Source organism: Amycolatopsis sp. NPDC114484 (genome assembly GCF_055633755.1).
Map to the genome: position 1 here is coordinate 127,314 of NZ_JBVKDQ010000011.1, position 55,958 is coordinate 183,271.

Consider the following 55,958-nt stretch of genomic DNA (forward strand, 5'->3'; position numbering starts at 1 on the left):
CGGGGCAGCGCGGGAGTGCGGCAATCGCCCCGGTGTCCACGACGGCGTTCGTCGCACCGCCGCCAGTGTGGTCGATCGCCTTCGCCCGATGATCGGCGGCGCGGGACGGAACGGGTCTCGCGCTCCGGCAGCACAGCCTTCCGCCTCGAGCGACCGCATCTGGCGGCTGGCACCGGACCGGGCGGCTGGCACCGCGCCGCCCGAGTGCGGGCGACCGTCCCGCCCGGCATACCGGACGGGACAGCACCGGGCACCTAGCGATGAAGCGCCCGCCCCCGGAGCGGGCCAATCTCCTCCTCAAGGGCGGCGGCGACCCGGAGCAGAAGATCGTCGCGGTGGTGCGGGGCGACGAGCTGGACCGCGCACGGCAGTCCGTCGGGGCTGGTTTCGATGGGGATGCTGACGGCCGGGTGGCCGGTGTCGTTGAACGGCGCGGTGAAGGCGATCGGGATCGTCCGCCGCTGTGCCGCCTCGCGGAGGTCGGGGCCTTCCGCGGGCCAGGCGGTGGTCGGGGTCGTCGGGGTGAGGAGCAGGTCGCGGTGCTGGAAAAGCCCGGCGGACCAGGCGTCCAGCTGCCCGCGGCATTCCCAGTAGCGCGCGAGGTCGGCGGCGGTGACCGAACGCCCCTGGCCGAGGATGTCCGCGAACCAGGGTTCGAAGCGGCCGGGGCGGGCGGCGAACTCGTCGGCGACGTGGGTGAATCGCTGGTAGGCGAGGATTTTCTGGCGGAGCTGGGCGGCGGCTGGGAAATTCTCGGCGTGCGGATGGGGAAAGTCGTCGTCGGAGAGGCGGTGGCCGAGACCGCGCAGGATCTCGGCCGCGCGGTCCAGTGCGTGCAGGACGGCCGGTTCGGGGGCGGCGATGCCCAGGGTGCGCTCGACCGCGATCCGCAGCGGGGGCAGCGGCTCGGTCAGTCCGTCCACAAAGGACTGTGCGGGCTTCGGCAGGGAGAACGGGTCCGCTGGGTGGTATCCGGCGGCGAGGTCGAGGTGCAGGGCGGCGTCGCGGACGGTGCGGGTCATCGGGGTGAGGCAGCTGTGGTGCGTCCAGGACGGGATCGCGGCCGGGCCGTGCGGGATGCGGCCGCGGGTCGGTTTGAGACCGAGGACGCCGCACAGCGCGGCGGGGATGCGGGTGGATCCGCCGCCGTCGCCCGCAGTGGCGAGCGGAACCAGGCCGGCGGCGACTGCGGCGGCGGATCCGCCGCTCGATCCGCCCGCGGATTTCTCGAGCTGCCAAGGGTTCCGCGTGGTGCCGAAGGCTTCGTTGCGGGTGGAGATGGCGGCACCCATCGGGGGCGTGTTGGTCTTGCCGATGACGATGGCCCCGGCCGCGCGGAGCCGGGCGACGTGGACGCTGTCGGCGAGGGCGGGAGGGGCGTCGCGGAAGGCCTTGGTCCCTCGGGTGGTCGGGAATCCTTCGGCGTCTTCGAGGTCTTTGACCGCGATCGGGATTCCGGCGAGCGGCCCGGGATCGGCACCGCGGGCGATGCGGCCGGTCAGTGCGGTCGCCTCGTCGAGGGCGCGCTGCGGGTCGAGGGACACGACGGCGTTGAGGTCGTCGTTGAGCAGCGCGACGCGATCCAGCGTGTGCTGCATGAGCTCGAGCGGCGACAGTTCGCGGGTGCGGATCATCGCGGCGAGTTCGGTCGCCGAGGCGAAGGACAGGTCGGTCATGCGTGCTCCTGGGCCGGGCTGGTCAAAGGCCGGGTGCCGAGCGCCCCGATACGGGCGGCGTCGCGTTGCGGCCGGATGGCGAACGCGGCGTAAGCGCCGGTCAGCACCATGACGGCGGCGCCGAAGCCGAAAGCCGCCGGATAGCCGTAGCGGTCGATGAGGCTTCCGGTGACCGCGGGCGCGATGATCCCGGGCAACGTGCTGAGCGCGACGGCCAGCCCGAACACCGTTCCCCGTTGCCGGACGGGCACGAGTTCGCCTGCCGTGAGGTATCCGAGCGGGTAGGCGAGAGTGCCTGCCGCGAAGGCGATCGTGATCAGCACGACGCGCAGGCCGTTCGACGTCGTGAGCGGGAACGCCGCCATGCAGCCGCCGGCGAGCACGACCGCGATTCCCTGCGTCGCGCCGCGGGCCCAGCGGCTGGAAATCCCGCGCCGGATCAGGCGGCCGGTGGCGGGCACGACGGTGAGGACCAGCGCGATGCTCAGCGCCGCGTGCAGGCTGATCACCATCGCCGAGGTCTTCGGGCCGAGCCCTGCTTCGGTTTGCAGGTACGCGGGCAGCCAGGACGAGCCGAGCGCCAGCGACCAGTAGGCGCCGAAGGCACTGGCGAATCCGCCGAGGACGGTGCCGTTGAGAAGCAGTTTGCGGTAGGGGATCCGCGCCGGGGCGGAGTTCGCCGGAGCGGTCGCGGGCGCGGCATAAGGCCCGTCGTGGCCGAGTGGCAGCCACACGAGCGCCCAGAGCGCGGCGACCACGGCGAGGACGACGAACGCGGCGCGCCAGCCGTAGCCGGTGATGATCCAGGTGAGCACCGGGGCGGCGATGAAGATGCCGACCGAGCCGCCGGTGAGCTGCAGGGCGGTGGGCAGGCTGCGGCGATCGTCGGGAAACCACTTGTACAGCGCGTGCATGCTCATCCCGGAGGCCGGGCCCTCCGCCGCGCCGAGCAGGATGCGGCTCGCGAACAGCGTGGGCGCCGCCGCGAACACGAGAACCGGAAGTTGCGCGACGGCCCAGCACACCGCCAGCGCGAACAGGATCCAGCGGCTGGCGACCCGCGCGGAAAGCACTCCGGCGGCGAGGCTGGTGAGGCTGAACAGCAGGTAGAAGCTGCTCGCCAGCAGACCGTAGGTGCTGTTGGTCAGGTGCAGTTCCCGCATGATCGGCACCGCGGCGAGACCGAGCACGGCCTTGTCCGCGAAGTTGACGACCATGAAGACGACGACGAGCCCGGTGACCGTCCAGGCCCGGCGGCGGATCGAGCGGGATCCGGCCGGGGACAGCGGCGTTGCTGAAGGCATGATCGGCTCCTCGGCCCGGGTCAGATGACGCCGTCGCGGCGGAGTGCCGCGAGGTCGTCGTCGCTCAGGGCGAGCAGCTGCCGGAGGACGTCGTCGGTGTGGGCGCCGAGGGCGGGTCCGAGGGAGCCGATGCGCCCGGGGGTGGCGCTCAGCCGCGGTATCGGCGCGGCCATGGAAACGGTGCCGTGCTCGGGATCTTCGACGTCGACGATCGTGCCGCGTTCGCGGTAGTGGGCGTCGGCGGCGATGTCGGCGATCGTCATGATCGCCGAGGCGGGGATGCCCGCGTCGTTGAACATCCGCGTCGCCTCGTCGGCCGGGTGCTCGGCGACCCAGCCGCCGATGACCGCGTACAGCTCGTCGGCGTGCTCCGTGCGAGCCACGCGGGTGACGAAACGCGGATCGGCGGCCAGCTCCGGCTGCCCGATCACGGCGGCCAGCCTGCGGAACAACGGGTCGGTGCCCGCGTGGACCGAGATCCGCCGCCCGTCGGCGGTGTCGAAGTCGCTGGCGGGCACCACGTGCGGGTTGCGGTTGCCCATGCGCCGGCGCACCCGGCCGTTGGCCGAGAAGTCCAGCAGCGCGTCCTCGACTGCCCGGAACCCCGCCTCGTACAGGCCGAGATCGACAACCTGGCCTTGCCCGCCGTTGACGTCGCGTTCGTACAGGGCGACCATCGCCGCGAACGCCGAGAGATACGCGCCCATGTAGTCGATCACCGCGTACCCCGACCGGACCGGCGCCCGGCCGGGTTCCCCGCTCACGTCGGTCAGCCCCGCGAAGGCGCTGGCGATCCGGTCGAACGCGCCCCGGTCGCGGTACGGGCCGGAGAGTCCGTAGCCGGTCAGGTACACCAGCACCGCGCGCGGATTGATCCGCTGCAGCGTCTCCGGGTCGAGCCCCCACTTCTCCAGCGTGGGCGGCCGGTAGTTGGTGATCACCACGTCGAAGTGCGGCACCATCGCGCGCACCAGGTCCTGTCCGGCGGGCCGGCGCAGATCCACCGTGACCGACTTCTTGTTGCGGCCCTCCTGCAGCCACTGCAGCGACCGCCCGCCCGGCTCGGCGGCCCGGCCCCGGGTGAAATCGCCGCGGCCCGGCTCCTCGACCTTCACCACCTCGGCGCCGAAATCGCCGAGGAACGTCGCCGTGACCGGCGCGGCCAGGACCGTCGCCACATCCAGCACCCGCACGCCCCGCAACGGCAACTCTGCTTCCACCGCAACTCCCAACGAAGTGTTAGTAACGAAACGTTGGTAACGAACCGTATAGAGTGGCCCGGGGCGCAACAAGGCGTACTGACGAGTAACTTCGGAGAGGGACGGCGTGACCGAGCAGCCGAGCACCGCACCAGCCCGCCGCCGGCGGCGCAGCCGCGAAGAGACGAAAGCCGATCTGCTCGCCGCGGCTCTGCGCCTCCTGCGCCGCGACGGGGTGCTCGCGGGCATCAACCTCCGCGAGGTCGCCAAGGAAGCCGGCGTCAACCACGGGCAGATCTACGTGTACTTCGGCAGCCGCCAAGCTCTGCTGCGCGCGGCCATCGCCCAGCTGCTCGAGCACGACCGGCCCGATCCCGAGACGCACTGGGAACAGCCCTTCGCCGACCGCCGCCGCGCCATGTGGGGGTGGGCGCTGCGCCAGCCCGACCTCGTCAAGCTCGAAGCGCTCCTCGCGCTCGACGAGGACCCCGAACTCACCCTGTTCCCCGCGCTGGACCTCACCCGCCGCGCCCTCGACCGGGACAAGCGCGACGGCAGCCTGCCCGCCGACGCCGACGGGGAGGTGATGCACGCGATGACCGCCGCCGCCTACTTCGGCTACTGCATCTTCCGCACCGCCCTCGCCCGCGACCTCGACCTCACCCCCGCGGAACTCGACGACCGCGCCGCCCGGGTCTACGACCGGATGCTCACCGGGCTCACCGCGGAGCACCCCGACGGCGGACAAGAGACCCCGGCCTAGCGGGTCTCTGCCTGCCGGATCCCGGGGCAGGCAGGTCCCCTTCTGCGGTGCGATCGGAACGAGGGCTCGATGGGCTAGCCATCCGCTCCAGGAGGCGCGCTCCTTCGCGTCAAAGCCAAGCAAGCATTAGTCCGTCACAACCAACGGGTGAATCCTGCTTGCCTGCAAACGAAAACCTCTCACTCACCGGAACCCCGCGCCCGCGAGTCACCGCCCGCCCCGCGAGCCATCCCGGCGGAAAACCCTCTGTCACCAAGGCTTTTCCCGAAACGGACCCCGCTTCACGACCCGAACCCGCGCCCCTGTACCGGAATTGCCCCGCCCGACGCGCCCAGGGTCCCTCCCCGCCCCGCGCACCCCACCGGTTACGGTGACGCGCGTGTCCTCGTTCCGTCCGGTGAGCGTGTCTTCGGGGAACCGGCGGATCAGCTGGGACCTCGTGCGCGGTGGGTGCGTCGTGCTGGTGCTGCTGTACCACGCGACCTTCATGAGCGTCGTCGTGCATCCCGAACTGGGAGCGCGGCGGTTCGTGTTCCCGCATCAGATCGGGGCGAGCCTGCTGCTCGTGATTTCCGCGTACTTCGCCGCCGTCACCATCGGGCGCGGATCGCTCGGCCGGTACTGGTGGGGGAGGATCGCGCGGTTGCTGCCGCCGTTTCTCGCGGCTGTCGTGGTGATCTACTTCGCGCTGCGGTACCTCTCGCCGCCCGGCTGGTTCAGCCCGCGGTTCGGCGACCTCGCCGGCAACCTCCTGATGCTCTGGAACTGGAAACCCGCCGCCTACCCCTTCCTCGACGGCTCCCACTGGACGATTCCCCTCCAGCTCATGGCGTTCACCGTCGCCGTGCTGCTGTATCGCGGCCGCTGGGGCCACGGCCGCAGGTTCCGCGTCGTCATGTGGACCGCCCTGCTCGTCCCGCTCGCGCAATGGCCGCTGCGCGTCGCAGGCCCGCCGGAGTGGTACCGCGTGATCGTCGACGGCTTCGGTTTCCACCGCTGGCACCTGTTCGTCGCCGGCGTCGCGGTCTGGCTCTGGACGACGAAACGCGTCTCCACGAGGGAATTCGTGCTGCTGGAAGTCCTCTGCGTCACCGCGCACGCCCTGCACGGCGCGACCGTCACCCCGTCCGGGATCCACGTCGAATGGGGTTCGACGATCGGCATCGCGATCGGCCTCGCGGTGATCTCGCTCGCCGCGGCCGGTCCGGACTGGAACCGCCTCCTCCCGCCGTTCGCCCAGCGCGCGATCACCTGGTTCGCCGGGGTCTCGTACGGCGTCTTCCTGATCCACCAGGCCATCGGCTACCTCGTGCTGCACTGGCTCTCCGGCCTCGGCCTCGACCCGCTGCTGCAAACCGCCGGGATGATCACGGCCGGCGTCGTGCTCGGCTGGGCCCTCACCCGCCTGGTCGAACGCCCCGCCCACCGCTTCCTCCTGCGCGGCTACGACGCCTGGTCCGCCCGCCGACGCCCCGACGACGAACCGGCCCCGGTCGCCGCCGGAAAGCCCGGCTGACGGCTCGACGCCGAAGTCCGGCCGACCGTCCCGAACACACTTCACCGGCCCGCTAGCGCGGGAAAGCTCGATCAACCGCCGCCGCGCGACCAAACTCGACCGCGGCCCGCCTCAGCAACCCGGACCCATCGCCGCGCCTGCACGTGCCCCTGGAGCCCGGCCGGCTCTCACAAGGCGAACGCGACGGACCGCACCACCAACGCCGCCACGAACACCACCGTGAACGCGAGATCGAACGCCACCCCGCCGGCCCGGATCGGCGGCAGCACCCGCCGCACCGGGGCGATCACCGGCTCGGTCGCCCGGTGGCTGATCCGGCGCGCCTGGCCGAGCCACGCGGGCCCGGTCGCCACCACGCGGGTCCAGTCCAGCACCATCCGCGCCACCAGCACCACGATGAACACGGTCAGGACATACCCGACCAGGGTCCCGATCAGGCTCATCGCACACCTCGCGATCTCCGGCGACATTCTCACCCCCTCCAACGTCCGCCGCCCTCGCGAAGTGTCCGGTTCGCGGGAATTCTCAGTCGATTGCCAGGATCCGCCCGATCGGGTATCGAGGAGGGTCCGGAGAAGGGAGTCGGCGGGTGCGCAGCGCGGCGTGGTTCGGGGCGTCCGGCCGGGCGGGGATGATCCACCGGTCGTGGATGCGGTCCCAGGGCTTCGGCCCGGAGGTGTTCGACGGCCGCCCGGTGATCGGGATCGCGGTGAGCGCCTCCGAACTCGCCCCGTGCAACGTCCACCTCGACCGCGTCGCCGAGGCGGTCAAGCGCGGCGTCTGGCAGGCGGGCGGTTTCCCGCTGGCGTTCCCCACGATGGCGACCGGCGAGACGCTCATGCGCCCCACCGCGATGCTCTACCGCAACCTGATGGCGATGGAGGTCGAGGAGCTGATCCGCGCCAACCCGCTCGACGGCGTCGTCCTCCTCTCCGGCTGCGACAAGACGACCCCGGCGATGCTGATGGGCGCGGCGAGCGCGGACCTGCCCGCGGTGATGGTCACCGGCGGCCCGATGCTCAACGGGAAGTTCCGCGGCGGCGACGTCGGCTCGGGAACGCACGTCTGGAAGTTCGAGGGAGAGCTCAAAGCCGGCCGGATGACCGAGGAGGAGTGCTTCTTCGCCGAAGGCTGCATGGCCCGCTCGAACGGCCACTGCATGACCATGGGCACCGCCTCGACGATGGCCTGTCTCGCCGAAGCGCTCGGCATGCAGCTGCCCGGTTCGGCGACCTGGCCCGCGGTCGACGCGCGGCGCTTCGAGACCGCGCAGTCCGCCGGTCAGCGCATTGTCGCGATGGTCGAGGAGGACCTGCGGCCGTCGGCGATCCTGGCCCGCGCGGCGTTCGAGAACGCGATCCGCGTCAACGCGGCGATCGGCGGGTCCACCAACGCGATCGTGCACCTTCTCGCGCTGGCCGGGCGCGTCGGCGTCCCGCTCGCCATGAGCGACTTCGACGAGCTGGGCCGCGCGGTCCCGACGTTGGTGAACCTGATGCCGTCCGGCCGGTTCCTGATGGAGGATTTCTGTTACGCGGGAGGAATTCCTGTGGTGCTGACGAGGCTCGCCGAAGCCGGACTCCTGCGCGCCGATGTCCACACGGTCACCGGCAAGCCCCGGGAAACCGCGGAGTGCTGGAACGACGAGGTCATCACTACAGTTGAGGCTCCGTTCCAGCCGCCCGGCACCGGAACCGCTGTGCTCACCGGGAATCTCGCCCCGGACGGCGCGGTGCTGAAGCAATCCGCCGCGTCGCCGGAGCTGCTCACGCACACCGGCCCGGCGCTGGTCTTCGACACCGCGGAGGACTACCACCGCGTCGCCGACGACCCGGACCTGCCGGTCACCGCCGACACGATCCTCGTGATCCGCGGCGCGGGCCCCAAGGGCTACCCGGGCATGCCGGAGGTGGCGAACGTCCCGGTGCCGAAGAAGCTGCTCGACCAGGGAATCACCGACGTGGTGCGGATCTGCGACGGCCGGATGTCCGGCACCGGCTACGGCACCGTCGTGCTGCACGTGAGCCCGGAATCGGCGATCGGCGGCCCGCTCGCGCTCGTCCGCACCGGCGACCGGATCACGCTCGACACCCCGGCGCGCCACCTGACCCTGCACGTGCCCGACGACGAGCTCGCCGCCCGGCGCGCGGCATGGACGCCGCCGGAAAGCCCGTACCGCAGCGGCTACACCTGGCTCTACCGCGAGCACGTCACCCAGGCACACCTCGGCGCGGACTTCGATTTCCTCCACGGCACCCGCGGTTCGGCCGTGCCGAGGGATTCCCACTGATGCGCCGCCTCGCGAAGACCGCCGCGGGCTGGCAGGTCACCGACGGCGAATCCACCGGCACGCTCCCGCCCGGCACCACGCTCGGCTCCCTCCTCGCCCTGTCTGCCGAGGACTTCGCCGAAGCACTGGCGGTCGAGCTGAAGCCAGGTGAACCAGGCGAGCTGCAGGCACCAGTCGACGACGACACTGAAGTGTGGGCCGCCGGAGTCACCTACGAAGTGTCGCGCAAGGCGCGGATGGAGGAGAGCGGCGACGCCGACGTCTACGCGCGGGTCTACGAGGCGGAGCGTCCGGAACTGTTCTTCAAGAGCGTCGGGCACCGCGTGCGCGGCCCGGGAGAGCCGATCGGCGTGCGCGAAGATTCCACTTGGGACGTTCCGGAACCCGAACTGGCGTTGGTGTGCAACGCGTCCGGGGAGATCGTCGGCTACACGATCGTCAACGACGTGAGTTCGCGCAGCATCGAAGGCGAGAACCCGCTGTATCTGCCGCAGGCCAAGACGTACCGCGGCTCGTGCGCGGCCGGGCCGTGGATCGTGCCCGCTCAAGACATTCCGGACCCGTACGCGCTCGGCATCGCGGTAACGATCCATCGCGCCGGGGAACTGCGCTGGGCAGGGGAGACGTCCACCGCGCGGCTGCACCGCCGGCTCGCGGAGCTGGTCTCGTGGCTCTATCGCGGCGAGGTTTTCCCGCGCGGGGCCGTCCTGGCCACCGGTACATCCGCCGTTCCCGGCCCGGACGTCACGCTCGAAGCAGACGACGAGGTCATCATCATGATCGAGAGCATCGGCACCCTCCGGAACCCGGTCCGGCGCGGCCGTTCCGCCTGACGTCCCCTTGACGCGGCCACGCGCGTTCGGCTATTCAATCTCAGTTCACATATCTGTGGAGTATTCATATTCTTGAACGGAGTTGCGGTGCTGCCTCCTTCCCGGTCTTCCCGTCCGCGTCGTATCGCGGCGGTTCTCGCGGTGGTCGCGGGGCTGCTCGCGACCACCGCCGGTGCGGCCACCGCCGCGCCCGCGCCGAGGTCGTGTTCGTTCGTCTGCGTGCCGGATCCAGTGGTGCTCGACGGTCTGCACTTGGCAGGCAACAAAATCGGCCTGATGGCCGGGAATCCGACGCTGCGCACGTCGCTGTCCAACCTGCTGAAGCAGGCCGACGACGCGCTGACGAAGGGCCCGTGGACGGTCGTCGACAAGGAGCGCGTCCCGCCGAGCGGCGACAAGCACGACTACCTGAGCCTCGCCCCGTACTACTGGCCCAGCCAGCCGAAAACGCCGGAAAACCCGCAGGGCTGCCCGTACGTCGACCGCGACGGCCAGGTCAACCCCGAGATGAAGAACGTGCCGGACAAGGCCGAGCGGCTCGTCGCGTTCAACTCGATCTACCAGCTTTCGCTCGCCTGGTACTACACCGGCAAGGCCGAGTACGCCCAGCGCGCCGCGCTCGACCTGCGCACCTGGTTCCTCGACGCGGCCACGAAAATGAACCCGAACCTGAACTTCGCGCAGGGCATCCCGTGCAAGACCGACGGGCGGGGGATCGGCATCATCGAGTTCTCCTACACCTTCACCCAGGTCCTCGACGCCGCCCGGATCCTGGAAGCGGGCGCGCCCGGCTGGACGAAGGCCGACGGCAAGGCGTTCCGCGGCTGGTCGGCGGATTTCCTGACCTGGTTGCGCACCAGCAAGAACGGCACCGACGAGGCCAAGGCGACCAACAACCACGGCACGTTCTACGACCTGCTCACCGCGGCGACCGCGAGCTACGTCGGACAGCGCGACCTGGCCCGGCAGATCGTCCGCGACTCCGGCAAGGCCCGGATCGACCACCAGATCGCCGCGGACGGCGGCCAGCCCGAGGAGTCGACCCGCACCCGGACGTACCACTACCACACGTTCAACCTGGTCGCGCTGACTCGCCTCGCGCAGCTGGGCCGGCACCTGGGCGTCGACCTCTGGTCGTACCGGAACCCCCAGGGCGGCAGCATTTTCGCCGCTGTCGACCACCTGCTTCCGGCGGCCACCGGTGCGGCGCCATGGCCGTTGCCGGACATCCATTTCATCCAGTACGCCGCCCTCGACAGCGTGCACGCCGCCGCTGACGCGGGCGACTGGAAAGCCCGGGCCGCGGTCGGCCGCATCCCGGCCCCGCCCGGCGGCGACCTGTTCCCGGTGCGCCCCGCGGCCGAGCAGCTGGACGACGTTTCCACCACCTGACCCCGGTTTTCACCCGGACGCGGCATTCGCCGCGTCCGGGCTTCCGGCGGCGGTCATGGAACGATTCAGAAGGACCGATTCGCCGGAACGGGAAAGGGAAACGCCGTGATCAAGACCAGCCGGAGCACCGGCTCCGGGGCCCGCCGGGTGACGTTCGTCCTGCCGCTCGACACCCCGCCCGGCCCGGTGAGCGTGGTCGGCGACTTCAACGACTGGCAGCCCGGCCGCCACGAACTCCGCAAACGCTCGAACGGCACGCGCTCGGCCGCGGTGGAGGTCCCGCCGGGCGCCCGGCTCCGCTTCCGCTACCTGGCCGACGGCGGCCGCTGGCTGGACGACCCGGACGCCATCGCGCGCGATGGGCTGGACTGCCTGTACGTCGCGAACTGACTCCGGGCCGCGTCGGTCCCGCGAGCCGACCGTGCCCGGCGCTGGCCCGACCAGACTCAACCCTGCCTGGCCCTGCTCGACCTGGCTCAGCCCTGCCCGGCACTGCCCGATCTGGCCCTGCCCGGCGAACGGCCCTGCTCAACCCAACGCGGCGAACGGCTTGCGTCGGGGCGAGGGCGGCAGCACGGATCGCGGAAGCCGGACGGCCGCACGCGGATCTCGCCTCGCCAGCCGGGCCCCGGCTGGCGAGGCGAGCGGTTTCCGCTGGTGCCAGCGGAAACGCGGCGTCTCGTTCGCGGCAATCCCGGTTCTATCCGCGATCACCACTCACGAGACCCACCCCCTTCCTGAGCCGAGCAGCACCCCGCCCTAGTTTTGGAGCACCCGCTCCATTACCATCCATCCCATGCCCCGCCCCCGGATCCACGACCCCGAGCTGATCCTCGACGTCGCCGAGCGCCTCATCGCCGACTCCGGCCCCGAAGCGCTCACCGTCCGGCGGCTCGCCCAGGAAGCGGGCGTCCCGAACAGCACGATCTACCACGCCTTCACCAACCTCTCCGCCCTGATCGGCCGGGCCTGGCTGCGCGCCGCCACTTTCTTCCTCGACGAACAAGAGCGGCTGGTAGACGAAGCGGCCGGTCCGATCGAGGCGGTGGTCGCAGCGGCCGACGCCCCCGCCGTGGTGGCCGACGCCCGTCCGGACGCCGCGCGGATGATGATCGCCGTCCCGTCGAAGCGCGTCCTGGGCCCGCAGCTTCCCGACGACGTGGCGGAAGCCTTGCACGCCTTGGACAAACGCCTGGTCCGCCTCCTCGTCCGCCTCGCCCGGCAGCTCTGGAGCCGGGGCGACGGGCAAGCCGTGGAGGCCATCACCGCCTGCGTCGTGGACCTCCCGACCGCCCTGTTCCGCCGCGAACTCGCCCTCGGACCCGCCAGCGCGGACAGTCGCGCACGGCTGGCCGCGGCGGTCCGCGCGATCCTCGCTCTGGAACCACCGAGAAAGTCCAGAAAGGACTGAAATGCCCACCCTCGCCACCACCGGCTCCGTCCACGTGCTCGACTTCGGCGCCGACGAAAACCGTTTCGCCCCAACGTGGCTGGAAGAAGTCCACACTCACCTCGACACCGTCACCGCGGGCAAGGAACCCGCCGCGCTCGTCACCATCGGCAGCGGTAAGCACTACTCCAACGGTCTCGACCTCGACTGGCTCACCAGCCACTCCGACGAGTCCGGCAAGTACGTCACGAGCATTCACGAACTCCTCGCCCGGGTGCTTGCGCTGCCCGTCCCGACGATCGCCGCGGTCAACGGGCACGCCTTCGGCGGCGGCGCGATGCTCGCGATGGCCCACGATTTCCGTCTCATGCGCGAGGATCGCGGCTACTTCTGCTTCCCCGAGGCCGACCTCAACCTCCCGTTCACGCCGGGCATGGCCGCGCTCGTCCAGGCGAAGCTCACCCCTGCCGCCGCGATCTCGTCGATGACCACCGGGAGCCGCTTCGGCGGTCCGCAAGCCGCCGCGCTCGGCCTGGTCGACGCGACCGTCGCGCTGGAATACCTGCAAGCCGCGGCCATCGAACGAGTCGCGCCGCTGGCGGGCAAGGATCGCGGCACGCTCGAAGCGATCAAGTCCACTATGTTCAGTGCGGCGCTGACCGCGTTGCGGGAGGCGGGGAACTGATCAGGTAGGCTCGCGTACGCGCGGCGGTGGGGCTCGCCGCTCCGGGAAATCTCCCGGGCAACCGCGGTCGAGACCGCCAACAGTCCCTACTCGAACGGCGACCCGGGTGTCCGTGGAGTAGGAGAAGACTGTGCCTGAAGAACCTCTCGACCCTGACGTCGATCTCCGGGATCCCGTGCAGCAACGCGAACTCGTCCGGCACCACGTGTCGGTGCTCGGCGTGATCGCGCTCGGCGGCGGACTCGGCGCACTGGCCCGCTACGGCCTCGCGCAGGCTCTTCCCTCCGAGACCGGCGGCTTCCCGTGGGCGACCTTCTGGACGAACGTCGCCGGCTGTTTCCTCATCGGCGTGCTGATGGTGCTGGTCACCGAGGCGTGGTCGGCGCACCGGCTGGTGCGGCCGTTCCTCGGCGTCGGCGTGCTCGGCGGTTTCACCACGTTCTCCACGTACGCGGTCGAAGCGCGCAACCTCCTCCAGCCGGACACCGTGCCGCTCGCCTTCGGCTATCTCGGCGGAACGCTCGCCGCCGCGCTGCTCGCCGTCCTGCTGGGACACGCGATCACCCGCAAGCTGGTCCCGGCGGAGGTGGCTGTCCGATGACCGTCCTCCTCGTTTTCCTCGGCGCCGCGGTCGGAGCGCCGACGCGGTACCTGACCGACCGGGCCGTCCAGTCCCGGCACCAGAGCCTGTTCCCGTGGGGCACGTTCACCGTCAATCTGGTCGGCTGCGTCCTGCTCGGCGGTCTCGCCGGTGCCGGGACCGCGCTGCCCGCGGCGGTCTATTCGCTGCTCGGCACCGGCTTCTGCGGCGCGCTGACGACCTACAGCACCTTCAGCTACGAAACCGTCCGGCTGGTCGAGCGCCAGTCGTACTTCGCCGCGGCGGCCAACGTCGTCGTCAGCATCGCGGCAGGGGTCGGCGCGGCGGCCTTTTCGTACGAGGCTGTCCACGCCTTGGTCGGGTAAGGGTGCGATCCGCACACTCCGGCCACCCGGACTGTGCGGATCGCACGGTGACCTCGCCGGAGCCGCTGCTTACCGTGCTGGGAACCGTTCCCCTCCCGGATTAGGAGGTCGCCATGGCCTCGGCTGTCGGTGTCGACGATCACGCGCTGACCAGGGTGCCCGATTCCGCCCGTTACTCGTGGTGGTCGGTCGCTGTGCAGCGGTTCGGCCAGGTTTCCGCGCTGTCGCAGTTCCTGCTCGGCGCCACGATCGGCTTCGGGATGAGCTTCGGGAACGCCGTGCTGGCGTTCACGCTCGGCTCGGTCATCCTCGAACTGATCACGATCCTCGTCGGCGTGATCGGCGTCCGCGAGGGCCTCACCACCTCGATGATCGCGCGCTGGACCGGCTTCGGCCGCGGCGGCTCCGCGCTCATCGGGCTGGCCATCGGGATCAGCCTGATCGGCTGGTTCGGCATCCAGTCCGCGGTGTCCGCGCAGGGCCTCGCCGCGCTGGTCAGCGGACTGCCGGAATGGGGCTGGGCGCTGGTGTTCGGCCTGGTGGTGACCGCGATCGTGGTGCGCGGCTTCCACTCGATGGCGTGGACGGCGTACCTGATGGTGCCCGCGTTCCTGATCCTGGTCGGCTGGTCGGTGGTCTCCGAACTGACCCGGCACGACCTCGGCGCGCTCGTGGCGTCCGCGCCGCCCGGCCCGCCGCTGTCGCTGCTGCAGGGCACGACGCTGGTCGCGGGCGGGTTCATCGTCGGCGCGGTGATCACGCCGGACATGACCCGGTTCAACCGCACCACCGGCGACGTCGTGAAGCAGACGCTCGTCGGCGTCACCCTCGGCGAGTACGTGATCGGCCTGGCCGGCGTGCTGCTCGCGCACGCGGTCGGCACGGCTCAGATCACCACGATCGTCACGTCGTCGGTCGGCTGGGTCGGGTTGCTGATCGTCATCGCGGGCACGATGAAGATCAACGACTGGAACCTGTACTCCTCCGGGCTCGGCGTCGTGAACTTCATCGGCACCGTGTCCGGGAAGCGGGCGCACCGCGGCCTGGTGACCGCTGTGCTCGGCCTGGTGGGCAGCGTGCTCGCCGCGGCCGGGATCCTCTCGAAGTTCACCGATTTCCTGACCGTGCTCGGCGTCGCGTTCCCGCCCATCGCCGGGATCATGGTCGCCGAGTACTTCGTGGTCAAGCAGTGGCGCGGCGTCCTGGAGGAGGCCCGGGCACGGGGCGAGGTGCCCGCCGACGCCCCGGTGTGGGTGCCCGCGACGATCGTCGTCTGGATCGCCGCCGCGCTGTTCGGCGAGTTCGTGGACTGGGGCCTGCCCAGCATCAACTCGCTCGTCGTCGCTTTCGTTCTGTACGTGGTCGCCGGGAAGCTCGGCCTGGTCCGCGGGGCCGGCAAGAGCGCCACCGCGGACGCCGAACCGGCTCCGGCCGCCTGATTCCCCGACCTGGAAGGAGATTTCTTCGTGCGCATCGGCATCGACGTCGGCGGCACCAACACCGACGCGGTCCTCCTGGACGGCCGCGAGGTGCTCGCCTCGATCAAGACCAGCACCACCGAGGACGTGACCTCGGGCATCGTCGCCGCCATCGACGGGCTGCAGCGGCAGCGGGCGTTCGACCCGTCCGCGGTGCGGGCGGTGATGATCGGCACCACGCACTTCATCAACGCGCTCGTCGAGGCGCACCGGCTGGCCCCGACCGCGGCGGTGCGCCTCAGCCTGCCCGCCGGGGCGTCGCTGCCGCCGATGGTGGACTGGCCGCAGCGGCTGGTCGACGCGGTGTCCGGGCGCAGCTACCTGGTGCACGGCGGCCACGAGTTCGACGGACGGCACATCGCCGAACTGGACGAGAGCGAACTGCGCAAGGCCGCCGACGACATGGGCGCGGCCGGGGTCCGCAGCGTCGCGATCACGTCGGTGTTCTCGCCGGTGAACGCGGAGTTCGAGGCTCGGGCGGCGGAGATCATCGCCGCGCAGCTGCCGGACGTCGCGATCTCGCTGTCCCACGAAATCGGCCGGATCGGGTTGCTGGAGCGGGAAAACGCGACTGTCATCAACGCCGCGCTGCGCGAGCTGGCGGCGCACATCGTGGACGGTCTGGCCGCGTCGGTCACCGGCGCGGGCATCACCGCTCCGCTGTACCTGAGCCAGAACGACGGCACGCTGATGGACGTCGACTTCGCGCGCCGCTACCCGGTGGCGACCTTCGCGTCCGGCCCGACGAACTCGATGCGCGGCGCGGCGGTGCTGTCCGGTTTGGACACGTGCGCGGTGGTCGACGTCGGCGGCACCACGAGCGACGTCGGCGTGCTGCGCCAGGGATTCCCGCGCGAGGCGACCACGGACGTGAGCGTGGCCGGGATCCGCACGAACTTCCGGATGCCGGACGTCCTCTCGATCGGCATCGGCGGCGGCAGCCGGGTCCGCGGCGACGCGACCGGCGTGACCGTCGGACCGGATTCCGTCGGCTACGAGCTGACCTCGAAGGCGCTCGTGTTCGGCGGGGACACCTTGACCGCCACGGACATCGCGGTCGCCGCCGGACGGGCCGAGATCGGCGATCCGTCGCTGGTCGCGCACCTCGACCGGGACTTCGTCAAGGCGGCGCTGGACCGGATCGCGACGGACGTTTCCGACGTCGTGGACCGGATGCGCACGTCGTCCGAACCGCTCCCGGTGGTCGCCGTCGGCGGCGGTTCGGTGCTGCTGCCGGACGAACTCGCCGGTTCCGGCGAGGTCCGCCGGCCGGACCACTACGCGGTGGCCAACGCGATCGGCGCGGCGATCGCGCAGATCGGCGGCGAGGTCGACCGGGTGTACGTGATCGAGCCCGGCCGTCGCGAAGCGGTGGTGGACGAGGCGAAGCAGGAAGCGGTCGACCGCGCGGTGGCCGCCGGGGCGAGCCCGGCGTCCGTCGGCATCGTCGACTTCGACGAGGTGCCGATCCCGTACCTGCCCGGCAACGCCACCCGGATCCGGGTCAAGGCGGTCGGCGACCTGCAGCTGGGGGCGTGAGCAATGCCGGAAATCAAGCCTGAAATCACTGAACACGACCTGGACGACATCGCCCGCGGCGCGGCGATCCTCGGCACCGGCGGCGGGGGAGACCCGTACATCGGCAGGCTGCTGGCGCACGCCGCGGTCCGCGAGCACGGTTCGGTGCCGCTGGCGAAACTGTCCGAATTGGCCGACGACGCGGTGGTGCTGCCGGTCGCGATGATGGGCGCGCCGACGGTGATGGTGGAGAAACTGCCGTCCGCCGAACAGGTCGGGCTCGCCGCCCGGACGCTGGCCACCTATCTGGGCAAGGAACTCACGCACATCGCGTGCGCCGAAGCGGGCGGCGTGAACTCGCTGATCCCGGTCGTCGCGGCGGCGCAGCTGGGCTTGCCGCTGGTGGACGCGGACGGCATGGGCCGGGCGTTCCCGGAACTGCAGATGGTTTTGCCGACGCTGTACGGAATCCGCGCGACTCCGATGTCCATCGCGGACGAGAAGGGCAACCGCGGCGTACTGGACACTGTGGACAATCACTGGGCGGAGCGGCTGGCCCGGTCGGCGACCATCGACATGGGCTGCTCGGCGATGATCAGCAACTACGCGATGTCCGGCGCGCAGGCGCGCGAGTCGATGGTGCCGGGCACGCTGACGCTCTGCGCGGAACTCGGCGCGTTGGTGCGGCAGGCCCGCGAGGCGCACGAGAACCCGGTGGATCGCGTCGTGGCGCGGCTGCGCGGCCGGACGCTGTTCAGCGGCAAGGTCGTCGACGTCGCCCGCCGCACCGTCACCGGGTTCGCCCGCGGCGAGGCGCGGCTGTCCGGAATGGACAGTGACACCGGGAGGGAAATGCTGCTGCGGTTCCAGAACGAGCACTTCGTGGCCGAGGTCGACGGCGAGGTGCGCGCTTCGGTGCCGGACCTCATCTGCACCCTCGACCGCGAGTCCGGCGAGGCGGTCACCACCGAAGGCCTGCGCTACGGCCAGCGGGTGACGGTGATCGCGGCTCCGGCCGACCCCCGTTGGCACACCCCGGAAGGCCTCGCGCTGGCCGGGCCCCGGTACTTCGGCTACGACCTGGACCCGATCGGGGTCGCCGGATGAGCTGGACGCTGACCGAAGACCACCTCGAAGACCTCGCTCGCGGTGCGGCCGTCCTCGGCACCGGTGGCGGCGGCGACCCGTACGTCGGACGGTTGCTGGTGCGCGAGGCGATCCGCGAGCACGGACCCGTCACCGTGCTCGACCCGGAAGATCTGGACGACGACGCCCTCGTGATCCCGACCGCGCAAATGGGCGCGCCGACCGTCGTGCACGAGAAGCTCCCGAACGGCACCGAACCCGAGCTTGCCTTGCGGGCGTTGGAGAAACACCTCGGGGCGAAGGCCGACGCGACGATGCCGATCGAATGCGGCGGCATCAACTCGATGATCCCGCTGGTCGTCGGCGCGCGGCTCGGGCTGCCGGTGGTCGACGCCGACGGAATGGGCCGGGCTTTCCCGGAACTGCAGATGGAGACGTTCGGCGTGTACGGCGTCCCCGGTTCGCCGATGGGAATCGCCGGGGAACGCGGCGAAACCACGGTGATCGACACCGGCGCCGACAACCGCCGGATGGAATGGCTCGCGCGTGGGATCACTATCCGGCTCGGCGGCGTCGCGCACATCGCCGAGTACTCGATGAGCGGCGCGGACGTGAAGCGCACGGCCGTGCCGCGCACGCTGTCGCTCGCGCTGAGCGTCGGCCGGGCGATTCGCCTTGCCCGCGAAGCGAATGCCGATCCGGTGGCTGCGTTGGCGACCGCGCTCAGCGACACGTTGTACTCGCATCTGCGCGTGTTGTTCCGCGGCAAAGTGTCCGATGTGGAGCGCCGGACCGAAGAAGGGTTCGCCCGCGGCCGTGCCGCGATGGTGTCCTTCGACGGCGGGCACAAGCTGGAAATCCTTTTCCAGAACGAAAACCTGGTGGCACTCGTCGACGGCGGCGTCCGCTGCCTCGTCCCCGACCTGATCTGCGTGCTGGAGGCGGAATCCGCCGAGCCGATCACCACCGAGACGCTGCGCTACGGCCAGCGGGTCACCGTGGTCGGGATCTCGACGCCGCCGCTCATGCGCACCCCGGAAGCGCTGGCCACGTTCGGCCCGCCGGCGTTCGGGCTGGCACACGATTTCGTACCGGTGGAGGTGGCTTCGTGACTTCGCTCGACGGCCGGGCGGTCGTGGTGCTCGGCGGCGGTTCCGGGATCGGGCTGGAGGTGGCCCGGCGCGCGACGGCGGCGGGCGCGCTCGTCCACCTCGGCGGCCGGTCCGGCGACAAACTGCGCGCCGCCGCGGCGGAACTCGGCCCGACCGCGACCTGGCAGGCCGCGGACACCACCGACCAGGCGTCGCTGGCCGAGTTCTTCGGGGCGCTGGACCGGGTCGACCACCTGTTCACGCCCGCCGCGTCCTACACCGTCGGCGCGATGCGCGACCTGTCCGACGAGGAGGCGCAAAGCCCGTTCGTCACGAAGTTCTGGGGCCAGTACCACGCGGTGAAACACGCCGCGCCGAAGCTGTCGGACGACGCTTCGGTGGTGCTGATGTCCGGCGTCGCGAGCGTGCGCCCGCCCGCCGCGGCCCCGGCGTACATCGCGTGCAACGCGGCGATCGAGGGACTCGGCCGCGGGCTCGCGGTGGAGCTGGCCCCGGTCCGGGTGAACGTCGTGTCGCCGGGCACGATCGACGGGAACCTGTGGGCCGGACGCCCGGCCGCCGCGCGGGAGGCGAGTTTCGCGCAGTACCGCGCGGACACCCTGCTGCACCGCGTCGGCCGGGAGTCCGAAGTGGCCGATGCCGTGCTGTACCTGTTCACCAGTACCTACACCACCGGCTCGACGCTGTATCCGGACGGCGGGTACAGCTTCCGCTGATACGCTGACCAGCCATGCGCATCACCGCCGCGGACGTGCCGGCACTCGAACGCGGCGTCGCGCTGCTCGGGTCCGGCGGGGGCGGGGACACCGTCACCGCGGCGGTGCTGCTGCGGCGGCTGACCGCGTCCGGCCGCGAACCCGTCGTGCACCGCGTCGCCGACTTGGCGCCGGAAACCCTCGTGGTGCCTGCCGGGATCGTCGGCGCGACCGCCGCGTTCGCCGAGAAACTGCCCAGCGGCGACGAATTCGCCTCGGCGATCGCGGCGATCGAACGCTGGACCGGGCAGCGCGCGCAGGCGCTGATGACGATCGAGATCGGCGGTCTCAACGGCCTGCTGCCGCTGGCAGTCGCCCAGGAGCTGGGTCTGTCTTATGCGGACGCGGACCTCTCCGGGCGCGGGCTGCCGAGGCTCGACCAGCTCTCGGTCGCCGCGACCGGCCGCGGCGTCGCTCCGGCGGCGATGGCCGAACCCGGCGGCCGGGTGGTCGTGCTCGCCGCCGCGGCGGCCTCGGTGGTCGAGAACGGCGTCCGCGCCTTCCTGGCCAGCTCCGGCGGCTGGGCGGCGATCGCGCTCGCCCCGATCCCCGCCGGGGAACTGGCCGAGCACACCGTGCCCGGCACGACGAGCGAAGCGCTCGCCCTCGGCACGCGCGTGCTCGCGGCGGGGGAGAGCCCGGACCTCGCCACGCTGGAAACCGCCCTCCGCGGCCGGGTTCTCGCCCGCGGCCGGGTGCTGGAGGTGTCGCGGCACGTAGGCCCCGGACAGCACGGGCATCCCGGGTTCGGCCGCGGCTCGGCGACGCTGACCGATCACCGCGACGGCGCGTTGCTGCGGCTGGAGATGGAGAACGAGTACCTGCTGGCGCTGCGGGACGGGCTGCCGGTGGCGTCCACTCCGGACGTGCTGTCGGTGCTCGACCGCCGCACCGGCGTCCCGCTGCAGTGCGACACGATCCGCGCCGGGGTGGAGGTCGACGTGGTGTGCCTCGCCGCGTCCCCGTTCTGGACTGACCCGCGCCGCCGTCCGCTGCTGGAACCGCGCGCGTACGGAATCGACTGCGATCCGGTGGTGGCCCAGTGATCCTCCGCCAGCTGCTCGCTCTGCCCTCGTGGGCCGGTCCGGTCCGGGTGTGCTCCGGGGAGTCCGGTTTGGACCGTCCATTGCGGACGGTCAAGGCCGCGCTGGACGCGTCCGGCACCCCCGCGTCCGGCGAACTGGTGGTGGTAGTCCGGCCGCTCGGTTCCGACTGGCAGGTCGACGCCCTCCTGCGCCGGTGCGCGGACGCCCGGGCCGCCGGAGTCCTGCTTCCCGGGGCCGAACCGCTTGCCGCGTCACGGCTTCTGGCCGAACGGCTGTCGGTGCCGCTGCTGGTCACGTCCGCCGATCCGCTCGATCTGCTCGTGGCCGCCCGCCTCGCGCTGGCCGCCCCGGACATCGACCGCGCCGACGCGGTGCTGGCCGCGCACCGGGCGCTGGGGGAGCGGTTGCGTCCGCCGGAAGAAATCGTGACCGTGTTGCGGCGGCTGCTGGACGCTCCCGTCGCGGTCCTCGACGACCGCGGCGAGGTTCTTGCCGGTGAACTCGCCGAGGCGGCTCGCGTGCGAGTGCACGAGCCGGTCCCGCAACGCATCGCGCTCCCAGACGGCGTTCTGCTCGCCCATCCCGCCGTGCTGCCGCAGCCGTCGGTGTGGCTGGCCGCCGAGCTGACCGGGGCGAAGTCTCCGCGCGCGGACGTCGTCGCCGCGACGCTGGCCGTCGCGGCAGGCGCCGTGCAGCGCTGGCTGCTGGCCCACCGCCTGGAACTGGAACGAGACGCCCGCTCCCGGTCCGCCCTGCTGGGAGACTTGCTGCGCCAGGACACCGAACCGGGCGCGGACCTGCGCCGACGTGCCGCTGACGCGGGCTGGCGGCTCGGCGGCTGGCATGTCGGCCTGCGGATCGGCGTGCCCGCGGACGTCGACACCGTCTCCCGCACGCAGGAAGTCGTCCGCGCGCTCCGGGCCGAGTCCATCGACGCGGTCACCGTCGAACACGGCGAGGGCTGGACCGGCTGGGTCACCTTCGAGCAGGAGCCGACGGCGGAACGGGTGCGGGCCCTGTCCGCGCGGCTGCGCGCCGTGCACCGCGGCCTGCGCCGCACGCTCGACGCACACCTGGGCGTCGGCCGCCCGCACGCCGACGGTCTCACCGCGACAGTCGCCGAAGCCGCCGACGCCGCCCGCCTCGCCGCGACCCGCCCCGAGACCGGGCACTTCCTGCACGTGGACCAGCTCGGTATGGCCCAGCTGCTCCTGGAATGGACGCGGACGGACACGTTCGAGCCCGCCGCGCGTGCGCTGCTCGCGCCGCTGGTCCCGGCGCCCGGCGACCTGATCCGCACCCTCGCGGCTTACCTCGACGCCGAGTCCTCCCTGGCCGAAACCGCGACTGTGCTGGGGATCCATCGCAATACGGTCGCCGCGCGGATCAGCCGGATCGAGCAGCTGCTGCAGGTCGACCTGTCCCGTCCGGACGAGCGGCTGGCTCTGCACCTGGCCGCCCGCGCGGTGATCCTCGCCCGGCCCGGTGAGTAGTACTGGCAGGACCAGCTACGCCCTTGGTGATCGATTCGGCGGAGGGCAGACTCGAGGCATGGGCAAGAACGACTTGGGCGATTTCCTGCGGGCGCGGCGCGCCGGGCTGACGCCGGACGAGGCCGGTCTTCCGGACGGGTTCGGCGCCGGACGGCGGGTCGCCGGTCTGCGGCGCGGCGAGGTCGCGCAGCTGGCCGGGGTGAGCACCGAGTACTACACCCGGCTGGAACAAGGCCGTGCCCGGCAGCCGTCCGAGCAGGTGCTGCACGCCCTGTGCGACGCGCTGCGGTTCGACGACATCGAGCGGCGGCATCTGTTCGCTCTCGCCGGCGCCACCGCCGAGCGGACTGACCGGGCCGAGCACTCCTCCCGGCTCCGGCCGGCGCTTCGGCAAGTGCTGGACTCGATGGAGCTGGCCTCGGCGTTCGTCAGCGACCGGAACCTCACGGTCGTCGGCGGGAACGCGTTGTGGGCCTTGCTCTTTCCCGACGTGGCCGAGCTGCCGCGGCGGGAACGCAGCATGGCGCGCTGGACGCTGCTGGATCCGCGGGCCCGCCTGGTGTGGCGGGACTGGGAACGCGTCGCCCGCGACTACGTGCACGGGTTGCGGCTGGCCGCCGCCGCGCAGCCGCGGAACCAGCACATCGCCAACCTGATCGGCGAGCTGATGATGCGCTCGCCGGAGTTCCCGGCGTGGTGGTCGGAACACCGCGTCCAGGAACGCAGCACCGGCCTGAAACGGCTGCGGCACCCGGTCGCCGGAGACCTGGAACTGCAGTACGAGATCTTCACGTCGGTCGCCGATCCGGGCCAGTCGATGGTCGTCTACAGCGCGCCGGCCGGTTCGCCGTCCCAGGAACGCCTGCGGCTGCTGGCCAGCTGGGGCCGCGAGCCAGCGCCTGCCCGGGACGTCGCCGAGTCCTGACCGCTGTCCATCACCAGGCCCCGCAGGGCCTATTCCGTCGTGCCATCCTCCTGAAAGGACACTTCGCAGTGAGCAAAACCTTCCTGATCACCGGCGTCAGCACCGGCCTCGGACGGGCCATCGCCCAGCGCGCCCTCGCGGCCGGGCACCGCGTCGCGGGCACCGTGCGCACCGAAGGACACGCGGCCGATTTCCGGGCCCTGGACCCGGAACGCGCCCGAGCGTTCGTCCTCGACCTGACCGACTCGGACCGGATCGAGCCCACCGTACGGGCCGTCGAAGCGGAACTCGGCCCGATCGACGTGCTCGTGGCCAACGCCGGGTACGGGCTCGAAGGCACCTTCGAAGAGTCGTCGATGGAGGATCTGCGCCGCCAGTTCGAGGTCAATGTCTTCGGCACGGTCGCGACGATCAAAGCGGTCCTGCCCGGCATGCGCGAACGGCGCGACGGCCAGATCTTCGTCATCACCTCGATGGGCGGGCACACCACGTTCCCCGGGCTGGCGTTCTACGAGGGCAGCAAGCACGCGCTGGAAGGCATCACCGACACCCTCGCCCAAGAGGTCACGCAGTTCGGCGTGCGGGTCACCGCCGTGGCTCCCGGCGCGTTCAAAACCGACTGGGCGGGCCGGTCGCTCGTGCGCGCCCCGCGCAGCATCTCCGACTACGACGCCCTGTTCGACCCGATCCGCACCCGTCGTCAGGCCCTGGCCGGTCAGGGCATCGGCGACCCCGACCGCGCGGGCGACGCCATTCTCTCCCTGCTGGACGAGGAGAACCCGCCTGTGCACCTCCTGCTCGGCTCGGACGCACTGCGCCTGGTCACCGCCGGACGCCAGCGCGTCCAGGACGACTTCGACGCCTGGCAGGACCTGACGCTGTCCACCGACTCCGTCGAAGGCGGCGTAACCGTCGCCTGACCCGCGTCGGTGAGGGGAACCCCGGGGGACTCTGCTGGGGTTCCCCTCACCGCAGGTCAGACGCGTCCGCGAACGAGGTCGATCAGCCGCCCGAGCACGTGATCGCCCGACGCGCGCAGGCCGTTGTGCTCGTACTCGCTGGTGATCCACGGCCGCAGCGTCGGGATCAACCGCGCGGTCTCCTCCGAAAACACCCGCTCGACGTACATGTCGTTGGCGTAGATCGCGGCAGCGGCCGGGACGGTGCACTCGCGCAGCACGTCGGCGTCGTACAGCCGCGGCCACTCGTGCGCGGCGAGCAGTTCCGCGGTCTCCTTCATCGGCCGGAGGCTGTGGAGGTCGTCGAAGAGCCAGGGGAACACGTGTTCGCCGGTGAACAGCGTCCGGTCGGTGCGGAACTCCTCCGGCAGCACGCGTTCGGCGGACCAGCGGGTGGCGAACCCGTCGGAGTAGGACGACTCGTGGATGACCGAGTACAGCGGATTGCGCGCGTTGAACGGCAGCGAGCTCGCGACGTCGTGTGCGAACGCGGGCGACTTCGGGTCCCGCTCGAGCAGATAATGCAGCGCTTCCTCGCCGCCGCTGGCGCCGAGGACGTAACCGAGCTGCTGGAACAACCTCGCGGTGAGCGGACTGCCGTCGGGCAGGGTCACGGCCCCGTCGTCGAGCAACGGCAACAGCGCTTCGACGCGGGCGCGATCGCCGGGGTAGCGGAGGTAGTACTGGCGGTTGCGCTCGAGCAGATTGGCGAACGTCGCGGCGTAAACCTCGTCCGGGTCGCGCGCGATCGGCGGCAGCCCGCCGGTGAAGAAGGCCTCGGCCAGGCCTTCGGGGTGCTGGGAAAGGTAAGCGAGGACGCAAAACCCGCCGAACGACTGCCCGAGCACGCTCCACTTCTCGACCCCCAGCTGCCGCCGCGCGAACTCCGCGTCGCGCACGATCGCGTCGGCGCGGAAGTGGGTGAGGTATTCGGCCTGCTCGGCCGGCGTGCCGGTGAGCGTGCCGACCGGAGTGGACCGCCCGGTGCCGCGCTGGTCGAGCAGGAGAACCCGGTACTCCCGCAACGCCCGCGGCAACCAGCTGGGCGACCCGTGCGACGGCCGCGGCGCTTCGTGCCCGGGACCGCCTTGGAGATAAACGAGGAACGGCCGGTCGAGCCCGTCGGGATCGGCGACCTCCCGGGCGAAGACGGTGATCTTCGCGCCGTCCGGGCGGGAATGGTCGAGGGGAACGGAGAACTCGTGCTCGGTGAGCACCAGGCCGGGAACGCGCACGGTGGTTGCCATACGGGCGATTCAACCAGAACGGGCGCGGGGGAGGCCACGGGAATTGGCGGGTTCTGTCTATTGTGGACAGTGGCGAGCCCGCGCCCGTTCTTTGCCTCCCCGGGAATCCCCGGCTTCGGCCTTCTGCGGAGGCGTTTCGCGTCGGCTTGGCTCGCCGCGGGCGGAGTGTGCCGGGTGCGCGGGAAGCCTTCACCTGCCTGATGTCGCAGGGACGTGCGTGCGGGGCGGCAACGGGCTCAACCTCTGCCGAGCCGCCCGGGCTGGCGTCGTCGGTCCCGCCCGGCCCGGCACCCGGTCCCAGGCGGGAATCCCTCCGTTCGGCTCGAGCCGCGCCCGGTCGTGACGGCGTTATTCCTTCCCCATCGACCGCCGGATCTCGGCCAGCTTGTCCTTCGCCGCCTCTTTGCGGTCGGCGATTTTCTTGTCCAGCGACTGCAGATCCTCCGGCCCGCCGATCCCGGCGATCTCCTGCGCGCCGACCGACGTGGTGTACCGCTTCTCGATCCGGTCCCGCACGAAGTCGAACGACGGGGCGCCGTTCTCGCTGTAATCGGGTTCGGGCAGGGCAGCGGGCGGCGTGGCGGGGCTCTCCACGATCTCCGCGTCGAGCGGCTGCTGCTCGCCGGGCTTGTCCGCGCTCATCGTCTCGCCTCTTCTCGGTTCGTCGGCTCCGCCTCCGACCCTAGCCGACCTCGACGGGGCGGGTGGATGTTTGGCCGCCGCCGGTCCGCGGTAGCCCATCGGGGAGTGAAAGGAGCCCGCGCATGCTTCGCCCCCGCTCGACCGCGCCGCCCGCCCCTCCCGAGCCCGTCCCGCCCGGCCCGGTGGAACCCGGCCCCGGCCCCGTGGAGCCCGGCCCGGTGACGCCGGGACCGGACCGTCCGCTGCCGGACCCCGAACCCCTCCCGCCCGAATCGGAACCCGACCCCGGACTGGCGATGGCTGGTCCCTTGTGGACAGTCCGGCCGGAGTGATCCGGCGGCGAGGACGTCGGCCCGGGGCGCTTTCCCGCTGACCTGTCCGATCCGGGCCGGCGCAGGGACTCCCGGCCAAGCGGGCCGATCCGGTCGGGTCCCGGACCGAGGTTCTCGCCACCCGGGTTCACGGGAGGTATCGCCTGCTCGCGCCGCCGATACCTTCGAAGTACGCGCTCGCGACCACACTTCCGGGCGCGAAGGCAGTTGACCGCGTCTCCGGCTGATTCCGGAGCCAAGTCACCGGCCAGTCGAGGACCGCTCGCGCAACCCCGTCGGCCGTCGGCTCAGCCGCGAAACCCGCCAGCCTCCAGCGCCGCGTCGACCTTCGCCCGGTGCGCCTCCGCCCACTCGTCGAGCGTCTGCGCCTCCTCCTTGGCCAGCTTCGCCCGAGCGTCCGCCAGCACCTGCGCCGCGTTCGGCCCCGGCACCACGACCACGCCCTCCTCGTCCGCGACGACGATGTCCCCGGCGTGCACCGTCACCCCGCCGCACCGCGCGGGCTCGCCGAGCGGGGTCACCGCGGCTTTCGTGCCGGGGATCGGGATCACGCCGCGCGCGAACACCGGAAAACGCGCTTCGCGGACTTCCGCCAGGTCGCGGATCACGCCGTCCAGGACGAAGCCCGCGATACCGCGTCGCTGAGCTGTCGCGCAGACGTTGCCGCCGGCCAGCGCGTAGTCGACGTCGCCGGACTCCGCCACGATCACCGATCCGGCGGGGGCGCGGTGGATGGCCGCGTGCAGCATCAGGTTGTCGCCCGGCGGGCAGCGCACCGGGTACGCGGGCCCGGCGATCCTCGGCACCGGCCCCCACAAGGGGCGCACGCCGTGGTCGAGCACCTGGCCGCGGCCGAGCAGGTCGGCGAGCGTCGTGGTCGGGATGTCGGCGAAACCGTCGTCCATGGACGGCGATGCTCTCACGCGCGGCCCGGCCGGATACCGTTCCGTGGCACCGATCACGGAGGAGAAGATGGCTTTCCGGCATACCGTCGCCGCGTCGCCGGTCGGCGACCTCACCCTGGTCGCCGACGGCAGCGCGCTGGTCGCCGTCTACTTCGACGGCCACAGCCGGACCCCGCGCTTCCCCGACTTCGGCCCGCGCGCCGACGACGGTTTCGCCGCCGCGACCCGCCAGCTCGAGGAGTACTTCGCCGGCCGGCGGCAGACCTTCGACCTCGAACTGGACCTGCGCGGCTCCGACTTCGAACGCCGCGTATGGCAGCTGCTGACCCGCATCCCCTACGGCGAGACGCGCACCTACCGCGAGCTGGCCGTCGAACTGGGCGAACCCGGCGCGGCGCAGGCGGTCGGCAACGCGAACGGCTGGAATCCGCTGAGCATCGTCGTGCCCTGCCACCGGGTGGTCGGCAGCAGCGGCGGCCTCACCGGCTACGCGGGCGGCGTCGGCCGGAAACGGTTCCTGCTGCAACTGGAGGAACCGCCCGCCGACGACGCCGGGCGGTTGTTCTGACCGATCACCCCAGCGCGGCTCGGCCGTGTTTCCAATACCCCTGGAACGCGACCGCCTGCTTCGGAACCCCGCGCTCCCGGGTGAGAAACCGCCGTGCGCCGGTGGCCAGCCCGCTTTCCCCGGCGACCCACGTGTAGCCCGGCGGATCGGACAGATCGAGTTCGGCGAGGACGTCGAGCGCGAGCCGCCCGGGCAGCCGATCGTCCTCGCGGACCAGCCACTGGACCTCGGCGCCGAGCGGCACGTCGACCGGGTGGATGTCGTCCTTCGCCCCGACCTCCAGCAAGACAGTGGCCCGCAGGCCAGGCGACGACTCCAGGATCGCCAGCGCCGCGGGGATCGCGCTTTCGTCGGCGAGGAGGAGCTGCGACACGCCTTCCGGTGGCAGATAGGTGATTCCCTCGTCGAGGATCCCGACCTCGTCGCCCGGCCGCGCGCTCTGCGCGAATCTCGACGCCGGACCGCCGTCGCCGTGTACCGCGAACTCGATGTCGACTTCGCCGGGCCGCGTCGCCCGGATCGTGTAGTTCCGCACCCACGGCCTGGACGAGGCGCTCATGAGCAGGTGCTGGGCGAGCCAACGGTTGCTCGCAGCGGTGGGGAGGCGCAGCTCGCGCTGGCCTTCGCGCGGGAAGAACAACCGGCACCATTGATCGAATCCGAGCGGCGCGAAGTCCTCGAGGTCCTCCCCGCCGACAGTGAGGGTCACGAAATGCGTGGACGTCCGTTCGGCTCGCAGCACGGAGGTCCGGAGCAGCCGCCTGCTGTCGGGCGTGCGGCGCTGGGGGAGGGTCGGCATGGTGGTCCCGATTCAATTAGGTAAGGCTTACCTTCTTGACGGTAGCCGGTCCTCGACGGGGACGGCAAGGCCGCGAACTCGCTCCGGATGCATCTGTCCGTGGTCCTCGCCTCCGGCGGGTACCTCCATCCGGGCCAGTTCGCCGATGGTCGCCCGCGCTCGATGATCACTCTCCGTGTCACTCGTGTGGGTGACAGTTGACTGCTCAATGAACGGACTGGCCGTGACACTCTGTGTATCACTGCCGGTTGGCCATCCCCGGAGCGCTTGAGTTTCTCCGTCTGGCGAATGTGCGGATGAACGTGCATATTCCCGTGTCAGCGTCGGTTCTTCGCTGTTCGTGGATGTGTCAAGAGGTCTGGACAAGCCGTCGAGAGGGTGGCCGCCGGGTGTCGAATCGATGACAGCGAAGAGTAGCGAAAACCGTCACTCGAACCGTTGGGCGACGCTGAGGGACCGTTCACCGCGACACTGCCAGTAGAACTGGTCGGTGACGCACCGTCTTCGCCAGGATGAGCCCATCCGGGGCCCGTACCGCACGACGGCCGGGGATCCGGACAGCCGTCGGAACCGGTCCGCCGGCCGGAAGGGAAGGGGATGACGACCTCATGACGGTGGTTCCCTGCCTCGCCGACCAGCCGTGCCACGCCGGGCAGCCTCGCCAGACCGGCGAGCCGTCCGAGCCGGGCGAAGGCGCAGTGCTGGCCCGGGCGCCGCAGCAGCCGAACCGGCTAGGCCGCGAGCGCGACTCGGCGAACGGCCTGGAGGCGGCTCCGCGTCCGCGCGGCGCGGCGAAGCGGAGGAGAGCGGCTCAGTCTGCCGCTGTGGCCAAGCCGGGCGATGCGGCCGATGCGGACGCAACCGTCGGGGCTGCGGCGGAAGCAGTCGCCAGCAACGCGGCCAGGCTCGGCTCGGGGGAAGTGGCCTCCAGCAAGGCGGCCACGTCCGATCCGGCGGAAGCGGTCGCAAGCGATGCGGCTCCGCTCGGCTCGGTGGAAGCCGTCGCCAGCAACGTCGCTACGCCCGATCCGGCGGGAGCAGCCGCCAGCAACGCTGCTACGTCCGACTCTGCGGAAGCGGTCGCGAGCAATGCGGCCCCGCCCGATCCGGCGGAAGCAGCTGCAAGCGATGCGGCCCCGCCCGGCTCGGCGGAAGCAGCCGCCGGCAACGCGGCCCCGCCCGTCCAGACGGAAGCAAACTCACCCAATCCAGCCCAGCCCTGCAACGGAGCCACACCCGAAGCTGCCGGAAGCGCCGCGCCGAAAGCCAACGCGGCCGCGAGCAACGCACCGGAGCCAGCCGAACCCCGCCCCGCAGACTCCCTCCACCCCGACCCCGACCACCCCAGCCGGGTCCGCATAGCGGTCGACTGGGATCCCTTCTCCCGCCCGCCCCGCCGGATCGCCACCCGGGACGAGATGGTCGCCTCCGCGCACCGGGTCCTCGCCCGCCGCGAGCGCGGCCGCCACCGCAAACCCGATACCCGCGACCCCTGGGCCTCCCGCGCCGCGGACTTCGTCGTCACCTGGGCGGCCACCCTCCGGACGACGTTGCTCCTCCTCGCCGGCACCGCGTTCCTCGCCGGGCTCGTGCTGATGAACAGCCCGATCGCGGGCGTCGCGGTGACCTCGGTGCTTCTCGCCGCGGGCGTCGCGGCCTGGGTCGCCCGGCCGCGAAAGTCGCCCTCGCATCGCTGCTGAAAGAAATTTCGGCGAAGTGTCGATGCTTCGCGAGCCCGTTCGACGAGGATGTGACGGCTGGACGAAACCAGCCACCGACCCCGAGGAGCGGGCAATGCGTTTCCTGATGATGCACCGGCTTGACGAGAGCGCCCCCGAGGCCTGGAACCCCAGCCCCGAGTTCATCGAGAAAATGGGCGCCTTCGTCCAGGACTGGACCGAACGCGGCATCCTGATCACCGCCGAGGGCGTGCATCCGTCGGAAAAGGGCGCGATCGTCCGCAAGCCCCGCGGCGCGACGCCGGCCGCGACGGACGGGCCGTTCACCGAGGCCAAGGAGGTCATCGGCGGGTTCGCCCTGGTCAACGCCGAGGACCGGGCCCAGGCGGTCGAGTACGCGCGGCAGTACGCGGACCTGTTCGACGAGATCGAGGTCGAGGTCCGCCAGGTCGTGGAGTTCGACGACCTCGAGGGCATGGGCGCGCAGTAGCCCGGCATCCGGCCGCATTCGCGCGCCAAGTCTTTGTCATTCGTTGACCCGCACCGCGCCTCGCGGGGATCTTCGTTCTGGGGACAGGGCGGGGATCCGAGGAGGCAGCGGTGCGGGTCATGCTCACGGCGGTCTTGACCGCGATGTCGGCGCTGCTGCCGGTCCACGCGAAAACGCCGGCGCCGCAACCGGCGGCGAACACCGTGGTGTGCAACAAATACTGCGACGACCGTGCCGCCGACCAGGCGTCCAGCGACCGGATCGCGGTCACCGCGCCGCTCGACGACCGCGTCCTCCAGTTGCACTTCGCCGACGGCGACCCGATGGGCTGGGCAGTCGTCGACCACTCGCGCCCGGGCGACCAGGTGTGGCTCGACCGGTCCTTCGACGGCGGCGCGACCTGGGACGGCGGCGCTCAGCTGGGCCTGACCACCGCGCCGTCCGGGGTCGGCGGCTGGCGCACCCAGATGTACAACAACGACGACTGGAACAACCGCGGCGTCGGCGCCCTGCGCGCATGCGGCACCGCGGTCGACACCGGCCGGATCGCTTGCACGCCTTGGGCGCGCACCCGCTGGAACGCGGCGAACCGCTCGCAAGCGGCGGCGACGGCGATGATGGCGCTCTACGACAACGGCACCGGCTACTTCCGCAACGGCGGCGGCTGGGGGAGCGCGGTGTCGCTCGCCGCGGTGATCCGCAACGCGTCGGTCAGCCGGATGGCCAGCTACGACTACGCGATGGCCACGACGTACGACAAGAACGTCAACGCCGGCCGGGGCCAGTTCCGCAACGAGTTCTCCGACGACACCGGCTGGTGGGCGATGGCGTGGCTCGACGCCTACGACCGCACCGGCCAGCAGCGTTACCTCGCCACCGCCAAGGCCGGCGCCGACCACATGCAGACCTTCTGGACCGGCGACTGCGGCGGCGGCATCCGGTGGAAAGAAGGCCTGACCTACAAGGCGTCCATCTCCAACAGCCTGTACATCCAGGTCAACGCCACCATCGCCGAGCGCACCGGAGACGCGACCTACCGGACGCGCGCGCAGCAAGGCTGGGATTGGTTCCGCGGCAAGGGACTCATCGGCTCCGACGGCCTGGTGGTCGACGGCATCGACGGCGCCAGCTGCGACGCGGTCGGCCAGCGCTACACCTACAACCAGGGCGTCTTCGTCTCCGGTCTCACCGCGTTGTCCAAGGTGACCGGAGACCAGGACCTGATCGGCACCGCCCGGCCGGTCGCCGACTCCACGACGCGCACCGGATCGTTCTTCACCGGCTCCGACGGCATCGTCCACGACCCCGGCGAGGGCAGCAGCTGCACTGACGACGGGTCGTACTTCAAAGCCGGACTCGTCCGCGGTCTGTCCGAACTGGACGCCGCGACGCCCGACGCGCCCTACCGGGATTTCCTGACCAGGCAAGCGGATTCCGCCTACGCGCACTCCCGCAACGACTTCGACCAGTACTCGCGTTCGTGGTCCGCCTCCGCGGAGAAGGGGCCGGGCTGCCAGGCCGCGGCGCTCGCGCTGATGAACGCGACGTACTAGCCCGGTTAGTGATCGACAGCACACCCGTCTTCGCAAGGCCCATCCGAGTACGGTTGACGGTGCCACGGAATCCTGCGTGGTTCATGCGGACGGGGAAGGGCGATCGTGGAGCTGAAGGTCGGGTACAAGGCGTCGGCGGAACAGTTCGGGCCTCGCGAGCTGGTGGAGTTCGCGGTGCGGGCCGAGGAGCTGGGGCTGGACTCGGTGTGGGTGTCGGACCATTTCCTGCCGTGGCGCCACGAGGGCGGGCACGCGCCGTGGGCGCTGGCGTGGATGCCGGCGGTGGCGGAGCGGACCAGCCGCGTGCTGATCGGGACCAGCGTGCTGACGCCGACGTTCCGGTACAACCCGGCGGTGATCGCGCAGGCGTTCGCGACGATGGCGCTGCTGTCGGGCGACCGCGTGATCCTCGGCGCGGGCACCGGCGAAGCGCTGAACGAGATCGCGGTGTCGGGCCGGGAATGGCCGGAGTTCAAGGAGCGGTTCGCGCGGCTGCGCGAGTCGGTGCGGCTGATGCGCGAGCTGTGGAGCAAGGACAGCGTCGACTTCGAGGGCGACTACTACCAGCTGGTCAACGCGAAGATCTACGACCGGCCGGAGCGTCCGGTGCCGGTGTACATCGCGGCGGGCGGCCCGGTGGTGGCGAAGTACGCCGGCCGCGCGGGCGACGGCATGATCTGCACGTCCGGCAAGGGCATGGAGCTCTACACCGACAAGCTGATGCCGGCGATGGCCGAGGGCGCGGCCGCGGCCGAACGCGACGCGTCCGGCGTGGACCGGATGATCGAGATCAAGATGTCGTACGACCGGGACCCGGAGAAGGCGCTGGCCAACACCCGGTTCTGGGCCCCGCTGTCGCTGAGCGCGGAGCAGAAGCACACCGTGTCGTCGGCGGAGGAGATGGAGCGGCTGGCCGACGAACTGCCGATCGAGCAGGTCGCGAAGCGGTGGATCGTCGCTTCCGACCCGGACGAGGCGGTCGCGCAGATCAAGCCGTACCTCGACGCGGGCTTGAACCACCTGGTCTTCCACGGCCCCGGCCACGACCAGGAGCGCTACCTGGGCCAGTTCGCCGAGGACGTGCTGCCCCGGCTGCGCGCGCTGTCCTGATTCTCGGTTCGCGAGACCCCCGTCCGGCTTCGGCTGGGCGGGGGTCTCAGTCTTCGCTGGGGAAGAGGATCGGGCTGAGCAGGTACCGCGTGCGCCCCGGTGCGGGCTCGTTCGCGAGCACGGGCGCGATGGCTTTCCGCATGCCCTCGATCATCGCGAGCAGTTCGTCGCGGTCCAGCCAGACGGCGTGCTGCCGGTAGCCGACGAGATCCTCGACCGGATCCGCCTGGTCCCGGCTGAGGTACGCGTCGAACTCGGCGACCAGCGCGGCGGTCGCGGCGGCGAATCCGCGACGGTGGTCGTCCGGGGTCAGCCGGGCGATCGCGTCCTGGCCGATCGACGCGTTTTCCTTGCGCAGCCGGTAAGTGCGCTCGACCGCGCCGCGCACGCGCTGTTCCTCGGCCACTTCGAGGATGCCTCCGTCGGCGAGCAGGTCGACGTGCCGGTAGACCGTCGCCTTCGAGACGTCCGGGAGCAGCGCGCCCAGTTGCGCGGTGGTGAGCGTCCGGTCGCCGCGCAGCGCGTGCACGATCCGCAGCCGTACCGGATGTCCTAGGAGAGTCAACACGTCCACCCTCGAATGTTCTCATAGAGTGCTACCATTCGCATAACTTGAGAATGATGGGGGCCGGGATGAATCCGAGCGAACTGGCGACGGCTGTCGCCGAGCAGGCGCGAGACGGGCGGTTCAGCGAGATCGCGACGCGGTTCTCGCCGGAGTTGCGGGCGGCGGTGTCCGCTGCGGCGCTGGAAGCCGCGTGGACCGCGCAGACCGGCGAGCACGGTCCGGTGACTTCGCTCGGCGAACCCGTTGCCGAGCCGGCGGGTCCTGGGCTGACCCGGGTTCAGGTGCCGGTCGTCTGCTCGCGGGGCGGGTTTCTCGTGGTGATGGCGGTCGATTCGGCGGGAACCGTTGCGGGGCTTCGGCTTGCTCCCCTCGTGGCGTGGGCCACGCCGTCCTATGTGGACGAAGCTGCGTTCGTCGAAGAGGACGTCGTTCTTTCCGCGGCGCCCCATTCGGTGCCGGGAGCGCTGACTGTGCCGCGAGGAGAGGGGCCGTGGCCGGGCGTGGTCCTGCTCAGCGGTGGCGGGATCTTCGACCGCGACGAGACGGCCGGGCCGAACAAACCGCTCAAGGATCTCGCGTGGGGGCTGGCTTGCCGGGGTATCGCGGTGCTGCGCTTCGACAAGGTGACGCACGCCCGTCCCGAGCTGGCCAGCGCGCCCGGCTTCACGATGTCCGCGGAGTACGTGCCGTATGCCGCCGCGGCCGTTCGTCTTCTGCAGTCGCAGGACAGCGTCGATGCCGCGCGCGTCTTCGTGGCGGGGCACAGTATGGGCGGGAAGGTCGCGCCTCTCGTGGCGATCGCCGAGCCGTCGGTCGCGGGGCTGGTTCTTCTGGCGGCCGACGCCGAGCCGATGCACGAGGCCGCTGTTCGAGTGGTCCGGCATCTCGCTGCGTTGGACGCCAAGGTCGAGGCGCTCGTCGAGCCGATCACCCGGCAGGCCGAGGCGGTCGCCGATCCGGCGTTGTCGCCGTCGGCGTCGGGGGAGGGGCTGCTGTTCGGTTATCCCGGGTCGTACTGGCTGGAACTGCGCGAGTACGACCCCGTCGCGACCGCCGCCTCGCTGACGGTGCCGATGTTTCTCTTGCAGGGCGGCCGGGACTATCAGGTCACCGCTGAGGACGACCTCTCCCGATGGCGAGACGGGCTGGGCGGGCGGTCCGAAGTGGACATCCGGGTCTATCCGGCGGACGACCACGAGTTCTTCCCCGGCACCGAACCGTCCACTCCGGACAGTTACCAGCAACCTCAGCACGTCGACCCGGCGGTGATCGCCGACCTGGCGGAGTGGCTGAAGCGAGCACGGTGACCGAGGCCCGATCGTCGCGGACCTCGGCCACCTCGGCGATCACTGCCGCCTGAACCGCCTTCTGCGGCTCGCCACCAGGAAGGCCGTGCCTCCGGCGACGAGGGCTCCGCCGAGGATCAGCAGCAGCGGCAGCAGCGGAATCCCGGTCGAGGCCAGCGAATCCGTGTCCGTCGAGCCCGGAGCGGGCGGGTGGGCCACCGGGGGAACCGGGCTCGGGCTTGTCGCCGGGGGAGCGGACGACGTCGGCGGGCCGGGCGGCGCCGGCAGGTAGACGCCGGCGTCGATGGTGTGGTCGACCCCGCCGGCCTGGGCGGGAGCGGTCACCGGCGCGTAGCCGTTGCAGAGCCGTCCGGTCTTGGGCGGCACGACGTTCGAGTCGTGCGCCCGGTCCGGGCCGGCGGCCGGGAGCGTGAACCGCAGATCGGTCGCCGGCGGCGTCCCGGGCACGTTGTCCGTCGCCGCGGTGCAGACGTCGAACTGCACGGTGTACTTCTCGCCCGGCTTCAGCTGGAACTCCGCGCCGACGCCGCCGAAGTAGTACTCGCCCGCCTTGTCGGTCTGGGTGGTGGCGACCTTCTTGCCGTCGGTGTCGAGCAGGTTCACCGTCGCCTTCGCGAGCGGGACCTCGTCGGTGCGGTTCGGGTCCTGGACGCCGTTGTGGTCGCCGTCGAACCAGACGAGGTTGCCGATCTGGATCGGCGCGTTCGCCGCCTGGTAGGCGATGTCGCCGAGCCCGCCCGCCTTGCCGAAGCTGTTCGCCGGGCCGACGAACGCGTACCCGTGCTTCGGATTGTCCTGCCCCGGACCGATGCCGGTGTCGACGTCGTAGTAGCCGACGCCGTCCGAGCTGACGTTCTGCGCCGGGTCCAGTTCGGTGCTGATCACCCACTGCTGCTGCGGGATGTAGGCGACCGACCCCTGCGCGGCCTCCTGGTGCACGCCGTTGCCGGAGTGGCTCGGATCGTAGAAGTCGCCGGGGAAGTACTCGACGACGCCCGCCGACTCGTGGCCGTTCGTCTCGGGTTTGCCGTGGTTCGGGCAGGCTCCGGTGCCCTCCCAGTCGTATCCGCCGCCCGGGGCCGCGCAGGCCATGGTGATGTCGCCGCCGGACATGCCGGTCGCGACCCCGTTGTGCCCTGGGCGCGGGTCGATGCCGGAGCCGAAGACGTCCATGAACCGGTCGCGGAAGCCGAGGATCATCGAGCCGTCGCGGGTGAACGCCAGGCTCGCCAGCTCCGGCTGCGGGTTGATGCCCGGTCCCTTTCTGATGAACTTGTCCCACGAAGCGAACGAGGTGTCCCAGGGATTCCAGTGGTCCATGCTGTCGTCCGGGTCCGGGACGGTGATGACGTAGCCGCGCCGGTAGTCGAGGCCGTGCGTGACCACGGGCGTGAATTTCGTGCCGTCGTAGGTGTAGACCACGGCTTTCAGGTCTTCGCGCCGCTTCGTGCTTTCCGCCGAGCAGACGCCGCCGACGTACAGTTTCGCGTCGTGCGCGGCGACCGCGAACGGCCGCCAGTCGTCGGGGCTGGCGCACTCCGGCATCGGGATCGGCACCTGCTTCTCGATCTTCGCGGTGGCTCCGGTCGCGTCGAAACTGAGCAGATTCCGGGTCACCAGGCTGACCGCGTACAGCGTCTTGCCGTCTTCGGTGAGCGCGATCCCGCCGAGGCTCTCCTTGCCGGGGACGTCGACGAAATGCTCGTCCTTGCGCATGTCCACCGCGCCGTGTGCGGTGATCTCGGCGCCCGGCACCTTCGCGAACAGCTTGGGCGCGCCGCCGCCGAGCGGCGTCGTGTAAATCGCGCCGCCGCCTTCGGGGCCGTAGGTGGTGAAGCGTTTCGCGAACGCAGACTGGAAAACGCGGTCGCGGTATTTGTCGTATGCCAAACCCCACGTGGTGCCGACTTGCGCCTGGGTGTTCAGCACGGTCGGGCAGGCCGAGTCGGTCGGGCAGGTGCCGCGGAACTTGCGGTCGAACGCGACCAGTGCGCGGCTGTTCGGATCGGGCTTGCTGCCGTCGCTGTTCACCGCCGGGTTCTGCACCGGCACGTAATAACGGGCGTCGGGCAGCGTGTGGTCGGCCGGGTTCCAGACGCCGGTGATCACCGAAACGTCCTTGCTCTCGCGCAGATCCACGAACGTCGTGAAACTGTCGAAGTGGTTTTTCTCCGTCGACGCGGGCGCGGCCCGCAAATACGCGCGATACGGATCCGGAACCGAAACGTCGACGCGATACCGTCCGCCGGCGAGCGGCGCGGCCGGGTCCACCACGACCTTGCCCGCCGCGTCCGTGCGGCCGCGCACCTGATGCCCGGCGGGGTCGGTGACCAGCACCGACATGCCCGGCTGCGGGGTGTCCATGGTGGCGTTGACGATTCCGGTGCCGAAGAAATCCCGGAGCACTTGGACGGTCAATGTGCCGTCTTCCGCGGCTCCGGCGGGGCCGGCGGTGACCGTCATCGCGCTGCTGCCCAGCACCAGGGCGGCGGCGGCTACTCGGGCCAGCCTGAATCTGCCGCTGGTTTTTCTGCCACCTCGGTTCATGACTGCGGGATCTCCGTTCTCTGCGCGGAATATTCGCGCTGCGTGCCGCAAAGCTGTAACAGTGAACCAGAAAACGGCCTTTCCGGGTACGGCACCGGAGTAAACGGACCGGGTGAATCGAAATCCCTGCTACGGTCACTCGCTGTGCTTGCCAAACGGATCGCGCGCCGCTGGATCGTCGTCGCTGTCGCGGTGACAGCCGCGCTGGGCGCGGGAATATTCTCGTATGTCGCCGCCAGTTCGGCCGATTCCGGCCCGCGCGCGGTCATCGCGGACGAGGCGAGCCGGCTCGCGATCGCGCGATTCCGCAATTACCAGAAGCAAGGCCGCGCGGTGACGATCAGTGTCCCCGGCGCGGCGGGCGAACTCGTGATCACCGGTTCGGCCGATTACCGCGCCAAGTCCGGTTACGGAGTACTGAAAGGCAAGGGGCGCAACGACTCCGGCAATGGTCTGATCCGGTGGACCGCCACCCGCGTCGAACTCCTCCCGCTGTCCGCCCTCCCCGAACTGCCCCCGGCGAACCCGCCCGCCGACGGCTGGTTCGGCCGCCCGCTCAACCCGACGGCGGGCACGCTGGACCGGGCATTGGCCATTCTGCTCGGTCTCGGCGGCGACCGGCCGGACAACGCGCAATTGCTGCCGCAGAACGGCGCCGAATGGCTAGGGGCCGATCAGGTGAACGGGCACGCCGTCGATGTCTTCACCGGCCCTGATTCCCGGGAACGGCCCGGCAGCGCGGAATCCGTCCGGTACTGGCTCGACGCGGACGGCGTCATGTACCGGGTGCGGACTTCGGTCCCGGGGGAAACGAATCCGGTCGTCATTGATTTCGACACGCACGAATTCACCGCGGTGCCGCCCGGTCGCTGACATTTCCTCAGGATGCGGCTATCGAGGCCCGGTCTGCCAGCAACGACGAGTTCGGCACCTGGATTTTCGCGACGTCCGGAAACGCCGGCACCGCCGGGACCGCCGTGGGACCCGCCGTGCGCGCGTCCGGAAATTGCGGCTGCGGCGGCGGTGCGGCGACGTCGGTGAACGGAATGCCCGCGGGCGGCTTGGCCCTGGTCCAGACCCCCGACGGCGAGGCGGTCGCTGCGGGACAAGCGGCGCTCGTCGCCAATCCCTCCGGAATCGTGTGCAGCGCACCGGAATCGACACAGTTTCCGCTGCCCTTGGTCGCACCGGGGAAGGTCCAGCCGACGTCGATGCCGTTCGCCGCGAAGACGTCGCCGACGATCTGGTTGCCCTTCGGCGGCACGTCCTGGGTCGCGGTGAGCACGAGCCCGGCGTTCGCGTTCCCGGCGATCCGGTTGCGCAGCACCTGGTTGCCGCTGCCGCCGTCGATGCCGATCCCGATGCCCCAGCCGCCGTCGGCCTGCTCCGGCGTCGCCGCCTGCCCGTTGGCCGCGACCAGATTGCCGGCGACCACGGAATCCTGCTGCGGCAACAGCTTCTCCTGATGGTCGGAGTTGCTGGTCAGCCCGACCCGGTTGCCGCTGAGCCGGTTCCCGGCGACGTACATCTCGCCGCTGGCGTTCGTGCCCTCGTACCCGGCCGCGTTGAGCTCCGCGACGTTGTCCCGCACGACCGTCCGGCACGGTTTGCATTGGCCGACATAGATTCCGGAATCAGCGCCGCCGGACGTGTACGACTGCTCGATCACCCCGTTCTGTGCGGAAAACGCATAGATTCCGTAGAGGCCGTTGCGGGTGGCGGTGACGTGCGAGACCAGGAACGAGCTGAGGAAACGGATCGGCTCGTCGCCGGTGTCGTACCCGCCGCCGTGCCCCGGCAGCCCGTCGGCGGCTTTGACCGAACCCGTGACGAGGACGCCGTTCTGCGTGTGATTCCGGACGGTCAGGTTCTCCACCGCGACGCCCGGCGCGGACACGACGACGCCGTTGTCCCGCTTCAGCTGCCCGTCGACGACCACCCGCTCCCGCACTTCGCCGCGCAGCGTCACCTTCGGCGTCGTGATCTTCACCGTTTCGTGGTATTCCCCCGGGGCGACGAGCACGAGATCCCCGGACTGCGCCAGGGAAACGGCGGCGGAGATAGTAGGCGCGTCGGCGGGAACGCGGATCGTCACGCCCGCCCCGTCCGGCCGGTGCCCCTCGGCGGAGGAAGAACCACAACCGCTGACCAGCGCGGCGGACAGCCCCAGGATCGCCACCATGGCGGGAAAACGCATGCGCCCAGTCTGGCACGAGGGCAGGTTTCCGTTGGGGTGATTGTCCGGCCGGGTCGGCGGTCGGGCGCTTGGTTGGTTTCGCGCCGCCGGATCGGCCTGCGCGCCGAAGGCGGCCCGGCTGCGGGGGAGCGGGGCTGTTGTTGGCTGGATTCGCGCGGGAACGCCGGGTCTTTGTGCGTGGGTGTCGTGAGTTCGGGGCGAGCCGGGTGTGCGGGGTTGTTGTGTGCCGGGTGCGCGCGGGAACGCCGGGCCTTTGTGCGTTGGTGTCGCGAGCCCGGGGGCAAGCTGGGTGAGCGGGTTGTTGTTCGCTGAATGCGCAGATGAACGCCGGGGCCCTTGTTCGTCGGTGTCGTCAGCCTCGGGGCGAGCCGGATGTACGGGGTTGTTGTGCGCCGGGTGCGCACAGGAACGCCGGGGCCTTGTGCGTTGGTATCGCGAGCCCAGGTCAAGCTGGGTGTGCGGGGCTGTTGTTTGCGGGTCGTGACTTCGGCGGTGCTCCCTACATGGTCGTCGGGGCGGTGCGTCGTGAATTCAGCGGGATGTCTCGGCGGACCCGGCGGCAGGAGCGGCTTCGCACCCCACATCCCGCCCAGACCCCCGTTCCGCCGAGCCGAATTCGCCTGGCGCACCGGAATCTGTCACGCTGCCCGTCGTGAATTCCGCCGAGCGCCGCCCTTCCCGCCGCGCTTTCCTCTGGGCCGCGGTGACCGCCGGGCTCGCCGCTGGCTGCCACGCGGCCACCGAGTCCGGTCCCGCCGAAATCCGCCCCGGCCCGGTCCCGCCCACCGGCACCCACCAGGCCGGAATCACCACGCCGCAACAACCGCAACCGCACCTGTTGGTCGTCACCGCGGATGTTTCCGTCGCGCCAGGCCCCCTCCTCGCCGAATTAGGCCGCCGCATCATGACTTTGACCGCTGGCACGGACGACCGCCTGCTGGGCTTGCCCCCGGGCGACCTGACCGTGACAGTCGGGATCGGCCCCCGTCTGGTCCAGACCATCGACCCGCGACTGCCCGGCGCGAAAGACCTCCCGCCCGCGGCCCACGAGGCGGTCGCTCCCTCCGACCGCGGCGGCGATCTGCTGCTCCAACTCTGCGCGAGCGACCCGCTCGTCCCGCCGGCCGCCGCGGCCGCGCTGCTGGCTCAGCCCGGAGTGCGCGAGCGCTGGCGGCAATCCGGTGGACGCGGGCCGCACGTCCCGGTCTCGGACGGCCTGACCGCGCCCCGCAACGTCCTGGGCTTCGTCGACGGCATCATCGGCCCGCACACGCCCGCCGAGCAGCAGCGGGACCTGTGGCTGACCGGCCCGGCTCCGGTAGCGGGCGGCACGATCGCCGTCGTCCGGCGGATGACGCTGGACGTGGCGCGGTTCGCCGCGTTGCCGGTCGCCGCACAGGAAGCCGTCTTCGGCCGCCGGAGAGCCACCGGAGTCCCGCTGTCCGGCGGCTCCGTCGCGGACGGCCCGGATCTGGGCGCGAAAACCCCGGACGGCCGCTACCTCGTCCCCGCCGACGCCCACATCCGCCGCGCCCACGCGAACGTCGTGGGGGCGGGGCTCATGCTGCGCCGCAGTTACAGCATGGACACCCCGGTCCCGGGGCTCCTCTTCGTGAGCTTCCAGAACGATCTGCACACGTTCGCCGCGACCCTGGCGAGCATGGAGACCGCGGATGCACTGTTGCCGTTCACGACCACTACCGCGAGCGGGACCTTCCTGATCCTTCCGGGCTTCGACGAACACCGGCCGCTGGGATCGGCGCTGTTCCCGTCCTGAGCAAGTATTCGGGGAATGACAAAAGCCCTGCCTCTCCGAAGAGAAGCAGGGCTTCCGAGCAACGCTGGTGCGCGATACTGGGATTGAACCAGTGACCTCTTCCGTGTCAGGGAAGCGCTCTCCCGCTGAGCTAATCGCGCGAGGTGGAGACGGGATTCGAACCCGTGTACACGGCTTTGCAGGCCGTTGCCTCGCCTCTCGGCCACTCCACCGCATGGGGCTTGAGCCCTCCGAGCGGACGACGGGATTCGAACCCGCGACCCTCACCTTGGCAAGGTGATGCGCTACCAGCTGCGCTACGTCCGCACTACCGTGGCTCCGACGTCGCGGGCCGGAAGCCCGCACCCCGTCGCCGTGGTGTGAAAGAACCATATCCGACCCCGGCGACCGCCGTGGCACCGGGGGGTTGTTGGCCCGTTCGCGGGGCGGTGATCAGGCCAGATCGTTCGGGATCAGGTGGGTGAGCGCGTCGTCGACGTCGACCCACAGGTGCTCGTTGCCCGGCAGCACGACGTCGTACGTGCGGTCCAGGAAATCGGCCAGCTCCTGTGCGGACGCCTCGAACATGGCGTGCCCGGACGGCGAGTTCAGCTCGATCAGGACCGACTCCGGGTCCTCCACCGAAGGCCGGATGCGGACGTCCCCGTCGCCGGCGTCGGCGAGCAGGCCGTCGGCGAGCAGGTCGCGCGCGTAGACCCATTCGACCCAGCCGGCCCGCCCGGTGCGGAAGGCGGCGACCACGGCATAGGGGTCGCGGGTGTCGTAGCGCAGCTCCACCTTCACCGGAACCGCCGGGGTCCGCGGCGCCAGCAGGTCGAAGACCGCCGTCGAGCGGAGCGTCACGTGATCGTTGCGCATCGTCCTACCCTTCGTCTCCCTTCCCGGCCCGGACGACCGAGGACAACGGTGAGACGCACCAGGGGCCCGGATCCGTCGCGAGTGCGCTCGAGATCACCCGTTCGAGACCGTCTGCCCCGAGGTCCGTCCGGTCCGTCGCCGTCCGTGCCGCGCAGCCTTCAGCGGGCGCCCGGTGGGGAGCCACCAGTACATCTTGCGCGGTTCGGCCGCTGTGCGATAGCACCGTCGCACGGATGTCGCGGACGCCCGCACGCGCCCCCGCCCGCGCACAGCCTTGGCTAGCTCGGGATTGTTCGGACCGTATTCGCTGGCAGACGCGCTGTAGTCGGAGCAAACCACCCGTTTGCAGGCCCCCGAAAGTCGTGGGGTAGGCTGGAACCGCACCGCGAGCGGGCGATTAGCTCAGCGGGAGAGCGCTTCGTTCACACCGAAGAGGTCACTGGTTCGATCCCAGTATCGCCCACATCCCCGCCCGAAGGCCTGCCGACGATCGTGTCGGCAGGCCTTCGGCGTTGAGGGGGGAGCGGTCGTTCACCTCAGCTCGAGCAGCTCCGGCCGCGCACCGGCGCGGTCCGGTTTCCGCAGGTGGGCCCGGATCCGCTCGATGTCGGCCAGGTCCTTGGGCCTGCGCAATTCGAGCTTGTAGTGCAGGACGTCGCGCAGGCGGGCGAACCGCAGGCCGCCGACCACCTCCGCGTTCTCGATCAGCTCGTCGGCGCTCCACAGGTCCGTGATCCATCCCGCGGAGAACTGGATGCGCCCGCCGGGCAGCTGCCAGACGGGGTCCCCGCTGCAGGCGCCGACTCCGGGCGTTCCGGTTCGCCGCGCCCAGTCCAGGACGTCGCCCCGGGCGACGACGTCCAGGTCCCGGACGGTCGTGCGCAACCCGTGGACCAGCAACGGAGCGCTGCCGAAGACGACGAAGTGCTCGGGGTCGAGGTCCAGGGCGGCGAGTTCGCGGACGAGCCGGTTGTCGCCGGCCGGGTTTCCCTGGGTCGTGGCCGCCACAGTCATTCCTTGTCGCCGGGTCGGGATGACGTTCCCCTGCCGATCAGCCCGCGCATCGCGTGGATGATCTTCGCGCGTTCCGCCGGTCTGCTGTTCTTGAGCGCGGCCCGGAACATCATCAGCTTGACGATCTGGCGCACGATCACGCCTACGGTCAGGGCGACGAGGATCCATGCGTTCGAGGCGTGTTCGAGGATGGACGGCATCGCGGGTCACCACGACGAAGCGGGTTTGCCGTCGGCTATTTGCCGAAGCGCGTCGACATCCGTCACGCGGATCTGGAATCGCTTCGTGTCGATGATCCCGTTCCCCTTGAAGACGCGCACGATCTTCTTGGCGGCTTCGACGGAAGCTCCGGTCAGCGAAGCGAGATCCTTCTGGCTCAAGCGGATGGCCGGCGCGCCGTCGACGGTCTCGCAGATGCCGTTCCGGACCAGTTCGCTGAGCGCCTTGGCGATCCGCCTCTCGGTGGCCAGGTCGGAATCGGAGATCTTCCGCGTCGCCTGGGCGAGCCGTTTGCGGACCGCCGTGTGCAGCGCCTGCTCCGCGCTGCGGTGCTGGTCGAGGAATTTCTTCAGTTCGGCCGCCGGAACGTGCAGCACTTCGACGTCGCCCCAGGCGATCACGGTGGCCGACCGCGGCTCGTCGTCGAGCACGCCGAGTTCGCCGACTGTCTCCCTCGGGCCCCGGAACGCCACGATGCGGGGCGGCTGGCCGGCGATGACCTTGACGTGGCCTTTCTTGATCAGCAGAAGGAAGTCGCTGGCTTCCCCCTCGCGCATGAAGACATGGCCGTCTTCGCGGCGCAAGGTGCTTCCCACGCCTTCGAGCGTGGCAACGTCGTCCTCGCTGAGGACCCAGTTGCTCTCGTCCAGATGAACCATGTCCACCTACGAGAGTGTACAAATACCCTTAGGTGAGCACAACCAGCTTCGTTGAAGCGGGCGAATACCATCGAACCGGCTGCGTCGCCGCAGGTGGGAAGCGGTCGCGGCTCGTCGTCGAGCGGCGACCGCCTCCCTCGGATCAGCGCCCGGTCGCCGGTTCCAGCCGGCACTGCCCGTCCTCGCAGGTCCGCTCCAGGCGGCCGCGCGACAGGGTCTGCACCAGCCCGATCGCCCAGCACGTCGGGCATCCGCGCAGCGCCAGCACGCCCGCGGGCAGCGCCGGCAGGCTGGCCCACCCGACGACCGGGGCCAGCGCGATCGACACGGCGATCAGGCCGAATCCGACGATCCCGCGAACGAGATGGACCGAAAGGGACTTGCTGGCGAACGACGGTCGAGTGCTCATCGGCCTTCCTCCGGGAGATCCAGGCAAGCACGGACAGCGGCGCGGGCGCGGTGCAGGCGCGACTTCATCGCCGCGGCGCTCAACCCCAGCGACTTGGCGACGGTTTTTCCCGGCAGGCCCTGGATGTCGCGCATGATCAGCACGCCGCGCCGATCGTCGGGCAGCGAAGCGATGGCCGCCGACAGACGTTCGACCTCCAGCCTGCTCAGCACGTCTTTCCTCGGCGGACGGGCCCGCGGTGTCCGGGACCGGCTCGTCGCGCCGCACCAGGGCCCGTGCCCGGCGCAGGCATTCGTTGCGCACGATGCGGAACATCCACGACGCGAGCGCGGCCGTCGCCCGCAGCGTCCCGATCTTGCGGAACAGGACGATCATCGCCTCCTGCGCCGCGTCCTCGGCGTCCTGGCTGCTCGCGCACAACGAGAACGCGAACCGGCGGACGTGCGGGTACGCACCGGAGACCAGCACGGCGATCGACGCCTCGTCGCCGCGCTGCGCCGCCAGGACGAGCTGGTCGGCGGGCCAGGACTCAGCCACGCTTCGACCTGCCGCGCGCTCGCAGGAACACCACGCAGCCGCACACCAGAACCGCCACGACCACCACTGCGACAATGACTACGGTCATCGAACCTCCTTCGACGCGTCGGCCTCGTGGCCGCACCTCAATAAGAGCGGTCGGCCCGGCGAAAGGATTCAGCCGCGCGAAGATCGGCGGCTGTGCTAACTTAGCCGTGCGCCCCGTATGGGCCTACGCATGGAGGTTGTGGCTAACCAGCCAGCACAGAGATCGGGCTCTCCGTCTCTCGCAGTTCCGCGGATCCGTCAGCCGGATCGCTGCGCCATGCCTGTGCCTGCGGGGTCTTTTCGCGTCCTGTCCTGTGCTCGATGCCTCCTTTCCGGAAAAACCGAAAGGAATTGTGTGAGCAACGATTTTCACCGTCGGCTGATCGCCGAGTTCCGCGCGAATCGCGGCGCGCTGGGCGGCATGTTCGAGGGCTGGTCGCTGGCCGTGCTGACGACGACCGGCGCGAAGACCGGTCTGAGCCGGGAGGTGCTCCTCGGCTACCTGCGGATCGACGGCGACGGGGTGGTGGTCGCCTCGGCGAACGGGGCGGACCGCAATCCCGCCTGGTATCACAACATCCGGCGGAATCCGATCGTCACTGTCGAGACCGGCCGCGACACTTATCGCGCGATCGCCGCTATTCCGCGAGGACCGGCGTACGAGAAGCTATTCGCGCGGGTGGTCGCCGAGGCTTCGGGTTATGGCGATTACCAGGCGAAGACGACCCGCGAGATTCCGGTGGTCGTCTTGCATCGGATCGAAGCGCGGCCCGGGGAAGAGCGGGTCAAGGGAATGGGCGATTGGCTCGTCGAAGTGCACCAATGGTTCCGCGGCGAGTTGCGGGCGCTGCGCGAGCAGGCGGACGGCTTGGCCGATGGCAGCGCGACCGCGATCGTCCGGCCGAAACCGGACTTGGCTCAGGAGATGCGCACCCACTGCCTCAGCTTCTGCACCGCGCTTCGCCGACATCACGTCGGCGAGGACTCGGTCGTGTTCCCCTCTCTGGCCGAACAGTTCCCGGCGCTCGCCCCGGCCATCGCGCAGCTCGCCGAGCAGCATCAGGCGGTGGCGCGGCTGCAAGACTCGATCCGGGGGCTGGTCGACGGCTTCGTCCCGGGCGAATCCGACCCGGCGAGGCTGCGGGCCGAACTGGAGCGGCTTGCCGGCGAGCTGGAGGCGCACTTCGACTTCGAGGAGCAAGCCGTGGTGACCGCGCTCAACGCGACGGCTGCGGCGCCGCCGACGGTCTGAGCGAAGACCTGCGGGTTTCGAGTGTCCAGTGTGGACCTGACCCCGCCGCGAAGACGGTTTCCGGGCTAATCCGGGAGAAATGTGCGGCGGGGTTCCCGGCCCGGCGGAGGGCCCGCCGAGAATGGTTCAGACCACCCGAATGGTCGAAGACCGGACGACCTGCGCATTTCGGAGCGGATTGCATTGCGGGCAAAGGAAATCGGCGAGTCGGCGCAGTGCTTGTGCCCGAACGGCGGTTGGGGCGGGTTCGCCCGCGGCCGGTGACCCGCGCGGGGGAGCTGAATCGGCTGCGGGCCTGCTGGGCCGTTCGGTGTAGGTAGTGGGAAACTTGACTACTGCGGGTAGTTCTGGTTGCCGAGCCAGCGTGACCCATCGTGACATTCCCGTTATCTTCCCGGTGCTTCTTGACGGGGAAGACTCGCAGGCCGTGGCTGGGAAATCTCTGTAACACCGCTCGCTGACCACCCGATACCTTGGCGAGTGTCACACCTTCGGCCGTGAGGAGCCGGACCGCTTGATGATCACTGACTGTGATCGACGGTCTTGACTCAGCGTGCCGGTGGCGATCAGGTCCGGGGAGCTTGCGTAGCGCGGGAGGACTGATGGAAGAACCGGTGCGGCCCTGGCCCGCGGACGGCGTTTCGCTGCCGCAGGTCGACCTTCGGGCGGTCCCCGCGCCGCCGGTCGACGTGGCGGCCCCGCCGCCCGGCCGTGCCTCCGGCGACCGGCTCGACCCGGCGGTTGTCTGCCCGGCGGAGGGGGATCCGCCGAAAACGCACGCCGCGGAGTGGGAGAAGCGCTACCGCAGGACGGTGATCGCCTCGGATCTCGTCGCGGCCTGCGCGGTGATCGCGATCAGCGCCTTCGTGATCGACCGGCTCGCCCCGCACGACATGCACGCGTTCGGCACCGCGTTCGCGATCCTGTGCGCCCTTCCGGTCAGCCGGGCGTGGAGCGCGCGGGTGCTGGGGGAGGGCCCGGAGGAGTACCGGACGCTGGGCCGGGCGCTGATCACCGCGGCGGTCCTGGTCGCGTTCGGCGGATTGTTGTTCGGCGCCCTTGAGGTGCAGCCTTGGGTGTTTTTCGTGGTTCCGGCCGTCGCGTTAGTGCTGTTTCCCCAGCGATATGTGCTTCGGCAGATTCTGCACCGGAGACGGCGGCGCGGGCTGTGCCTGCTGCCGGTGATGGCGGCGGGCAACGCGGAAACCGTCGCGGACCTGATCAAGCGGACCCGGACCGAAGCGCACGTCGGGTGGCGGGTCGAGGCGGTCTGCACGTCCACCGGGCACGGAGAGATCGAGGGCGTGCCGGTCGTCGGACGGCTCGAGGAGCTTTCCCGGCACGTGCGCCGCGGCGGGTACCGGGTCGTGGCCATCACCGCCGACCAGTACTGGAATCCCGAGCGGCTGCAGCGGCTCGCCTGGGATCTCGAAGGCACGTCGTCGGAAATGGTCGTCGCGCCGGTGCTGATGGAGGTCGCCGGGCCCCGGCTGAACGTCAGCGGAGTGCTGGGGATGCCGCTGCTGCGGGTCACCGCGCCCGCGTTCTCCGGCGGACGCCGGCTGGTCAAGGAGGTCGTCGACCGGTGCGGCGCGGCGTTGCTGCTCGCGCTGTTTTCGCCGCTGCTGCTGGCGATCGCGGTAGCGGTGAAGGCGGGCGACCGGGGTCCGGTGGTCTACCGGCAGCGGCGCATCGGCAAGGACGGCGAAGCCTTCACGATGCTCAAATTCCGCACCATGGTCGTGAACGCGCACCTGATCCGGCACGACCTGGAGACGGCGAACGAAGGCGCGGGACCGCTGTTCAAAATGAAGAAGGACCCGCGCGTCACGAAGGTCGGCGGGCTGCTGCGCCGGTATTCGCTCGACGAACTGCCGCAGTTGTTCAACGTCGTCGCCGGGCGGATGTCGCTGGTCGGGCCGCGGCCGCCGTTGCCGGAGGAGACGGCGACATACGCTCCGGCCGCGCGCCGCAGGCTGCTGGTGAAGCCGGGGCTGACCGGGCTGTGGCAGGTCAGCGGGCGCAGCGATCTGTCCTGGGACGAGAGCATCCGGCTCGACCTGCGCTACGTCGAGGACTGGTCGCTGGCTCTCGACCTGGTGATCCTCTGGAAGACCTTCCGTGCCGTGCTGGCCGGGCAGGGTGCCTACTGACCTGCGGGAATTGTGCCGACGACGGCCGCCGGTCCGCGAGGGACGGCGGCCGTCTCCCGTGCGCTGAGTCACAACCGTGCCGGACGAGAAATAGTCAAGCGTTCAACCATGTTGGTGCCGTGCGTAGGCGACAGCACGGAAGGAACGACGGACCGATGACTACTTTCGCAGAGTCCCAGCAGCTGCAGGTGCCCGCCGAGGTGCAGGACCTGCTGTTCCGCGAGGCGCGCACGGCCAACAGCTTCAGCGCCGAGCCGGTGACCGACGAGCAGGTCCGCGCGATCTACGACCTCGTCAAGTGGGCCCCGACCTCGATGAACACCCAGCCGCTGCGCGCGCTGGTGATCCGCAGCGACGAGGCGAAGCAGCGGCTGCTGCCGCACATGGCCCAGGGCAACCGCGCCAAGACCGAAGCCGCTCCGCTGACCGTGATCCTGGCCGCGGACGTGGACTTCCACGAGAACATCCCGCAGACCTTCCCGCACAACCCCGGCGTGAAGGACAACTTCGCCGACGAAGCGGGCCGCGTCGAGTTCTCCAAGCTGAACTCGCTGCTGCAGGTCGGCTATTTCATCATCGGCGTGCGCGCCGCCGGACTGGCCGCGGGCCCGATGACCGGCTTCGACTCCGCGGGCGTGGACAAGGAGTTCTTCTCCGGCAACAACTGGCGTTCGCTCGTCGTGGTGAACGTCGGCAAGCCGGGCGAGAACCCGTGGTACGACCGCCTGCCGCGGCTCGACTTCGACCAGGTCGTCGACACGCTCTGACCCTTCTTTCGCCGCCGAGAGGCCGCCCCGCACGCCCGGGGCGGCCTCTCGGCGTCTCCGGGCAGTGTTGGCTGACGGCGGTCGAATCCGCGAACCCGCCGCCGACTAGCATCAGCGGAAGCCGTTCCAGTCACTTCTCCCGAAGGAGCCCGATCGTGTCCCAGCCGTCGTCAGTCGCCGCCGTACCCGCCCCGCGCGTGGTGGTGCCGGCGGGCACTACGGCGGGCGCCGCGGTGCGCGAAGCCGGGCTGCCCACCAAGGGCCCGGACACGATCGTCGTCGTCCGCGACGCCGACGGGAAGCTGCGCGACCTCGCGTGGGCCCCGGAAGCGGAGGCCCTGGTCGAAGCGGTCGCGGCGAACACCGAGGACGGCCGCGGCGTGATCCGGCACTCCGCCGCGCACGTGCTCGCCCAGGCCGTGCAGCAGGAATTCCCGGACGCCAAGCTCGGCATCGGCCCGCCGGTGCGCGATGGCTTCTACTACGACTTCGCCGTCGAAAAGCCGTTCACGCCCGAGGATCTGCAGAAGCTCGAGAAGCGGATGAAGCAGATCGTCAAGGGCGCGCAGCAGTTCTCGCGCCGCGTCTTCGCCTCTACCGACGAGGCGAAGGAAGAGCTGGCGAACGAGCCGTTCAAGCTCGAACTGGTGGACCTCAAGTCCGATGTGGACGCTGTGGACACCAGCGAGGTGATGGAGGTCGACAGTTCCTCCTCGGGCGAGCTGACCATCTACGACAACCTCGACCCGCGCACCAAGGAACGCGTGTGGAGCGACCTCTGCCGCGGCCCGCACGTGCCCACCACCAAGTTCATCCCGGCCTTCAAGCTCACCCGGGTGGCGGCCGCGTACTGGCGCGGCAACGAGAAAAACCCGCAGCTGCAACGGATCTACGGCACCGCGTGGGAATCGGCCGAGGCGCAGGACGCCCACCTCGAGCGCATCGCCGAGGCGGAGCGCCGCGACCACCGCAAGCTCGGCGCGGAGCTGGACCTGTTCTCCTTCCCCGAGGAGATCGGCTCCGGGCTGCCGGTGTTCCACCCCAAGGGCGGCATCATCCGCCGCGAGCTGGAGAACTACTCGCGCCGCAGGCACGAGGAGGCCGGCTACGAGTTCGTGAACACGCCGCACATCTCCAAGGGCGACCTGTTCCACACCTCCGGGCACCTGCCGTACTACGCGGACACCATGTTCCCGCCGGTGCAGTTCGAGGAAGAGGACTACTACCTCAAGGCCATGAACTGCCCGATGCACAACCTGATCTTCCGCTCGCGCGGGCGGTCCTACCGCGAACTGCCGCTGCGGCTGTTCGAGTTCGGCACCGTCTACCGCTACGAGAAGTCCGGCGTCGTGCACGGCCTCACCCGCGTGCGCGGCCTGACGATGGACGACTCGCACATCTACTGCACCAAGGAGCAGATGCCGTCCGAGCTGCGGTCGCTGCTCAAGTTCGTGCTGGACCTGCTGGCCGACTACGGCCTGTCCGACTTCTACCTCGAACTGTCCACCCGCGGGGACTCGGACAAGTTCATCGGCGAGGACTGGGAGTGGGAGGAGGCCACCGAGACGCTGCGCCAGGCCGCCGTCGACTCCGGCCTCGAACTGGTGCCGGACCCGGGCGGCGCGGCCTTCTACGGCCCGAAGATCTCGGTGCAGGCGAAGGACGCCATCGGCCGCACCTGGCAGATGTCGACCATCCAGCTGGACTTCAACCAGAACAAGCGCTTCGGCCTGGAGTACACCGCCTCCGACGGCAGCCGCCAGCGGCCGATCATGATCCACCGCGCGCTGTTCGGGTCGATCGAGCGGTTCTTCGGCGTGCTGACAGAGCACTACGCGGGCGCGTTCCCGGCGTGGCTGTCGCCGGTGCAGACGGTCGCCATCCCGATCACCGCCGACCAGGTCGAGTACCTGCGCGGCGTGGAGAAGGCGTTGCGCGCCAAGGGGATCCGCGTCGAGGTCGACGCGAGCGACGACCGGATGCAGAAGAAGATCCGCACGCACACCACGCAGAAGGTGCCGTTCCTGCTGCTGGCCGGCGCGAAGGACGCGGAGGCGGGCGCGGTGTCGTTCCGGTTCCGCGACGGCGGCCAGATCAACGGCGTCCCGGTGGACCAGGCGGTCGAGGCGATCGCCGAATGGGTCGCCCGGCGGGAGAACGCGTCGCCGTCGGCCGAGGCCGTGGAGAAGATCCTGAAGTGACCGAGCCGGAACTCGTCGAACAGGACGGGGCCGGGGTCCCGGACGCGCTGCAGCGGCTGTGGACCCCGCACCGGATGGCCTACATCCGCGGCCAGGACAAGCCGGACGGCGACGAGTCCGACGGCTGCCCGTTCTGCCGCCTGCCCGGCCTCGGCGACGACAAGCGCGCGCTGATCGTCGCCCGCGGGGAAACCGTGTTCGCGGTGCTGAACCTGTACCCGTACAACCCGGGGCACCTGATGGTGGTCCCGTACCGGCACGTCGCGGACTACCCCGACCTGAGCGCCGAGGAGACGCGCGAGCTGGCCGAGTTCACCCAGCACGCGATGGGCGTGATCCGGGCGGTCTCGGCGGCGCACGGGTTCAACATCGGGATGAACCAGGGCGTGATCGCCGGTGCGGGCATCGCCGCGCACCTGCACCAGCACCTGGTGCCGCGCTGGGGCGGCGACGCGAACTTCATGCCGGTGATCGGCCACACGAAGGTGCTGCCGCAGCTGCTCGGCGAAACCCGCGACCTGCTGGCGGGCGCGTGGTGAGGCCGGTCGCGCTGCGGTAATTGAGTGCTCAACCAGCGTATGATGACGATATGTCCGAACCACGCTGGCTGACCGACGAAGAGCAGCGGGTCTGGCGCGCCTACGCCCAGGCCAGTTCGCTGCTGCACGCACACCTCGAAGGACAGCTGCAGCACGAGTCGGGCATGCCGCACACGTACTACGAGGTGCTCGTCGCGCTGTCCGAAGCGGACGGACGGCGGCTGCGGATGAGCGAGCTCGCGTCGGTGCGCGGTTCGTCGCGCAGCAGGCTGTCGCACGCGGTGGCGCGGCTGGAGGCCAAGGGCTGGGTCCAGCGCGAGTCGTGCCCCACGGACAAGCGCGGGTCGTGGGCGGTGCTCACCGACTCCGGGTTCGCCGCGCTCGAGGAAGCCGCGCCCGGGCACGTCGAGGCGGTCCGGGAGACGCTGTTCGACCAGCTGTCGGCCGAGCAGGTGCGCCAGCTCGGCGAGATCTCCGAGGCGATCCTGGCCGGGCTGCGGCCCAAGTGCCAGGCCGTGCGAGAGGCCGAAGAGGCAGCGGAATTCGCCGCGCCGGTCGTCGAACTGCCGAAATCCGGCTGACGTTCCGGCGGGTCGCGGGCGGGCACGTCCGGTCCGGAGAGCGGGGTCGATAGGCTTTCGTCGCCCACCCGCCCCCGAATCAGGTGCACAGACGAGGAAGATGCTCAACATTTTCGCCCGTGCCTCGGTCTCCCGCGTGACGGACCCGATCGGCGCCACCCTGGTCCGCGCCGGACTGACCCCGAACGCGATGACCGTGCTCGGCACCGCGGGCGCCGTGGCGTGCGCGCTGGTCTTCTTCCCGCAGGGGATGCTGCTGTGGGGCACGTTCACCGTGTGGGGCTTCGCGATGCTCGACCTGCTCGACGGCGCGATGGCCCGTGCCCGCGGGTACGGGACGCCGTTCGGCGCGGTGCTCGACGCGACCTGCGACCGGCTGGTCGACGGCGCGCTGTTCGCCGCGATCGCGTGGTGGTGCTTCGTGCAGGACCACAACAACCGGGCCGCGGCCGCCGCGCTGATCTGCCTCGTGCTGGCCCAGGTCATTTCCTACGTGAAGGCCCGCGCCGAAGCGTCCGGCCTCGAAGCCGACGGCGGGCTGGTGGAACGCGCGGAGCGGCTCATCATCGCGCTGGTCGGCACCGGACTGCACGGCCTGGGCGTGCCCTACACCGTGGAGATCACGCTGTGGCTGCTCGCCGTGCTGTCGGTGATCACGCTGCTGCAACGGGCGGCGGCGGTGGCGAGCGCGGCGCGGGCGGTCGCGGCGAAACAGGCCGATTCCTCGGCGGGCGGGACGCAACCGTGAGCACACTGTCCCAGCGGCTCGGCGAGTTCGGCTACGCGACGGGCTGGCGGCTCGTCCGGCGGCTGCCGCGGTCGTTCGGGTCGGCGACGTTCGCCTTCGGCGCGGACATGGCCGCCCGGCGCGGCGGCGGGGGAGTGCGGCAGCTGCGCGCCAACCTCGCCCGCGTCGTGCCGCAGGCCGGGGAAGCGGAGCTGGACGAACTGGTCCGGCGCGCGATGCGGTCGTACGCGCGGTACTGGTTCGAGACGTTCCGGCTCCCGGCGATGGACCACGCGGCGGTCGCGAAGCAGGTGACGGTGACCGGCGCGGAGAACATCGACGCGGCGCTCGCCGAGGGCAACGGCGCGGTGATGACGCTGCCGCACAGCGGGAACTGGGACATCGCGGGGGTCTGGCTCGCCAGTTACGCGGGCACCTTCACCACGGTCGCGGAGCGGCTGAAGCCCGAATCGCTGTACCGCCGCTTCGTGTCGTTCCGCGAATCGCTCGGCTTCGAGATCGTGCCGCTGACCGGCGACAGCGCGGCGATGCGGCTGCTGCTGCGGCGGCTGCGCGAGAACAAGGTGGTGGTCCTGCTGGGGGACCGGGACCTGACGTCGTCCGGGATCCCGGTGCGGTTCTTCGGCGAGCAGACGCACCTGCCGCCCGGTCCGGCGCGCCTCGCCGCCACCACCGGCGCCGCGCTGCTGCCGACCGGCTGCTGGTTCACCGAGGACGGCTGGGAGATCCGCATCCACCCGCGCATCCGCGTCACCGCGCGGGCCGAGGTGCCCGCCGCGACGCAGGCGCTGGCCGACGTGTTCGCCGGCGACATCGCCGCGCATCCGGCCGACTGGCACATGCTGCAGCCGTTCTGGCCCGCCGACGCCGCGGCGACGACGCTGGAAGAAGCGAGCTGACCCCGGTGGCGCGCGGGTTGAAGATCGGGATCGTGTGCCCGTACTCGTTCGATGTTCCCGGCGGGGTCCAGGGGCACGTGATCGACCTGGCGCGGGCGTTGCTCGAGCGCGGGCACCGGGTGTCGGTGCTGGCTCCGGCGGACGAGGACGCGCAGCTGCCGGATTTCGTGCACCCGGCGGGCAAAGCGCTGGGGATCCCGTACAACGGCTCGGTCGCGCGGCTGCAGTTCGGGCCGGTTTCCTACGCCCGGGTGCGGCGGTGGATCCGGGACAACGGCTTCGACGTGCTGCATCTGCACGAACCGGCCGCGCCGAGCCTGTCCCTGCTGGCGCTGAAGGTCGCGGACGGGCCGATCGTCGCCACCTTCCACACCGCCACGACGCGCTCGCGGACGCTGGCGGCGTTCCAGCCGGTGCTGCGTCCGCTGCTGGAGAAGATCACCGCGCGGATCGCGGTGTCCGCGCTGGCCCGGCGGGTGCAGGTGGAGCACGCGGGCGGCGACGCGGTCGAGATCCCGAACGGCGTCGACGTCGACTTCTTCTCCCGGGCCCTGCCGCTGGAGGGCTACCCGCGCGCGGGCGGGACGATCGGGTTCGTCGGGCGGTTCACCGAACCGCGCAAGGGCATGGACGTGCTGCTGGAGGCCGCGCGGCGACTGCTGCCGGAGTTCGAGGACCTGCGGCTTCTCGTGGTCGGCCGGGGCGAGCCGGACCAGCTGCGGCGGATGGCCGGGCCGCGGCTGTGGCCGCACATCGAACTGCTGGGCCAGGTCGACGACGAGACGAAAGCCCGGGCGCTGCGCAGCGTGGACGTCTACTGCGCGCCCAACACCGGCGGCGAGAGCTTCGGGATGATCCTCACCGAGGCGATGGCCGCGGGCACTCCGGTGCTGGCCAGCGGTCTCGATTCGTTCCGTCGCGTGCTCGACGACGGCCGCGCCGGGCTGCTCACCACCACCGGCGACCCGGCCTCCCTGGCTGACGGCCT

Annotated in this window: 53 protein-coding genes, 4 tRNA genes and 1 pseudogene (1 of these 58 only partly in view); 37 read left to right on the forward strand and 21 right to left on the reverse strand. The window is 70.7% G+C overall.

The genetic code is table 11. From position 1 onward, the window contains the following. Positions 1–254: 254 nt before the first annotated feature. From ACZ7SW_RS25955 to ACZ7SW_RS25965, 3 genes are read right to left on the reverse strand one after another with little or no spacing between them, the layout of a single operon-like run. A complete protein-coding gene (locus ACZ7SW_RS25955; RefSeq protein ID WP_470232956.1) occupies positions 255–1,676 on the reverse strand; it encodes an amidase in 1,422 nt (473 codons plus the stop codon). After that, on the reverse strand, positions 1,673–2,980 hold the full coding sequence (locus ACZ7SW_RS25960) for an MFS transporter (protein WP_470232957.1): 1,308 nt from the start codon (positions 2,978–2,980) through the stop codon (positions 1,673–1,675). The genes ACZ7SW_RS25955 and ACZ7SW_RS25960 overlap by 4 nt, the downstream gene beginning before the upstream one ends. A gap of 20 nt (positions 2,981–3,000) precedes the next feature. Further along, complete coding sequence (locus ACZ7SW_RS25965) at positions 3,001–4,200, reverse strand: CaiB/BaiF CoA transferase family protein (protein WP_470232958.1); 1,200 nt, start codon at positions 4,198–4,200, stop codon at positions 3,001–3,003. Positions 4,201–4,306: 106 nt separating this feature from the next. Here ACZ7SW_RS25965 and ACZ7SW_RS25970 point away from each other — a divergent pair, with 106 nt between their 5' ends. Further along, complete coding sequence (locus ACZ7SW_RS25970) at positions 4,307–4,942, forward strand: TetR/AcrR family transcriptional regulator (protein ID WP_470232959.1); 636 nt, start codon at positions 4,307–4,309, stop codon at positions 4,940–4,942. Between the two features lie 379 nt (positions 4,943–5,321). Continuing rightward, the gene (locus tag ACZ7SW_RS25975) at positions 5,322–6,458 is read left to right on the forward strand and encodes an acyltransferase family protein (RefSeq protein WP_470232960.1); all 1,137 of its coding nucleotides are present in this window, start codon (positions 5,322–5,324) and stop codon (positions 6,456–6,458) included. Positions 6,459–6,625: 167 nt separating this feature from the next. Here the strand turns inward: ACZ7SW_RS25975 and ACZ7SW_RS25980 are convergent, their stop codons facing one another. Then, positions 6,626–6,901: a YggT family protein gene (locus ACZ7SW_RS25980; protein WP_470232961.1), complete on the reverse strand. Its 276-nt coding sequence runs from the start codon at positions 6,899–6,901 to the stop codon at positions 6,626–6,628. Between the two features lie 146 nt (positions 6,902–7,047). On the opposite strand from ACZ7SW_RS25980, the gene ACZ7SW_RS25985 reads away from it, so the two are divergent. The 17 genes from ACZ7SW_RS25985 (at position 7,048) to ACZ7SW_RS26065 (ending at position 24,347) form a co-directional block, all read left to right on the forward strand. Beyond that, positions 7,048–8,748: an IlvD/Edd family dehydratase gene (locus tag ACZ7SW_RS25985; protein ID WP_470232962.1), complete on the forward strand. Its 1,701-nt coding sequence runs from the start codon at positions 7,048–7,050 to the stop codon at positions 8,746–8,748. Continuing rightward, positions 8,748–9,581, forward strand: a complete 834-nt coding sequence (locus ACZ7SW_RS25990; protein ID WP_470232963.1) for a fumarylacetoacetate hydrolase family protein — start codon at positions 8,748–8,750, stop codon at positions 9,579–9,581. Before ACZ7SW_RS25985 ends, ACZ7SW_RS25990 begins: the two co-directional genes overlap by 1 nt. 87 nt (positions 9,582–9,668) lie before the next feature. Then, entirely contained in the window at positions 9,669–10,973 is a 1,305-nt protein-coding gene (locus tag ACZ7SW_RS25995; protein WP_470232964.1) for an alginate lyase family protein, read from the forward strand. Positions 10,974–11,078: 105 nt separating this feature from the next. Continuing rightward, complete coding sequence (locus tag ACZ7SW_RS26000) at positions 11,079–11,363, forward strand: isoamylase early set domain-containing protein (RefSeq protein ID WP_470232965.1); 285 nt, start codon at positions 11,079–11,081, stop codon at positions 11,361–11,363. A 406-nt stretch (positions 11,364–11,769) separates the two neighbouring features. Continuing rightward, on the forward strand, positions 11,770–12,384 hold the full coding sequence (locus ACZ7SW_RS26005) for a TetR family transcriptional regulator (protein WP_470232966.1): 615 nt from the start codon (positions 11,770–11,772) through the stop codon (positions 12,382–12,384). A 1-nt stretch (position 12,385) separates the two neighbouring features. Continuing rightward, entirely contained in the window at positions 12,386–13,048 is a 663-nt protein-coding gene (locus ACZ7SW_RS26010) for an enoyl-CoA hydratase/isomerase family protein (protein ID WP_470232967.1), read from the forward strand. A 130-nt stretch (positions 13,049–13,178) separates the two neighbouring features. Then, the gene (gene crcB / locus ACZ7SW_RS26015) at positions 13,179–13,649 is read left to right on the forward strand and encodes a fluoride efflux transporter CrcB (RefSeq protein WP_470232968.1); all 471 of its coding nucleotides are present in this window, start codon (positions 13,179–13,181) and stop codon (positions 13,647–13,649) included. Further along, positions 13,646–14,014, forward strand: a complete 369-nt coding sequence (crcB, locus tag ACZ7SW_RS26020; RefSeq protein WP_470232969.1) for a fluoride efflux transporter CrcB — start codon at positions 13,646–13,648, stop codon at positions 14,012–14,014. Before crcB (ACZ7SW_RS26015) ends, crcB (ACZ7SW_RS26020) begins: the two co-directional genes overlap by 4 nt. 113 nt (positions 14,015–14,127) lie before the next feature. After that, a complete protein-coding gene (locus tag ACZ7SW_RS26025; protein ID WP_470232970.1) occupies positions 14,128–15,453 on the forward strand; it encodes a purine-cytosine permease family protein in 1,326 nt (441 codons plus the stop codon). A gap of 27 nt (positions 15,454–15,480) precedes the next feature. Continuing rightward, positions 15,481–17,031 (forward strand): hydantoinase/oxoprolinase N-terminal domain-containing protein, encoded by a 1,551-nt coding sequence (locus ACZ7SW_RS26030; RefSeq protein ID WP_470232971.1) that lies wholly within the window; start codon positions 15,481–15,483, stop codon positions 17,029–17,031. 3 nt (positions 17,032–17,034) lie between these two features. Further along, positions 17,035–18,117, forward strand: a complete 1,083-nt coding sequence (locus tag ACZ7SW_RS26035) for a DUF917 domain-containing protein (protein WP_470232972.1) — start codon at positions 17,035–17,037, stop codon at positions 18,115–18,117. Beyond that, the gene (locus tag ACZ7SW_RS26040; RefSeq protein WP_470232973.1) at positions 18,114–19,208 is read left to right on the forward strand and encodes a DUF917 domain-containing protein; all 1,095 of its coding nucleotides are present in this window, start codon (positions 18,114–18,116) and stop codon (positions 19,206–19,208) included. The genes ACZ7SW_RS26035 and ACZ7SW_RS26040 overlap by 4 nt, the downstream gene beginning before the upstream one ends. After that, the gene (locus tag ACZ7SW_RS26045) at positions 19,205–19,924 is read left to right on the forward strand and encodes an SDR family oxidoreductase (RefSeq protein WP_470232974.1); all 720 of its coding nucleotides are present in this window, start codon (positions 19,205–19,207) and stop codon (positions 19,922–19,924) included. Before ACZ7SW_RS26040 ends, ACZ7SW_RS26045 begins: the two co-directional genes overlap by 4 nt. 14 nt (positions 19,925–19,938) lie before the next feature. Next, positions 19,939–21,009 carry a DUF917 domain-containing protein gene (locus ACZ7SW_RS26050; protein WP_470232975.1) on the forward strand — a complete coding sequence of 357 codons (1,071 nt, stop codon included), beginning with the start codon at positions 19,939–19,941 and terminating at the stop codon, positions 21,007–21,009. Beyond that, positions 21,006–22,502 (forward strand): PucR family transcriptional regulator, encoded by a 1,497-nt coding sequence (locus ACZ7SW_RS26055; RefSeq protein WP_470232976.1) that lies wholly within the window; start codon positions 21,006–21,008, stop codon positions 22,500–22,502. The genes ACZ7SW_RS26050 and ACZ7SW_RS26055 overlap by 4 nt, the downstream gene beginning before the upstream one ends. Positions 22,503–22,560: 58 nt before the next feature. Continuing rightward, positions 22,561–23,427 carry a helix-turn-helix transcriptional regulator gene (locus ACZ7SW_RS26060; RefSeq protein WP_470232977.1) on the forward strand — a complete coding sequence of 289 codons (867 nt, stop codon included), beginning with the start codon at positions 22,561–22,563 and terminating at the stop codon, positions 23,425–23,427. A 68-nt stretch (positions 23,428–23,495) separates the two neighbouring features. Continuing rightward, a complete protein-coding gene (locus ACZ7SW_RS26065) occupies positions 23,496–24,347 on the forward strand; it encodes an oxidoreductase (protein ID WP_470232978.1) in 852 nt (283 codons plus the stop codon). A gap of 56 nt (positions 24,348–24,403) precedes the next feature. Here ACZ7SW_RS26065 and ACZ7SW_RS26070 read toward each other — a convergent pair whose 3' ends face one another. The 3 genes from ACZ7SW_RS26070 to ACZ7SW_RS26080 all read right to left on the reverse strand — a co-directional run bounded on the left by ACZ7SW_RS26070 (position 24,404) and on the right by ACZ7SW_RS26080 (position 27,512). Beyond that, complete coding sequence (locus tag ACZ7SW_RS26070) at positions 24,404–25,633, reverse strand: alpha/beta fold hydrolase (protein ID WP_470232979.1); 1,230 nt, start codon at positions 25,631–25,633, stop codon at positions 24,404–24,406. A 348-nt stretch (positions 25,634–25,981) separates the two neighbouring features. Beyond that, a complete protein-coding gene (locus tag ACZ7SW_RS26075; protein WP_470232980.1) occupies positions 25,982–26,275 on the reverse strand; it encodes a hypothetical protein in 294 nt (97 codons plus the stop codon). Positions 26,276–26,894: 619 nt separating this feature from the next. Then, positions 26,895–27,512, reverse strand: a complete 618-nt coding sequence (locus ACZ7SW_RS26080; protein WP_470232981.1) for an RraA family protein — start codon at positions 27,510–27,512, stop codon at positions 26,895–26,897. Positions 27,513–27,579: 67 nt separating this feature from the next. On the opposite strand from ACZ7SW_RS26080, the gene ACZ7SW_RS26085 reads away from it, so the two are divergent. Then, positions 27,580–28,080, forward strand: a complete 501-nt coding sequence (locus tag ACZ7SW_RS26085; RefSeq protein ID WP_470232982.1) for a methylated-DNA--[protein]-cysteine S-methyltransferase — start codon at positions 27,580–27,582, stop codon at positions 28,078–28,080. Positions 28,081–28,084: 4 nt separating this feature from the next. Here ACZ7SW_RS26085 and ACZ7SW_RS26090 read toward each other — a convergent pair whose 3' ends face one another. Beyond that, on the reverse strand, positions 28,085–28,879 hold the full coding sequence (locus ACZ7SW_RS26090) for a siderophore-interacting protein (RefSeq protein ID WP_470232983.1): 795 nt from the start codon (positions 28,877–28,879) through the stop codon (positions 28,085–28,087). Between the two features lie 608 nt (positions 28,880–29,487). Between ACZ7SW_RS26090 and ACZ7SW_RS26095 the strand changes: the two genes are divergently transcribed. From ACZ7SW_RS26095 to fgd, 4 genes are all read left to right on the forward strand, one after another. Then, complete coding sequence (locus tag ACZ7SW_RS26095; protein ID WP_470232984.1) at positions 29,488–30,579, forward strand: hypothetical protein; 1,092 nt, start codon at positions 29,488–29,490, stop codon at positions 30,577–30,579. Positions 30,580–30,673: 94 nt separating this feature from the next. Then, positions 30,674–31,048, forward strand: coding sequence for a YciI family protein (locus ACZ7SW_RS26100; protein WP_470232985.1), 375 nt, complete (start codon positions 30,674–30,676; stop codon positions 31,046–31,048). A gap of 119 nt (positions 31,049–31,167) precedes the next feature. Beyond that, entirely contained in the window at positions 31,168–32,601 is a 1,434-nt protein-coding gene (locus ACZ7SW_RS26105; protein WP_470233132.1) for a glycoside hydrolase family 76 protein, read from the forward strand. A 105-nt stretch (positions 32,602–32,706) separates the two neighbouring features. After that, positions 32,707–33,711 (forward strand): glucose-6-phosphate dehydrogenase (coenzyme-F420), encoded by a 1,005-nt coding sequence (gene fgd / locus ACZ7SW_RS26110; RefSeq protein WP_470232986.1) that lies wholly within the window; start codon positions 32,707–32,709, stop codon positions 33,709–33,711. Between the two features lie 46 nt (positions 33,712–33,757). Here fgd and ACZ7SW_RS26115 read toward each other — a convergent pair whose 3' ends face one another. After that, on the reverse strand, positions 33,758–34,285 hold the full coding sequence (locus ACZ7SW_RS26115) for a helix-turn-helix domain-containing protein (RefSeq protein WP_470232987.1): 528 nt from the start codon (positions 34,283–34,285) through the stop codon (positions 33,758–33,760). Positions 34,286–34,344: 59 nt separating this feature from the next. Here ACZ7SW_RS26115 and ACZ7SW_RS26120 point away from each other — a divergent pair, with 59 nt between their 5' ends. Then, a complete protein-coding gene (locus ACZ7SW_RS26120) occupies positions 34,345–35,586 on the forward strand; it encodes an alpha/beta hydrolase family protein (RefSeq protein WP_470232988.1) in 1,242 nt (413 codons plus the stop codon). 39 nt (positions 35,587–35,625) lie between these two features. Here ACZ7SW_RS26120 and ACZ7SW_RS26125 read toward each other — a convergent pair whose 3' ends face one another. Then, the gene (locus ACZ7SW_RS26125; RefSeq protein ID WP_470232989.1) at positions 35,626–38,049 is read right to left on the reverse strand and encodes an SdrD B-like domain-containing protein; all 2,424 of its coding nucleotides are present in this window, start codon (positions 38,047–38,049) and stop codon (positions 35,626–35,628) included. Positions 38,050–38,277: 228 nt separating this feature from the next. Here ACZ7SW_RS26125 and ACZ7SW_RS26130 point away from each other — a divergent pair, with 228 nt between their 5' ends. Continuing rightward, positions 38,278–39,006, forward strand: a complete 729-nt coding sequence (locus tag ACZ7SW_RS26130; protein ID WP_470232990.1) for a hypothetical protein — start codon at positions 38,278–38,280, stop codon at positions 39,004–39,006. 7 nt (positions 39,007–39,013) lie between these two features. Here the strand turns inward: ACZ7SW_RS26130 and ACZ7SW_RS26135 are convergent, their stop codons facing one another. Beyond that, positions 39,014–40,330, reverse strand: a complete 1,317-nt coding sequence (locus tag ACZ7SW_RS26135) for a right-handed parallel beta-helix repeat-containing protein (RefSeq protein WP_470232991.1) — start codon at positions 40,328–40,330, stop codon at positions 39,014–39,016. Between the two features lie 652 nt (positions 40,331–40,982). Here ACZ7SW_RS26135 and ACZ7SW_RS26140 point away from each other — a divergent pair. Continuing rightward, complete coding sequence (locus tag ACZ7SW_RS26140) at positions 40,983–42,107, forward strand: Dyp-type peroxidase (protein WP_470232992.1); 1,125 nt, start codon at positions 40,983–40,985, stop codon at positions 42,105–42,107. 65 nt (positions 42,108–42,172) lie between these two features. Here ACZ7SW_RS26140 and ACZ7SW_RS26145 read toward each other — a convergent pair. From ACZ7SW_RS26145 to ACZ7SW_RS26160, 4 genes are all read right to left on the reverse strand, one after another. Beyond that, positions 42,173–42,247, reverse strand: a tRNA-Val gene (locus tag ACZ7SW_RS26145). Position 42,248: 1 nt separating this feature from the next. Then, positions 42,249–42,319, reverse strand: a tRNA-Cys gene (locus ACZ7SW_RS26150). Positions 42,320–42,340: 21 nt separating this feature from the next. Next, positions 42,341–42,413, reverse strand: a tRNA-Gly gene (locus ACZ7SW_RS26155). A gap of 126 nt (positions 42,414–42,539) precedes the next feature. Beyond that, positions 42,540–42,965, reverse strand: coding sequence for an SsgA family sporulation/cell division regulator (locus ACZ7SW_RS26160; protein ID WP_005159130.1), 426 nt, complete (start codon positions 42,963–42,965; stop codon positions 42,540–42,542). Positions 42,966–43,356: 391 nt separating this feature from the next. On the opposite strand from ACZ7SW_RS26160, the gene ACZ7SW_RS26165 reads away from it, so the two are divergent. Continuing rightward, positions 43,357–43,428: transfer RNA gene (locus ACZ7SW_RS26165), tRNA-Val, on the forward strand. A gap of 68 nt (positions 43,429–43,496) precedes the next feature. Here the strand turns inward: ACZ7SW_RS26165 and ACZ7SW_RS26170 are convergent. The 6 genes and pseudogenes from ACZ7SW_RS26170 to ACZ7SW_RS26195 all read right to left on the reverse strand — a co-directional run. Then, on the reverse strand, positions 43,497–43,973 hold the full coding sequence (locus tag ACZ7SW_RS26170) for a hypothetical protein (RefSeq protein ID WP_470232993.1): 477 nt from the start codon (positions 43,971–43,973) through the stop codon (positions 43,497–43,499). 2 nt (positions 43,974–43,975) lie between these two features. After that, entirely contained in the window at positions 43,976–44,179 is a 204-nt protein-coding gene (locus tag ACZ7SW_RS26175) for a hypothetical protein (RefSeq protein ID WP_470232994.1), read from the reverse strand. Between the two features lie 6 nt (positions 44,180–44,185). Continuing rightward, positions 44,186–44,857 (reverse strand): Crp/Fnr family transcriptional regulator, encoded by a 672-nt coding sequence (locus ACZ7SW_RS26180; protein WP_470233133.1) that lies wholly within the window; start codon positions 44,855–44,857, stop codon positions 44,186–44,188. A 142-nt stretch (positions 44,858–44,999) separates the two neighbouring features. Then, positions 45,000–45,266 (reverse strand): hypothetical protein, encoded by a 267-nt coding sequence (locus tag ACZ7SW_RS26185; RefSeq protein WP_470233134.1) that lies wholly within the window; start codon positions 45,264–45,266, stop codon positions 45,000–45,002. Beyond that, positions 45,263–45,478, reverse strand: a complete 216-nt coding sequence (locus tag ACZ7SW_RS26190) for an RNA polymerase sigma factor (protein WP_470233135.1) — start codon at positions 45,476–45,478, stop codon at positions 45,263–45,265. The genes ACZ7SW_RS26185 and ACZ7SW_RS26190 overlap by 4 nt, the downstream gene beginning before the upstream one ends. A gap of 115 nt (positions 45,479–45,593) precedes the next feature. Then, positions 45,594–45,803, reverse strand: a pseudogene (locus ACZ7SW_RS26195) (RNA polymerase sigma factor); the annotation flags it as partial. 382 nt (positions 45,804–46,185) lie between these two features. Between ACZ7SW_RS26195 and ACZ7SW_RS26200 the strand changes: the two are divergent. The 9 genes from ACZ7SW_RS26200 to ACZ7SW_RS26240 form a co-directional block, all read left to right on the forward strand. Continuing rightward, positions 46,186–47,082, forward strand: coding sequence for a nitroreductase/quinone reductase family protein (locus tag ACZ7SW_RS26200; protein ID WP_470232995.1), 897 nt, complete (start codon positions 46,186–46,188; stop codon positions 47,080–47,082). A gap of 602 nt (positions 47,083–47,684) precedes the next feature. Continuing rightward, positions 47,685–49,235, forward strand: a complete 1,551-nt coding sequence (locus ACZ7SW_RS26205) for a sugar transferase (protein ID WP_470232996.1) — start codon at positions 47,685–47,687, stop codon at positions 49,233–49,235. Positions 49,236–49,390: 155 nt separating this feature from the next. After that, on the forward strand, positions 49,391–50,002 hold the full coding sequence (locus ACZ7SW_RS26210; RefSeq protein WP_470232997.1) for a malonic semialdehyde reductase: 612 nt from the start codon (positions 49,391–49,393) through the stop codon (positions 50,000–50,002). 155 nt (positions 50,003–50,157) lie between these two features. Continuing rightward, positions 50,158–52,203, forward strand: a complete 2,046-nt coding sequence (gene thrS / locus ACZ7SW_RS26215; RefSeq protein ID WP_470232998.1) for a threonine--tRNA ligase — start codon at positions 50,158–50,160, stop codon at positions 52,201–52,203. Further along, positions 52,200–52,742 (forward strand): HIT family protein, encoded by a 543-nt coding sequence (locus tag ACZ7SW_RS26220; RefSeq protein ID WP_470232999.1) that lies wholly within the window; start codon positions 52,200–52,202, stop codon positions 52,740–52,742. Before thrS ends, ACZ7SW_RS26220 begins: the two co-directional genes overlap by 4 nt. A gap of 50 nt (positions 52,743–52,792) precedes the next feature. Beyond that, the gene (locus tag ACZ7SW_RS26225; protein WP_470233000.1) at positions 52,793–53,323 is read left to right on the forward strand and encodes a MarR family winged helix-turn-helix transcriptional regulator; all 531 of its coding nucleotides are present in this window, start codon (positions 52,793–52,795) and stop codon (positions 53,321–53,323) included. A 100-nt stretch (positions 53,324–53,423) separates the two neighbouring features. Next, complete coding sequence (gene pgsA / locus ACZ7SW_RS26230) at positions 53,424–54,071, forward strand: phosphatidylinositol phosphate synthase (protein ID WP_470233001.1); 648 nt, start codon at positions 53,424–53,426, stop codon at positions 54,069–54,071. Next, positions 54,068–54,970, forward strand: a complete 903-nt coding sequence (locus ACZ7SW_RS26235) for a phosphatidylinositol mannoside acyltransferase (protein WP_470233002.1) — start codon at positions 54,068–54,070, stop codon at positions 54,968–54,970. Before pgsA ends, ACZ7SW_RS26235 begins: the two co-directional genes overlap by 4 nt. 17 nt (positions 54,971–54,987) lie before the next feature. Beyond that, a protein-coding gene (locus ACZ7SW_RS26240; RefSeq protein ID WP_470233136.1) for a glycosyltransferase family 4 protein crosses the window boundary here: on the forward strand, positions 54,988–55,958 show its 5' portion. The gene runs 172 nt beyond the window's last position; only the first 971 of its 1,143 coding nucleotides appear in the window; it begins with the start codon at positions 54,988–54,990; its stop codon lies off the right edge, out of view.

Coding starts and splice junctions, on each gene's coding strand:
- ACZ7SW_RS25990 (WP_470232963.1), top strand. CDS start 8,748: ATGCGCCGCCTCGCGAAGACCGCCGCGGGCTGGCAGGTCACCGACGGC.
- ACZ7SW_RS26070 (WP_470232979.1), bottom strand. CDS start 25,633: ATGGCAACCACCGTGCGCGTTCCCGGCCTGGTGCTCACCGAGCACGAG.
- ACZ7SW_RS26025 (WP_470232970.1), top strand. CDS start 14,128: ATGGCCTCGGCTGTCGGTGTCGACGATCACGCGCTGACCAGGGTGCCC.
- ACZ7SW_RS25955 (WP_470232956.1), bottom strand. CDS start 1,676: ATGACCGACCTGTCCTTCGCCTCGGCGACCGAACTCGCCGCGATGATC.
- ACZ7SW_RS26180 (WP_470233133.1), bottom strand. CDS start 44,857: ATGGTTCATCTGGACGAGAGCAACTGGGTCCTCAGCGAGGACGACGTT.
- ACZ7SW_RS26075 (WP_470232980.1), bottom strand. CDS start 26,275: ATGAGCGCGGACAAGCCCGGCGAGCAGCAGCCGCTCGACGCGGAGATC.
- ACZ7SW_RS26035 (WP_470232972.1), top strand. CDS start 17,035: ATGCCGGAAATCAAGCCTGAAATCACTGAACACGACCTGGACGACATC.
- ACZ7SW_RS26120 (WP_470232988.1), top strand. CDS start 34,345: ATGAATCCGAGCGAACTGGCGACGGCTGTCGCCGAGCAGGCGCGAGAC.
- ACZ7SW_RS26185 (WP_470233134.1), bottom strand. CDS start 45,266: ATGAGCACTCGACCGTCGTTCGCCAGCAAGTCCCTTTCGGTCCATCTC.
- ACZ7SW_RS26160 (WP_005159130.1), bottom strand. CDS start 42,965: ATGCGCAACGATCACGTGACGCTCCGCTCGACGGCGGTCTTCGACCTG.
- ACZ7SW_RS26050 (WP_470232975.1), top strand. CDS start 19,939: ATGCGCATCACCGCCGCGGACGTGCCGGCACTCGAACGCGGCGTCGCG.
- ACZ7SW_RS26100 (WP_470232985.1), top strand. CDS start 30,674: ATGCGTTTCCTGATGATGCACCGGCTTGACGAGAGCGCCCCCGAGGCC.
- ACZ7SW_RS26080 (WP_470232981.1), bottom strand. CDS start 27,512: ATGGACGACGGTTTCGCCGACATCCCGACCACGACGCTCGCCGACCTG.
- ACZ7SW_RS26225 (WP_470233000.1), top strand. CDS start 52,793: ATGTCCGAACCACGCTGGCTGACCGACGAAGAGCAGCGGGTCTGGCGC.
- ACZ7SW_RS26010 (WP_470232967.1), top strand. CDS start 12,386: ATGCCCACCCTCGCCACCACCGGCTCCGTCCACGTGCTCGACTTCGGC.
- ACZ7SW_RS26175 (WP_470232994.1), bottom strand. CDS start 44,179: ATGCCGTCCATCCTCGAACACGCCTCGAACGCATGGATCCTCGTCGCC.
- pgsA (WP_470233001.1), top strand. CDS start 53,424: ATGCTCAACATTTTCGCCCGTGCCTCGGTCTCCCGCGTGACGGACCCG.
- ACZ7SW_RS26205 (WP_470232996.1), top strand. CDS start 47,685: ATGGAAGAACCGGTGCGGCCCTGGCCCGCGGACGGCGTTTCGCTGCCG.
- ACZ7SW_RS26125 (WP_470232989.1), bottom strand. CDS start 38,049: ATGACGGTCACCGCCGGCCCCGCCGGAGCCGCGGAAGACGGCACATTG.
- ACZ7SW_RS26005 (WP_470232966.1), top strand. CDS start 11,770: ATGCCCCGCCCCCGGATCCACGACCCCGAGCTGATCCTCGACGTCGCC.
- crcB (WP_470232969.1), top strand. CDS start 13,646: ATGACCGTCCTCCTCGTTTTCCTCGGCGCCGCGGTCGGAGCGCCGACG.
- ACZ7SW_RS26210 (WP_470232997.1), top strand. CDS start 49,391: ATGACTACTTTCGCAGAGTCCCAGCAGCTGCAGGTGCCCGCCGAGGTG.
- ACZ7SW_RS26040 (WP_470232973.1), top strand. CDS start 18,114: ATGAGCTGGACGCTGACCGAAGACCACCTCGAAGACCTCGCTCGCGGT.
- ACZ7SW_RS26085 (WP_470232982.1), top strand. CDS start 27,580: ATGGCTTTCCGGCATACCGTCGCCGCGTCGCCGGTCGGCGACCTCACC.
- ACZ7SW_RS25960 (WP_470232957.1), bottom strand. CDS start 2,980: ATGCCTTCAGCAACGCCGCTGTCCCCGGCCGGATCCCGCTCGATCCGC.
- ACZ7SW_RS26060 (WP_470232977.1), top strand. CDS start 22,561: ATGGGCAAGAACGACTTGGGCGATTTCCTGCGGGCGCGGCGCGCCGGG.
- ACZ7SW_RS26095 (WP_470232984.1), top strand. CDS start 29,488: ATGACGGTGGTTCCCTGCCTCGCCGACCAGCCGTGCCACGCCGGGCAG.
- ACZ7SW_RS26090 (WP_470232983.1), bottom strand. CDS start 28,879: ATGCCGACCCTCCCCCAGCGCCGCACGCCCGACAGCAGGCGGCTGCTC.
- ACZ7SW_RS26135 (WP_470232991.1), bottom strand. CDS start 40,330: ATGCGTTTTCCCGCCATGGTGGCGATCCTGGGGCTGTCCGCCGCGCTG.
- ACZ7SW_RS25980 (WP_470232961.1), bottom strand. CDS start 6,901: ATGAGCCTGATCGGGACCCTGGTCGGGTATGTCCTGACCGTGTTCATC.
- ACZ7SW_RS26105 (WP_470233132.1), top strand. CDS start 31,168: ATGCTCACGGCGGTCTTGACCGCGATGTCGGCGCTGCTGCCGGTCCAC.